General features: G+C 69.5%; 56 protein-coding genes and 1 pseudogene (2 of these 57 only partly in view). 24 read left to right on the top strand and 33 right to left on the bottom strand.

The window, feature by feature from the left end; translation table 11 throughout:
• The 4 genes from FVA80_RS03850 to FVA80_RS03835 form a co-directional block, all read right to left on the bottom strand.
• Positions 1–616, bottom strand: the 5' portion of a protein-coding gene (locus FVA80_RS03850; protein WP_147908815.1) for a hypothetical protein. Its footprint begins 482 nt before the window's first position; 616 of the gene's 1,098 nt are visible here — the first part of the coding sequence; it begins with the start codon at positions 614–616; its stop codon lies off the left edge, out of view.
• Between the two features lie 172 nt (positions 617–788).
• On the bottom strand, positions 789–1,814 hold the full coding sequence (locus FVA80_RS03845) for an Hsp33 family molecular chaperone (protein WP_147908814.1): 1,026 nt from the start codon (positions 1,812–1,814) through the stop codon (positions 789–791).
• A gap of 317 nt (positions 1,815–2,131) precedes the next feature.
• Positions 2,132–3,112, bottom strand: a complete 981-nt coding sequence (gene argF / locus FVA80_RS03840) for an ornithine carbamoyltransferase (protein WP_147908813.1) — start codon at positions 3,110–3,112, stop codon at positions 2,132–2,134.
• Positions 3,113–3,289: 177 nt separating this feature from the next.
• Positions 3,290–4,480: an aspartate aminotransferase family protein gene (locus tag FVA80_RS03835; protein ID WP_147908812.1), complete on the bottom strand. Its 1,191-nt coding sequence runs from the start codon at positions 4,478–4,480 to the stop codon at positions 3,290–3,292.
• A gap of 270 nt (positions 4,481–4,750) precedes the next feature.
• On the opposite strand from FVA80_RS03835, the gene FVA80_RS03830 reads away from it, so the two are divergent.
• The 4 genes from FVA80_RS03830 (at position 4,751) to FVA80_RS03815 (ending at position 8,526) form a co-directional block, all read left to right on the top strand.
• A complete protein-coding gene (locus tag FVA80_RS03830; RefSeq protein WP_147908811.1) occupies positions 4,751–5,224 on the top strand; it encodes a RidA family protein in 474 nt (157 codons plus the stop codon).
• Between the two features lie 2 nt (positions 5,225–5,226).
• Entirely contained in the window at positions 5,227–5,976 is a 750-nt protein-coding gene (locus tag FVA80_RS03825; protein WP_147908810.1) for a glycerophosphodiester phosphodiesterase family protein, read from the top strand.
• A 124-nt stretch (positions 5,977–6,100) separates the two neighbouring features.
• On the top strand, positions 6,101–7,369 hold the full coding sequence (locus FVA80_RS03820) for a GNAT family N-acetyltransferase (RefSeq protein ID WP_147908809.1): 1,269 nt from the start codon (positions 6,101–6,103) through the stop codon (positions 7,367–7,369).
• On the top strand, positions 7,366–8,526 hold the full coding sequence (locus FVA80_RS03815; RefSeq protein ID WP_147908808.1) for a M20 aminoacylase family protein: 1,161 nt from the start codon (positions 7,366–7,368) through the stop codon (positions 8,524–8,526). The genes FVA80_RS03820 and FVA80_RS03815 overlap by 4 nt, the downstream gene beginning before the upstream one ends.
• A 9-nt stretch (positions 8,527–8,535) precedes the next feature.
• Here the strand turns inward: FVA80_RS03815 and FVA80_RS03810 are convergent, their stop codons facing one another.
• The 4 genes from FVA80_RS03810 to FVA80_RS03795 are packed head-to-tail and all read right to left on the bottom strand — an operon-like array spanning position 8,536 to position 11,363.
• On the bottom strand, positions 8,536–9,090 hold the full coding sequence (locus tag FVA80_RS03810) for a TetR/AcrR family transcriptional regulator (protein WP_147908807.1): 555 nt from the start codon (positions 9,088–9,090) through the stop codon (positions 8,536–8,538).
• Between the two features lie 5 nt (positions 9,091–9,095).
• A complete protein-coding gene (locus FVA80_RS03805; protein ID WP_147908806.1) occupies positions 9,096–9,563 on the bottom strand; it encodes a nuclear transport factor 2 family protein in 468 nt (155 codons plus the stop codon).
• A 59-nt stretch (positions 9,564–9,622) separates the two neighbouring features.
• The gene (locus FVA80_RS03800) at positions 9,623–10,444 is read right to left on the bottom strand and encodes a helix-turn-helix transcriptional regulator (protein WP_210249201.1); all 822 of its coding nucleotides are present in this window, start codon (positions 10,442–10,444) and stop codon (positions 9,623–9,625) included.
• A 10-nt stretch (positions 10,445–10,454) separates the two neighbouring features.
• A complete protein-coding gene (locus FVA80_RS03795) occupies positions 10,455–11,363 on the bottom strand; it encodes an alpha/beta hydrolase (protein ID WP_147908804.1) in 909 nt (302 codons plus the stop codon).
• A gap of 533 nt (positions 11,364–11,896) precedes the next feature.
• Here FVA80_RS03795 and FVA80_RS03790 point away from each other — a divergent pair.
• The 4 genes from FVA80_RS03790 to FVA80_RS03775 all read left to right on the top strand — a co-directional run bounded on the left by FVA80_RS03790 (position 11,897) and on the right by FVA80_RS03775 (position 16,695).
• Positions 11,897–12,502: a PAS domain-containing protein gene (locus FVA80_RS03790; protein WP_147908803.1), complete on the top strand. Its 606-nt coding sequence runs from the start codon at positions 11,897–11,899 to the stop codon at positions 12,500–12,502.
• Between the two features lie 338 nt (positions 12,503–12,840).
• Positions 12,841–14,004: an MFS transporter gene (locus tag FVA80_RS03785; RefSeq protein WP_348644621.1), complete on the top strand. Its 1,164-nt coding sequence runs from the start codon at positions 12,841–12,843 to the stop codon at positions 14,002–14,004.
• 64 nt (positions 14,005–14,068) lie between these two features.
• Entirely contained in the window at positions 14,069–16,255 is a 2,187-nt protein-coding gene (locus FVA80_RS03780; protein ID WP_147908801.1) for a primosomal protein N', read from the top strand.
• A 77-nt stretch (positions 16,256–16,332) separates the two neighbouring features.
• Positions 16,333–16,695, top strand: coding sequence for an STAS/SEC14 domain-containing protein (locus FVA80_RS03775; protein WP_147854795.1), 363 nt, complete (start codon positions 16,333–16,335; stop codon positions 16,693–16,695).
• Between the two features lie 6 nt (positions 16,696–16,701).
• Here FVA80_RS03775 and FVA80_RS03770 read toward each other — a convergent pair whose 3' ends face one another.
• From FVA80_RS03770 to FVA80_RS03745, 6 genes are all read right to left on the bottom strand, one after another.
• Complete coding sequence (locus FVA80_RS03770) at positions 16,702–17,091, bottom strand: hypothetical protein (protein ID WP_147908800.1); 390 nt, start codon at positions 17,089–17,091, stop codon at positions 16,702–16,704.
• 597 nt (positions 17,092–17,688) lie between these two features.
• Positions 17,689–17,895 (bottom strand): Trm112 family protein, encoded by a 207-nt coding sequence (locus FVA80_RS03765; RefSeq protein ID WP_147854793.1) that lies wholly within the window; start codon positions 17,893–17,895, stop codon positions 17,689–17,691.
• Between the two features lie 13 nt (positions 17,896–17,908).
• The gene (locus FVA80_RS03760) at positions 17,909–18,574 is read right to left on the bottom strand and encodes an LON peptidase substrate-binding domain-containing protein (RefSeq protein ID WP_147908799.1); all 666 of its coding nucleotides are present in this window, start codon (positions 18,572–18,574) and stop codon (positions 17,909–17,911) included.
• Between the two features lie 61 nt (positions 18,575–18,635).
• Positions 18,636–19,550: a thioredoxin gene (trxA, locus tag FVA80_RS03755; protein WP_147908798.1), complete on the bottom strand. Its 915-nt coding sequence runs from the start codon at positions 19,548–19,550 to the stop codon at positions 18,636–18,638.
• Between the two features lie 72 nt (positions 19,551–19,622).
• Positions 19,623–20,090, bottom strand: coding sequence for a hypothetical protein (locus tag FVA80_RS03750; RefSeq protein WP_147908797.1), 468 nt, complete (start codon positions 20,088–20,090; stop codon positions 19,623–19,625).
• Positions 20,091–20,181: 91 nt separating this feature from the next.
• A complete protein-coding gene (locus FVA80_RS03745; protein ID WP_147908796.1) occupies positions 20,182–21,156 on the bottom strand; it encodes a glutathione S-transferase family protein in 975 nt (324 codons plus the stop codon).
• 235 nt (positions 21,157–21,391) lie between these two features.
• Here FVA80_RS03745 and FVA80_RS03740 point away from each other — a divergent pair, with 235 nt between their 5' ends.
• Positions 21,392–21,616 (top strand): hypothetical protein, encoded by a 225-nt coding sequence (locus tag FVA80_RS03740; protein WP_147908795.1) that lies wholly within the window; start codon positions 21,392–21,394, stop codon positions 21,614–21,616.
• Here FVA80_RS03740 and FVA80_RS03735 read toward each other — a convergent pair.
• Positions 21,610–22,563 carry a hypothetical protein gene (locus FVA80_RS03735; protein WP_147908794.1) on the bottom strand — a complete coding sequence of 318 codons (954 nt, stop codon included), beginning with the start codon at positions 22,561–22,563 and terminating at the stop codon, positions 21,610–21,612. The genes FVA80_RS03740 and FVA80_RS03735 overlap by 7 nt on opposite strands.
• Positions 22,564–22,720: 157 nt before the next feature.
• On the opposite strand from FVA80_RS03735, the gene FVA80_RS03730 reads away from it, so the two are divergent.
• The 4 genes from FVA80_RS03730 (at position 22,721) to FVA80_RS03715 (ending at position 26,726) form a co-directional block, all read left to right on the top strand.
• Entirely contained in the window at positions 22,721–23,827 is a 1,107-nt protein-coding gene (locus tag FVA80_RS03730) for a spore photoproduct lyase family protein (protein ID WP_147908826.1), read from the top strand.
• Positions 23,828–23,853: 26 nt separating this feature from the next.
• On the top strand, positions 23,854–24,372 hold the full coding sequence (locus FVA80_RS03725) for a 2'-5' RNA ligase family protein (RefSeq protein ID WP_147908825.1): 519 nt from the start codon (positions 23,854–23,856) through the stop codon (positions 24,370–24,372).
• A 31-nt stretch (positions 24,373–24,403) separates the two neighbouring features.
• Positions 24,404–25,162 (top strand): phosphatase PAP2 family protein, encoded by a 759-nt coding sequence (locus FVA80_RS03720; RefSeq protein WP_147908793.1) that lies wholly within the window; start codon positions 24,404–24,406, stop codon positions 25,160–25,162.
• A gap of 265 nt (positions 25,163–25,427) precedes the next feature.
• Complete coding sequence (locus tag FVA80_RS03715) at positions 25,428–26,726, top strand: Gfo/Idh/MocA family oxidoreductase (protein WP_147908792.1); 1,299 nt, start codon at positions 25,428–25,430, stop codon at positions 26,724–26,726.
• 6 nt (positions 26,727–26,732) lie between these two features.
• On the opposite strand, the gene flgH is transcribed toward FVA80_RS03715, so the two are convergent.
• Genes flgH through flgF form a run of 4 tightly spaced genes read right to left on the bottom strand, consistent with a single transcriptional unit; the run spans position 26,733 to position 30,242 of the window.
• Complete coding sequence (gene flgH / locus FVA80_RS03710; protein ID WP_147855644.1) at positions 26,733–27,479, bottom strand: flagellar basal body L-ring protein FlgH; 747 nt, start codon at positions 27,477–27,479, stop codon at positions 26,733–26,735.
• Positions 27,480–27,510: 31 nt separating this feature from the next.
• Complete coding sequence (flgA, locus tag FVA80_RS03705) at positions 27,511–28,662, bottom strand: flagellar basal body P-ring formation chaperone FlgA (RefSeq protein ID WP_246692254.1); 1,152 nt, start codon at positions 28,660–28,662, stop codon at positions 27,511–27,513.
• A 34-nt stretch (positions 28,663–28,696) separates the two neighbouring features.
• Positions 28,697–29,488, bottom strand: a complete 792-nt coding sequence (gene flgG / locus FVA80_RS03700) for a flagellar basal-body rod protein FlgG (protein ID WP_092038758.1) — start codon at positions 29,486–29,488, stop codon at positions 28,697–28,699.
• A gap of 13 nt (positions 29,489–29,501) precedes the next feature.
• Positions 29,502–30,242, bottom strand: a complete 741-nt coding sequence (gene flgF / locus FVA80_RS03695) for a flagellar basal-body rod protein FlgF (RefSeq protein ID WP_147908791.1) — start codon at positions 30,240–30,242, stop codon at positions 29,502–29,504.
• Positions 30,243–30,499: 257 nt separating this feature from the next.
• On the opposite strand from flgF, the gene fliL reads away from it, so the two are divergent.
• The 5 genes from fliL (at position 30,500) to FVA80_RS03670 (ending at position 34,849) form a co-directional block, all read left to right on the top strand.
• A complete protein-coding gene (gene fliL, locus FVA80_RS03690) occupies positions 30,500–31,066 on the top strand; it encodes a flagellar basal body-associated protein FliL (protein WP_147908790.1) in 567 nt (188 codons plus the stop codon).
• A gap of 52 nt (positions 31,067–31,118) precedes the next feature.
• Entirely contained in the window at positions 31,119–32,336 is a 1,218-nt protein-coding gene (gene fliM / locus FVA80_RS03685; protein ID WP_147855648.1) for a flagellar motor switch protein FliM, read from the top strand.
• 19 nt (positions 32,337–32,355) lie between these two features.
• A complete protein-coding gene (locus tag FVA80_RS03680; RefSeq protein ID WP_246692253.1) occupies positions 32,356–32,817 on the top strand; it encodes a DUF6468 domain-containing protein in 462 nt (153 codons plus the stop codon).
• A gap of 37 nt (positions 32,818–32,854) precedes the next feature.
• Positions 32,855–33,712 (top strand): hypothetical protein, encoded by an 858-nt coding sequence (locus FVA80_RS03675; protein WP_187193586.1) that lies wholly within the window; start codon positions 32,855–32,857, stop codon positions 33,710–33,712.
• Positions 33,713–34,057: 345 nt separating this feature from the next.
• Entirely contained in the window at positions 34,058–34,849 is a 792-nt protein-coding gene (locus FVA80_RS03670) for an FkbM family methyltransferase (RefSeq protein WP_348642441.1), read from the top strand.
• A 25-nt stretch (positions 34,850–34,874) separates the two neighbouring features.
• Here the strand turns inward: FVA80_RS03670 and FVA80_RS03665 are convergent, their stop codons facing one another.
• The 4 genes and pseudogenes from FVA80_RS03665 to FVA80_RS03650 all read right to left on the bottom strand — a co-directional run bounded on the left by FVA80_RS03665 (position 34,875) and on the right by FVA80_RS03650 (position 39,258).
• Positions 34,875–36,191 carry a leucine-rich repeat-containing protein kinase family protein gene (locus FVA80_RS03665; protein ID WP_147910566.1) on the bottom strand — a complete coding sequence of 439 codons (1,317 nt, stop codon included), beginning with the start codon at positions 36,189–36,191 and terminating at the stop codon, positions 34,875–34,877.
• 4 nt (positions 36,192–36,195) lie between these two features.
• Positions 36,196–36,387: a DUF1192 family protein gene (locus FVA80_RS03660; RefSeq protein WP_147910565.1), complete on the bottom strand. Its 192-nt coding sequence runs from the start codon at positions 36,385–36,387 to the stop codon at positions 36,196–36,198.
• Positions 36,388–36,398: 11 nt separating this feature from the next.
• Positions 36,399–37,618 (bottom strand): annotated as a pseudogene (locus FVA80_RS03655) (phosphopentomutase).
• A 2-nt stretch (positions 37,619–37,620) separates the two neighbouring features.
• Positions 37,621–39,258 (bottom strand): ABC transporter ATP-binding protein, encoded by a 1,638-nt coding sequence (locus tag FVA80_RS03650; protein WP_147910563.1) that lies wholly within the window; start codon positions 39,256–39,258, stop codon positions 37,621–37,623.
• A 204-nt stretch (positions 39,259–39,462) separates the two neighbouring features.
• On the opposite strand from FVA80_RS03650, the gene FVA80_RS03645 reads away from it, so the two are divergent.
• Both FVA80_RS03645 and FVA80_RS03640 read left to right on the top strand, forming a co-directional pair.
• Entirely contained in the window at positions 39,463–40,731 is a 1,269-nt protein-coding gene (locus tag FVA80_RS03645; RefSeq protein WP_246692252.1) for a CoA transferase, read from the top strand.
• Positions 40,732–41,206: 475 nt separating this feature from the next.
• Positions 41,207–42,190: a hypothetical protein gene (locus tag FVA80_RS03640; protein WP_246692251.1), complete on the top strand. Its 984-nt coding sequence runs from the start codon at positions 41,207–41,209 to the stop codon at positions 42,188–42,190.
• Between the two features lie 587 nt (positions 42,191–42,777).
• On the opposite strand, the gene FVA80_RS03635 is transcribed toward FVA80_RS03640, so the two are convergent.
• The 3 genes from FVA80_RS03635 to FVA80_RS03625 are packed head-to-tail and all read right to left on the bottom strand — an operon-like array spanning position 42,778 to position 45,283.
• Positions 42,778–43,269 carry a RidA family protein gene (locus tag FVA80_RS03635; RefSeq protein WP_147909376.1) on the bottom strand — a complete coding sequence of 164 codons (492 nt, stop codon included), beginning with the start codon at positions 43,267–43,269 and terminating at the stop codon, positions 42,778–42,780.
• The gene (locus tag FVA80_RS03630; protein ID WP_147909375.1) at positions 43,266–43,691 is read right to left on the bottom strand and encodes a cytochrome c; all 426 of its coding nucleotides are present in this window, start codon (positions 43,689–43,691) and stop codon (positions 43,266–43,268) included. Before FVA80_RS03630 ends, FVA80_RS03635 begins: the two co-directional genes overlap by 4 nt.
• The gene (locus FVA80_RS03625; protein WP_147909374.1) at positions 43,688–45,283 is read right to left on the bottom strand and encodes a flavin monoamine oxidase family protein; all 1,596 of its coding nucleotides are present in this window, start codon (positions 45,281–45,283) and stop codon (positions 43,688–43,690) included. Before FVA80_RS03625 ends, FVA80_RS03630 begins: the two co-directional genes overlap by 4 nt.
• 414 nt (positions 45,284–45,697) lie before the next feature.
• On the opposite strand from FVA80_RS03625, the gene FVA80_RS03620 reads away from it, so the two are divergent.
• Positions 45,698–46,630 (top strand): lytic transglycosylase domain-containing protein, encoded by a 933-nt coding sequence (locus FVA80_RS03620; RefSeq protein ID WP_187193585.1) that lies wholly within the window; start codon positions 45,698–45,700, stop codon positions 46,628–46,630.
• An 86-nt stretch (positions 46,631–46,716) separates the two neighbouring features.
• Positions 46,717–47,619, top strand: a complete 903-nt coding sequence (locus FVA80_RS03615; RefSeq protein ID WP_147909373.1) for an alpha/beta hydrolase — start codon at positions 46,717–46,719, stop codon at positions 47,617–47,619.
• Between the two features lie 11 nt (positions 47,620–47,630).
• Here FVA80_RS03615 and FVA80_RS03610 read toward each other — a convergent pair whose 3' ends face one another.
• The 5 genes from FVA80_RS03610 to FVA80_RS03590 all read right to left on the bottom strand — a co-directional run bounded on the left by FVA80_RS03610 (position 47,631) and on the right by FVA80_RS03590 (position 51,856).
• On the bottom strand, positions 47,631–49,214 hold the full coding sequence (locus FVA80_RS03610) for an ABC-F family ATP-binding cassette domain-containing protein (protein WP_147909372.1): 1,584 nt from the start codon (positions 49,212–49,214) through the stop codon (positions 47,631–47,633).
• A gap of 168 nt (positions 49,215–49,382) precedes the next feature.
• Positions 49,383–50,003 carry a GNAT family N-acetyltransferase gene (locus tag FVA80_RS03605; RefSeq protein ID WP_147909371.1) on the bottom strand — a complete coding sequence of 207 codons (621 nt, stop codon included), beginning with the start codon at positions 50,001–50,003 and terminating at the stop codon, positions 49,383–49,385.
• Between the two features lie 54 nt (positions 50,004–50,057).
• Positions 50,058–51,077, bottom strand: a complete 1,020-nt coding sequence (locus tag FVA80_RS03600; RefSeq protein ID WP_147909370.1) for an NAD(P)-dependent alcohol dehydrogenase — start codon at positions 51,075–51,077, stop codon at positions 50,058–50,060.
• 152 nt (positions 51,078–51,229) lie between these two features.
• Positions 51,230–51,451 (bottom strand): PIN domain-containing protein, encoded by a 222-nt coding sequence (locus FVA80_RS30970; RefSeq protein WP_246692250.1) that lies wholly within the window; start codon positions 51,449–51,451, stop codon positions 51,230–51,232.
• Between the two features lie 162 nt (positions 51,452–51,613).
• Entirely contained in the window at positions 51,614–51,856 is a 243-nt protein-coding gene (locus FVA80_RS03590; protein ID WP_147855093.1) for an AbrB/MazE/SpoVT family DNA-binding domain-containing protein, read from the bottom strand.
• Positions 51,857–52,082: 226 nt separating this feature from the next.
• On the opposite strand from FVA80_RS03590, the gene FVA80_RS03585 reads away from it, so the two are divergent.
• Positions 52,083–53,408, top strand: coding sequence for an O-antigen ligase (locus tag FVA80_RS03585; RefSeq protein ID WP_147909369.1), 1,326 nt, complete (start codon positions 52,083–52,085; stop codon positions 53,406–53,408).
• Between the two features lie 143 nt (positions 53,409–53,551).
• On the opposite strand, the gene FVA80_RS03580 is transcribed toward FVA80_RS03585, so the two are convergent.
• Both FVA80_RS03580 and FVA80_RS03575 read right to left on the bottom strand, forming a co-directional pair.
• The gene (locus tag FVA80_RS03580; protein WP_147909368.1) at positions 53,552–53,809 is read right to left on the bottom strand and encodes a hypothetical protein; all 258 of its coding nucleotides are present in this window, start codon (positions 53,807–53,809) and stop codon (positions 53,552–53,554) included.
• Positions 53,809–54,522: a Crp/Fnr family transcriptional regulator gene (locus tag FVA80_RS03575; RefSeq protein WP_147909367.1), complete on the bottom strand. Its 714-nt coding sequence runs from the start codon at positions 54,520–54,522 to the stop codon at positions 53,809–53,811. Before FVA80_RS03575 ends, FVA80_RS03580 begins: the two co-directional genes overlap by 1 nt.
• Positions 54,523–54,797: 275 nt before the next feature.
• Between FVA80_RS03575 and FVA80_RS03570 the strand changes: the two genes are divergently transcribed.
• Positions 54,798–55,117, top strand: partial view of a helix-turn-helix domain-containing protein gene (locus FVA80_RS03570; protein WP_147909366.1) — the 5' end (the start) only. The gene runs 820 nt beyond the window's last position; 320 of the gene's 1,140 nt are visible here — the first part of the coding sequence; it begins with the start codon at positions 54,798–54,800; the stop codon falls past the right edge of the window.

The raw sequence follows: 55,117 nt of genomic DNA, 5'->3' as shown, positions 1-55,117 counted from the left end.
GGATGGTCACGAAGCGTTCCCGCGGCCGGCTCTCGCGGACGCCGACGAGGCGGCGGTACTCGGGCAAGCCATAGAGGACGCGTTGCCCGCGGATCACCACGTACCGGACCCGAGGCCTACGATTCTCGGTAACGATCAGGCGGCGGTACTCGGGCGATCCGTAGACCACCCGGTGGCCGCCGATCACCACGAACCGGCCCTCGCGGCGGACGCCGCCTCCGACTCGATCCGACCGGACATCGGTCCGGCGCTCCGTGCGGCTCTCGCTGCGCCCACCCCGGATCTCGGCGCGCTCGCCCCGCCCACCATCCCGGCCGCCGCGCGCACCGGCTTCCGATTCGGCCCGCCCGCGATCCTGGGCTGCCCGGTCACCGGAAGCTCGGTTGCCGTTCCCACCCTGCGCGGCCCGGCCGCTCTCCGCACCGGTGCGTCCCGCTGCGGCCTGATCGGCGGCCTGTGACCCGGTCCGGTCGGACCCGGTCCGCAGGCTCGATTCCGAGCCGCCGGCTTCGGCCCGGCCGGCCATCCCGGTGCCGCGATCGGCCCCGCCCGGCTGCTGCGCATAGGCCGAGGTGCTGATCAGCAGCGCGGCCAACCCGATCGACAACGTTCGCATGGCGTCTCCTCCGATATTGAAGCAGCCACGCAACGTCGAAGGTCCGAAAACGGTTCTGTCCGGGATCCTTAAAAATTCGCGCATCGAATACTGAGGTGACAGCGTTTCGCGCGGAGAAGCTTGACCGTTATCGGTAGCCGAGACCGGAAGATCGGTCTTGCTGGCTAAGTATCTACTGGTTCGACTGCGCGCCGATTTCGGCTTCGACCTCCTGCGGGTCGAGGTCGTAGCGGCGGGAGCAGAACTCGCAGGTGATGACGATGCGCCCGTCATCCGCGATGATGTCGCGCCGCTCCTGAGGCGAGAACGAGCGGATCATGCCCATGACGCGCTCCTGGGAGCAACGGCAGGCCTCGTGCACCGGCTGACGGTCGAACACACGCACGCCGCGCTCGTGGAACAGCCGGTAGAGCAGGCGCTCGCTGGACACGTTCGGATCGACCAGCTCGTGGTCCTCGACCGTGCCGACGAGAGAACGCGCCTCGACCCAGGCATCGTCCTCGACAGCTTGACCGGACAGATGCGTATGCCCCTCCGGGATGTCGCCCGGCGGCAGATCGGCGAGGCGGGCGCGGTCGATCGACTGCGGCAGGAACTGCACGATCAGGCCGCCGGCCCGCCACCGGGCAGCCCCCTCCTCCACCGCCTCGGCGACCGCGAGGCGCACCTGGGTCGGGATCTGCTCGGACTGCCGGAAATACTGGTGCGCAGCCTCCTCCAGGCTCTGGCCTTCGAGGGCGACGACGCCCTGGTAGCGGCTGGACGCGGAGCCCTGGTCGATGGTCATGGCGAGGTGGCCCGCACCGATCAGGTCGGCGTCCTTCAGCGGGCGCTCGCCCAGGGCGGCGACCCGGTCGGCGTCGAACCGCGCGGTGGCGCGCAGGCGATCGGGCGCCTCGAAGTCGACGACGATCATCGCCACCGGACCGTCGGTCTTGGTCTGGAGCTGGAAGCGGCCCTCGAACTTGAGCGACGAGCCCAGCAGCACGGTCAGGGCGGCGGCCTCGCCCAGAAGCCGGGCGACGGCATCCGGGTAGCCGTGACGGCGCAGGATCGTATCCACCGAGGGGCCGAGCCGGACCAGCCGCCCGCGTACGTCGAGGGCTTCCACGGCAAAGGGCAGTACGGCATCGTCCGCGCCGTCATGGCCGTTGCCGACCGCCTGCACCTGAGATTGCGACTCTGTTCCTGAGGTCATGCCCGCTCCGATCGATCCATTCGGCGCCCGCGACGGCCGCTCCGACAGGCCGGGGCGCGGGTCCCGCTCCCGCAGGGAGGGGAATGGCGTGAGGAAGAGGACCCGTCTGGAGCGATCTGTTCCCTCACCCCGCCCGCGCCGGCACGGGAGAAGGGGCGCATCGCGCCACATCCGTCGCCGAGATACTGCCGTCCGGCAGCCGTGATGGGGAGGCGGGCCGCGAAAGCCGCCCGCTCACCCGTATATGGGGCGGCATTCCGAAATTCGCGACCGCCCCGCCTCGAAAATCGGGACCGGTGCGGTGCGCGAGCCTGCGTTCAGGGCGTCTCCGCGCCCAGGCACCAGGCCAGGATCCCCTTCTGCGCGTGCAGGCGGTTCTCGGCCTCGTCGAACACCACAGAGCGCGGCCCATCCATGATCTCGGCCGTGACTTCCTCGCCGCGGTGGGCCGGCAGGCAGTGCATGAAGATCGCGTCCGGGTTGGCGGCCGCCATCAGCTTGGCGTTCACCTGATAGGGGTTCAGCAGGTTGTGGCGGTGGCCTTCGTCGTCGTCGCCCATCGAGACCCAGCAATCCGTCACCACGGCGTCGGCGCCGGCCACGGCCGCGAAGGCGTCGGTGCCGACATTGACCGTCGCGCCTTCGCGCTTCGCCCAGGCGATCAGGCCGGGCGGGGGGGCGAGCTCGGGCGGGCTGGCGATGTTGAGACGGAAATCGAGCCGCGCGGCCGCGTGGACCCAACTCGCCAGAACGTTGTTCGAATCACCCGACCACGCCACCGTGCGGCCCTTGATCGGCCCGCGATGCTCCTCGAAGGTCATCACGTCGGCCATGATCTGGCACGGATGCGAGACCTTGGTCAGCGCGTTGATCACCGGCACGGTCGCGTGCTCGGCCAGTTCCAGCATCTGGCCGTGGTCGAGGATGCGGATCATGATCGCGTCCACGAAGCGCGACAGGACCTGGGCGGTGTCGCCGATGGTCTCGCCCCGGCCGAGCTGCATCTCGGAGCCGGTCAGCATCAGGGTCTCACCGCCGAGTTCACGCATCGCCACGTCGAACGAGACGCGCGTCCGGGTCGAGGGCCGGTCGAACACCATCGCGAGGGTCTTGCCGACCAGGGGGCGCTCGGCGGCGCGCTCACCCTTGCGGCGGCGCGCCTTGATGGCGGCGCTCGCGTCGAGCACCCCGCGCAGCTGCGCTCCGGAGAAGTCCTTGAGGTCGAGGAAGTGGCGGGGGCCGGCACCGTTCAGGTGCGGGACTGGGGCACGCGCCCGGCCGTCAATCTGGGCTTTCATCGCGTCACGTTCGCTAGAGCCTGCTCCACGATCACCTGATCATGAACGACACTCTATCTCCTGGTGAGGGGCATTCTCGTCACGCACGGCGGGATCGACCGTGCCCGAAAATGCTTCGCACCGCCCGGCACCGGAACGCGGCGCTGGGCGGTGATTCGTAGAAGCGGGATCGGCCTGCTATTCGGCCGCCCCGCGCAGAGCTGCGAAGGAGGAGGCGGCCTCGTCCAGCCGCCGGACCGCCTCGTCGATCTCGCTGTCGCCGACGATCAGCGGTGGCAGCAGGCGGACGATGTTGTCGCCCGCCGGGATAACCAGAAGATGTGCGGCCCGGGCGGCGGCGGCAAAATCCGTGTTCGGCACGCCGAGCTTGAGGCCGAGCATCAGTCCCTCGCCTCGGACCTCTTGGAATACGTGCGGGTGGCGGTCGCGCAGGGCGGCCAGCTTCTGCTTGAGCAGCAGCCCGGCATGGGCGACGCGGGCGAGGAACCCATCCGCCAGCACCACGTCGAGAACGGCGTTGCCGACCGCCATGGCGAGCGGGTTGCCGCCGAAGGTGGTGCCGTGGCTGCCGGCAGTCATGCCGCGGGCTGCCTCGCGGGTGGCGAGACAGGCGCCCATCGGGAAGCCGCCGCCGATGCCCTTGGCCACGCTCATGATGTCCGGGGTGATGCCGGACCATTCGTGCGCAAACAGCTTGCCGGTGCGCCCGACACCGGTCTGGACCTCGTCCATGATCAGCAGCAGGCCGTGCGCGTCGCAGATCTCGCGCAGGCGGCGCAGATCCGCATGTGGGATCACCCGCACGCCGCCCTCGCCCTGGATCGGCTCGATCATCAGGGCGGCCGTCTCCTCGCCGATCACGGCCTCCAGAGCCGCGAAGTCGCCGGCCGGGACCTGATCGAAGCCTTCGACCTTGGGGCCGAACCCCTCGATGTATTTCTGCTGGCCGCCTGCCGCGAGGGTCGCCAGGGTCCGGCCGTGGAAGGCGCCCGCGAAGGTGACGATCCGGTAGCGCTCCGGATTGCCGCCGGCCGCGTGATACTTCCGGGCGATCTTGATCGCCGCCTCGTTGGCCTCCGCCCCCGAGTTGCAGAAGAACGCCACGTCCGCAAAGGTCGCGTCCACGAGACGCCGCCCGAAGCGCTCGCCGCCCGGGATCTCGAACAGGTTCGACGTATGCCAGATCCGGCTGGCCTGCTCGGTGAGCGCGCCGACGAGGTGCGGATGGGCGTGGCCGAGGCCGTTGACCGCGATGCCGGCGCCGAAATCGAGATATCGCTCCCCGGCCTCCGTCACGAGCCAGGCGCCCTCGCCGCGCTCGAAAGCGAGCGGCGCGCGGACGTAGGTCGGCAGAAGGGCTGACGTCACGGATCCCGTCTCCGTCTCTCAAGGCACCGGAGCAAGCATTGTGCCGGCTCCAAATGAAAGTGCCGCCTCGTTATGGGCGGCACGCGCGCGATTACTATGAAACGGCCGGCTCCTGTCAACGTTGCGACGTCGGTTCAGGGTGCGCGGCAGCTCTGCGCGATGCTTGCGCGGATCGGATTTCAGCGGTGTGACACCCGGCCGATGCCCTTGCGCGGCAGGGTGCGGACATGCTCCTGCTGCCGCAGATTCGAGTTGGCGCGGGAGAATCCCATGAGCACGATCAAGGACCGTCTGGAGAGCCTGGGCCTTACCCTGCCGAAGGCGGCGGCACCGGTTGCCAACTACGTGCCGTTCGTGCGCACCGGCAACCTCGTGGTCATCTCCGGCCAGGTCTGCTTCGGCGCGGACGGGACCATCGCCCCCGAGCACAAGGGCAAGGTCGGCGGCAACGTCTCGGCCGAGGCCGGCAAGGCGGCAGCCCGGCTCTGCGCCCTCAACGTCCTGGCTCAGCTCGAGGCTGCGGTGGGTGACCTCGACCGGGCCCTGGAGCAATGCGTGCGGCTGGGCGGCTTCATCAATGCGGCCCCGGGCTTCTCCGCGGTCGCCGGGGTGATGAACGGTGCCTCCGACCTGATGGTCGAGCTGCTGGGCGACAGCGGACGCCATGCCCGCTCGACGGTCGGCGTCGCCGAATTGCCCCTCGACGCCGCGGTCGAGGTCGAGGCGATCTTCGAGGTCCGCTGAGCGTGGCTGCGCCCGACTGGCTCACCGCGCGGCCGATCGCCCATCGCGGGTTGCACGACCGGGCGGCGGGTCGGCCGGAGAACACCCTGGCTGCCGCCCGTGCGGCGGTGGCGGGGGGCTTTGCCATCGAATGCGACGTTCAACTGAGCGCCGATGGCGAGGCGATGGTGTTCCATGACGCGGCGCTGGGCCGGCTGACCGGGGCGAGCGAGGCGATCGGGACCAAATCGGCGGCCGAACTCGGGGCGCTCGTTGTCGGCGGGACCGCCGAGACGATCCCGACCCTGTCGGCCTTCCTGGCGGCGGTGGCTGGGGCGGTCCCGGTCGTGATCGAGGTCAAGTCCCGCTACGATGGAGACCTGCGGCTGGCGACCCGTGCGGCGGAGATCGCCGTGGCTTCGGGCGGCCCCGTGGCGATGAAGTCCTTCGACCCGCAGGTGGTGGCCGCCTTGCGGGATCTCTGCCCGCCCGCAATGCCCCGTGGGATCGTGGCCGAGACCACCCAGGACGACCCTGCCTATGCCGCCCTCCCCTGGGCGACGCGCCGGGCCCTGTCCAACCTGCTGCACTTTTCGGAGTCGCGGCCCGACTTCCTGTCCTGGCGGGTCGACGACCTCCCCTGCGCGCCGACCTACCTGTGCCGGCTCCTCAGCCGCATCCCGGTGATGGCCTGGACGGTGCGGACCGAGGACCAGCGCATCCGCGCGGGCGCGCACGCGGACCAGATGGTGTTCGAGGGTTTCGTCCCGTGATCGATGCGGGCCGTTCGGTTTTGCCGCCCGACGGTGTGACGCCGTCGTCCATCTGACAAGTCCGCCGGGCAGCCGCGCGCATCCGCCCGCTTGCCCGGCTGCCCGGCCCGGCTAGATTGGGCGCATGAAGCAAGCACCCGGGCCGGCGCCGGAGACCTCCTCGCTCACCGTGCGGGCGATGACCGGCTTGAAGGAGATCGGCGCCGCGGCCTGGGATGCCTGCGCGTTCTCCTCCGAGACCCTGGCGGCGGGCGACGAGACTCACAACCCGTTCGTCTCGCACGCCTTCCTGTCGGCGCTGGAGGAATCCGGCTGCGTCGCGCGCAAGACCGGCTGGCTGCCGCTCCACGTGGCGGTGGAGCGCGAAGGTACGCTGCTCGGGGTGGCGCCTTGCTATCTGAAGTCGCACAGCCAAGGCGAGTACGTGTTCGATCACGGCTGGGCCGATGCCTACGAGCGGGTCGGCGGCGCCTATTATCCGAAGCTGCAGGTCAGCGTGCCGTTCACCCCCGTGAGCGGCCCGCGTTTCCTGATCGCCCCGGGCGCCGATCCGGACGAGGCGACCGCCGGGCTGGTCGCCGGCCTGCGGGCGCTCCGGGCCGAGACCAAGGCGTCGTCGATCCACGTCACCTTCATGCGCGAGGCCGAGTGGGAGCGGGCCGGAGCCGCTGGCTTCCTGCAGCGCACCGACCAGCAGTTCCACTGGGAGAATGCCGGCTACGCGAGCTTCGACGATTTCCTCAACGCGCTCGCATCCCGAAAACGGAAGACCATCCGCAAGGAGCGGCGCGACGCGCTAGCCCCCGGGATCACCGTCGAGCACCTGACCGGCGCCGACATCACCGAGGCCCATTGGGATGCGTTCTACGCCTTCTACATGGATACGGGCGCGCGCAAATGGGGGCGGCCCTACCTCAACCGCCGGTTCTTCTCGCTCCTGTCCGAGCGCATGGCCGACCGGGTTCTGCTGATCATGGCCCGCCGCGGTGACGCCTACATCGCCGGCGCGATCAACCTGATCGGCGACACGGCGCTGTACGGACGCAACTGGGGCTGCATCGAGGACCACCCGTTCCTGCATTTCGAGATCTGCTACTATCAGGCGATCGACTTCGCGATCCGCCGCGGGCTCAAGCGGGTCGAGGCCGGGGCGCAGGGGGAGCACAAGCTGGCCCGCGGCTACAGGCCGGTGCTGATGCACTCCGCCCACGACATCGCCGACCCGGCCTTCCGCCGGGCGGTGGCCGATTATTTGCAGCGGGAGCGCGCCCACGTCGCCGAGGCGGTCGACGTCCTCGACACGCTCACGCCGTTCCGGCGCACCGACGCGGACGCTGTCGGCGACGCTGAGGCCCGGTCCACGCCTTCGTCCCCCGAGAGCCCGAGCACATGAGCCCGATCGACCACATCAAGACCTATGCCGACGAGCTGACGGCCCTGCGCCGCGACCTGCACGCCCACCCGGAGCTGGGCTTCGAGGAGGTACGCACCGCCGGCATCGTCGCCGATCTCCTGGAGCAGTACGGCTGCGAGGTGCATCGCGGCGTCGGCGGCACCGGCGTGGTCGGGCTCCTGAAGGGCCGCACCGATAACGGCCGCCGGATCGGCCTGCGCGCCGACATGGACGCCCTGCCGATCGAAGAGGAGACCAACCTCCCCTATCGCTCGACCTACGCGGGCAAGATGCACGCCTGCGGTCATGACGGCCACACGACGATGCTGGTCGGCGCGGCGCGCTACCTCGCCGAGACCCGCGACTTCGACGGCACGGCCGTGTTCGTGTTCCAGCCCGCCGAGGAGGGCCGCGGCGGCGCCCGGGCGATGCTGAAGGACGGGCTGTTCGAGCGCTTCCCGTGCGACGAGATCTACGGCCTGCACAACCAGCCGGGCGGCGGCCACGGGCGGATCAAGCTGCGCCCCGGGCCGCTCATGGCGGCGGCCGACTTCTTCGACATCAACATCCGTGGCCGGGGTGCGCACGCCGCCCATCCGCAAGGCGGCATTGACCCGATCGTGATCGCCACGGGGCTCGCCCAGGCGCTCCAGTCGATCGTCTCGCGCAACGCCGACCCGCTGAAGTCGATCGTGCTGTCGATCACCCGGATCTCGGCCGGCTCGGCCTACAACGTCATCCCGGAGACGGCGCAGCTGGCCGGCACGATCCGCACCTTCGATCGGGAACTGCGCGCGCTCGCCGGAACTCGCATGCGCGAGCTGGCCGCGGGCTTCGCCGCCGCGTACGGCGCCGAGATCAAGGTCGATATCCACGACATGTTCTCCGTTCTGGAGAACGCACCCGAGCAGGCGGCCGCCGCGACTGCGGTGGCGACCGAACTCTTCGGACCCGACAATGTCGAGGCGGATGCGGCCCCGAAGATGGGCAGCGAGGATTTTGCCGACATGGCCCAGGCTGTGCCGGCCGCGTATGTCTGGCTCGGCTCGAACCCCGGTCCGGGCCTGCACAATGCCAGCTACAATTTCGACGACTCGGTTATCCCGATCGGCAGCGCCTTCCTGGCCCGGATGGTCGAGAGCCGCACCGCCGCCTGAGACGACGCCTCAGCCCGCTGCGGTCGCGATCCGCGACCGCAGCGCGGCCAGCGCGCGGGTGAAGACCGCCGGCTCGTCGAGCGCCCGCGCGAGCACGATCGCCCCCTGGATCTGCGCGACGACGTCCTCGGCCAGCGCCGTGCTGGCTTCCGCATCGTGCCCTGCACGCAACAATGCGTCGGCGAGGGCGGCGACCCAGCGGGCGAAGTAGCCCCGCACCGCCTCGGCGAACAGCTCACGGCCGCTGCCGAGGGCCAGGACGCCGACGAGGCAGACCCGCTGCCCCGACCGGAAATAGGTTTGGACCGACGCGAACATCTCCCAGATCGCGGTCTCGGGCCGGTCGGCCTCGCGCAGCGGCCGGTATACGTTGGCCTCGAACCACGCGTCGATCTCCGCGAGCACGCAGGCTGCCATCTCGGCCTTCCCGCCCGGGAAGAGGTGGTACAGGCTGCCTTTGCCCAGGCCGGTGGCCTTGCCGATCAGCGCGAGGCTGGCGCCCGCGTAGCCGTGCTCACGAAAGACCTCCGCGAGCGCCGGCAGAATCTCGCTGCGCACCGTCACCGTGCCTAGAGGCCCAGGTCGCTCAGGCCCGGATGATCGTCGGGGCGCCGGCCCAGCGGCCAATGGAACTTCCGGTCGGCGGCGGCGATCGCCAGATCGTTGATGCTGGCGATCCGGCGGCGCATCAGCCCGTGCGCGTCGAACTCCCAGTTCTCGTTGCCGTACGAGCGGTACCATTGCCCGCCCGCGTCGTGCCACTCGTACGCGAAGCGCACGGCGATCCGGTCGCCGCCGCAGGTCCAGAGCTCCTTGATCAGCCGGTATTCGCGTTCGTGCGCCCACTTGCGCTGGAGGAACGCCACGATCGCCGCGCGCCCCGACAGGAACTCGCTTCGGTTCCGCCACACGCTGTCCGGCGTGTAGGCGAGCGAGACCCGCTCTGGATCCCGCCCGTTCCAGGCATCCTCGGCCATGCGGGCCTTTCGGGCGGCGGTCTCCGCGGTGAAAGGTGGAAATGGCGGGCGGTCCGACATCAGCGTATCCTCACGGTTTGTACCGATTGGTACAAACGTGGACGCATCGGGAGCTCGCGTCAACCGGATCGGCTCGCCTTGCGGGTCGGTACGGCTCGTCCAAAGGCAGCGGCGGGATCCGCGCCCTGGGTCCGATAGGCGGCCGGGGCTGCACCGATGATCCGGCGGAACATGGCCGCAAAGGCGCTGGGCGTCTCGTAGCCCAGCGCGGCCGCGGTTTCGGCGACCGATCCGCCTCCAACCAGCATCGGCAACGCGGCCAGGACGCGGGCCTGCTGACGCCAGACTGAGAACGGGACCATCAGCTCTCGTTCCGCCAGCCGCGCCAGTGTTCTCGGCGAGGCCCCGGCATCCCGGGCGAAGGCCGCCATGTCCCGCCGGTCGCCGGGACGCGCCAGGATCGCGTCGCAGACACGCCGGAGCCGCGGGTCTTCCGGCATCGCCAGGCAGAATGGGCAGTGCGGGAGCGCGGCGACCTCATCAAGCAGGACATCGAACAGCCGGCCCTGCCGCCCGACCCGATCGTCCGCCCGGCCATCGCGGATCGCCCGCAGGATCAGTTCGCGCAGGAGCGGTGTCACCGCGAGACCGGTCGGCACGTTCGGCAGGTCGGCCGGCACGGCATGGTCGGCGACGTAGAAGGTCCGAAGCGAAACGGCGCCGCGGGCGCGCATGGCGTGCTCGACGCCGGCTGAGACCCACAGGGCCCGCTGCGGCGGTACGATCCAGAGACTGCCCGCCGCGCGGATTTCCATCACCCCGGCCATCGCGTAGATCAACTGCGCGCGTGCGTGACAATGCGGGCCGACGATCCCGCCATCCGGGTAGTCGCGGCCGAGGCAGATCACCTTCGGGCTTGGCTGAGAGGCGGGGCCGAACACCGGGCGATCGTCAGGCGGTCGGCCGCGCGCCGAGACGAGCGATGAAGAAGTCCCGGGCGGCGCAGCTGGTGCGATCGAAGTGCCGGACATACGGATCGAAATGACCGCCCGGCACCAATACCAGATCTTTTGGCGGCAGGGCGCGCTGATAGGCTTCAAGGCACAGGTCGGTGGCCGTGAGACCGTCGTCTTCGGCCACGATCATCAGCAGCGGTGTCGGGCTGATCCGGGTGATGTGCACGCCCGGCTCGTTCTCGCGGGACAGTTCGGCGCTGCGCAACGTCACCGCATTCCGCCAGGCCGGTGCGAAGGCTTGGGTGCCGGTGAAGAAGGCGTGGCCGTCCTGTCCCGGCATCGCACAGGGTTGGCGCGGATCGTCCGACACCGCTAGCAGCATGGCCGGCTCCTCGCCGCGGAAGCGCGCGGAGCGGTCGGCCTCGAAGCGACGGAGCTGGGCCGGCACGAGATCGGCACGGGTCCGGCGCTGTGCCGAGCTCGAGCCGCTGATCTGTGGCACCTGCGCGACGACGCATCGGACCCGGCGGTCGATCGCCGCGACCTCGATCACGTGGCCCCCGCTGAAGCTGGTGCCCCAGATCCCAATGCGGTCCGGATCGATCCAGGGAATCGTCTGTGCGAAACTGATCGCATCCCGGTAGCCGCGCTTCTGCGCCGTCGGATCGACCTCCTGCCGGGGTAGCCCGTCGCTGGCGCCGAAATGGGCGTGGTCGTAGACCAGGACGCCGAGACCGGCCGCCGCGAAAACCTCTGCGTAACGACCGAGATACTGCTCTTTCACCGCCGAGAAGCCGTGGGCCATCACCACGGCCGCAGCGGATGCGCCCTCCGGTGTGTCCGGCCAATAGAGCCAGCCCCGCAAGGTCCGGCCCTCCGAACTGAACGCAACATCGCTTCGCATCGGTCGCTCCCTCGATCGCCGAAGCATCGTGCCGGACCTTGCTTAGGTCGGCGCGGTGAACCCGGTCAAAGATGGCGCCGTTTCGGCCAGAGATCCCTGTCGCCCGATGGCGCCGTCCACCGTCGACAGCCAGGCCGATCGGTGCAACTCTGGCACGCAAAGCGCCGCGGAGCGCGGCCCGGCGGACCGGGCGATACGATCGGGGAGGCTCATGGCGTCGGACATCCAAGAATCGCGGGCTGCGCTCATTCTTCTGGCGGTTGTGGTCGGGGCGGTGCTGCTGTTCGGCGCGTTCACGCTGGTCACGCAGATCGGCTGAAGCCCGCGCATGAAGTACAACCGTCGCGCGTCCATTGACATGGCGCGAAACCGGGGACGGTTCGTCGGTCGGCGGGAATAACCTCAATCCATCAGTAGAATGACCGGGAGAGCATTGAGGTTGCGGTGTTGAGTTAACCGCCTCTTAATTCCATCATGGGTTGTATGGCTGCGAAGAATGCGTGCGAGGGGCACGCCGGTTTCGGAGATCGCCCATGGTTGTCGACGCGATCAAGCGCCCGCGCGGCCTGCCGGTGGATCTGTCGGCAGCCCTCGACGCGTCCGGCGTGATCGGCGCGTGGTCGTGGTCGCCCCGGTCCGATCGCTGCACCCTCGATGCCGGCGCCGCCGACGTGCTCGCGGGCGATCCTGGCCTCGCCGGGCGGCCGATTCCGCTGGAGATCGCGAAGGCCTGCGTCCATCCCGAGGACCGGCCGGCGGTGGTGCGGCAGTTCCAGGCGGTCCGCGAGCGCGGCGGCCTGTTCGTGGCCGAGTACCGCACGCTCTCGCCGGCCGGCCAGGTCCGGTGGATCCTCGACCGCGGCCGGCTGCCGGCGGGCTCGTCGAGCCGGCGGACCGGGCACGGCATCATCATCGACGTGACCGACAGCCGGCTCGAGGATGAGCAGGCCGCCCCGTTGCCGGTCGAGCCGCTGGATGCGCTCTCGGTCGCCATCGACCGGGCCCTCGAATGCCGCGACGCGCTCGAAGGAGTCGCGGATACCGAACTGCAATTGCTGATCGATATGCTGCTGCTGCGCCTCGGGCAGAGCATCGCCAAGACCCCCGCCGCCGCGGCGGCAGGCCGGCGCGGGCATTGACCGATCGCGGGGGCGGCTCCTCGGCACCCTGGCACAGGATCGCGCGCGGAAGCGCGGAAGCGCGGACCGGATCGGCCTTCGGCGAGGATATCGGCCCCTCGGCAAACGAGAGGGCCCGCTTCGAGACGTTGTTTGCGAAGGCCGCGCGATTGCAAGGCGCGGGGGCGTAGGGGCGGCTGATTGCTGACCCGGTTGAACGGGCGATGCATCCGGAGCAGTGATTTGCTTTGGCGATCCGGATGCTGTTGTCTGGCCGTTGTCGGAGCGACCCCGGTCTCTCTTCGATCGGACCTCTATGTCGCCCTGCCCGCCGCACGCATCCTGACGAGGCTGCTCCGATGGATCCCGGCGCGCGCGACACCGCTCGGCGGGGTGGTCTGTCCCGCTTCCTCGTTTTGTACGTTGCCCTGTACGGGGCCTACGGTTTCCTCTCCCCGATCCTGCCGGGCTTTCTCGCGGCGCGTGGGCTGGAGCCGGGGCAGATCGGCACCCTCCTGGCAGCCGCCGGCGCCCTGCGGCTGGTGATCGGCCCCCTGGCCGGCGCCTTCGCGGACCGGAGCCGGGCCGGCCGTCCCGTCCTGGCGGCGAGCATCGCGCTCGCGGGTCTCGCCGTCCTGGCGCACCTGCCCGGCGTCGGGTTCTGGCAGCTCCCTTGGGCGGGCCCTGCTGTACGCGGCCGGAACCGCCGCGCCTGCGCCGCTGGCCGACGCGCTGGCGCTCGCCGCCGCCCAGGGCGGGGCCGTCTTCCAGTATGGCTGGGTCGGGCGGCCGGCTCGGCTGGCTTCATCGCCGCCACCGGCGCCGCCGGCTGGCTGATCGCCGCGTCCGGCTTGTGGGCCGCGCTGGTGGCGAGCGGGGGCCTGTTCATCGCCGCTTCGGGTGCGGCCCTGGCGCTGCCGGTCCGCGAAGGCGCGCAAAACGGCCCCATGCCGTGGCACAACTTCGCGGATCTGCTGCGGCTGCCGCGCTTCCTGCGCGTGGTCTTCGCGGCTTCGCTGGTGGTCGGCGCCCACGCCATGCATGACGGTTTCGCCATGATCCTGTGGCGCGCTGCCGGAATTGGAGCCGGCACCGCCGGACTGCTCTGGTCTGGATCGGTGGCGGCCGAGGTGCTGGTGTTCCTGTTCGCCGGACCCTGGCTCCTGGCGCGGATCGGGCTCCCGGCCGGAATCGCGGTCGCGGCGCTGGCCGGCGCCCTGCGCTGGGCGGCGCTCGCCTCGACCACAGCGATCCCCGTCCTCGCGGGTGCGGAGGTCCTGCACGGGCTGAGCTTCGCCCTGCTGCACCTCGCCTGCCTCGGCCTGATCGAGGCCGCGACGCCCCCGGAACGTCGGGCCACCGCGCTGGCACTCTACGGGACCCTGGGCCTCGGCCTGTCCGGCGTGCTGGCGACGCTGGCCTCCGGCGCGCTCTTCGGCGCCTTCGGGGCACCGGCCTTCTGGGCGATGGCGGCCATGAGCCTCGCCGCCCTGCCGCTGGTGCCGGGTCTGCGGGACGGCTGAAGCCGCGGGTTCTTTTCCCGGCCCTGTGGTACGGACCCGGAACGGACCCGCCCGATACGCCCGCATGCCCTTTGTCGCCGAGATCCTGATCCCGCTGGCGCTCGATGCGCCCTACAGCTACGCCGTGCCCGGCGGCCTCGACCTCGCGGTCGGCGACGTGGTGCAGGTGCCGCTCGGGCCCCGCGAGATCGTGGGCGTCGTCTGGGGCTTGGCCGAGACGGCCGGCGGCTCGAACCTGCGCCCCGTGACCGGCACCCTCCCCTACGCACCGCTCTCGGAGCCGCTGCGCAGTCTGGTCGACTGGATCGCCCGGTACACCCTCGCCCCGAAGGGCTCGGCGCTCGCCATTGTGCTGCGCCTGCCCGACGAGGCCGCCGCCGCCGAGATCGCCCGGGTTGCGGTGCGCCTCACCGACAAGCCGCCCTCACGGCCGACCGCGGCGCGAGCCAAGGTCGTGGCGACGGCCGCGGACCGTGCGCTGCGCGGCAAGAGCGCGCTCGCCAAGGAAGCCGGGGTCTCGCTCTCGGTAATCGACGGCCTGATCGACGACGGCGTCCTGGAGACCATCGCGGTCGAGCCCGAGCCGGTCGCCCTGCCCCCCGAGCCGGACTTTCCGCGCACGCCGCTCTCGCCCGCCCAGGCCGAGGCGGTGACGGAACTGGTCGAGCCGTTCCCGTGGCTGCAACCCGACGCGGAGGCGGCCGACAACCGGCCGATCCTGCTCGAGGGCGTCACCGGCTCCGGCAAGACCGAGGTTTATTTCGAGGCGGTCGCGGCCTGCGTCCGGGCGGGGCGCCAAGCGCTGATCCTGATGCCCGAGATCGCCCTCACGGCGCAGTTCCTCGACCGGTTCGCCCAGCGCTTCGGGGTCCGGCCGGCGGCCTGGCATTCCGGCATCGGCGGCAAACGCCGCGAGCGACTGCGGGCCGCGGTGGCGGCCGGCGAGGCTCTGGTGGTGGTGGGCGCGCGCTCGGCGCTGTTCCTGCCGTTCGCCCGCCTCGGCCTGATCGTCGTCGATGAGGAGCACGAGGCGGCCTACAAGCAGGAGGACGGCGTCCACTACCACGCCCGCGACATGGCGGTGGTGCGCGGGCGCCTGGAGGGCTGTCCGGTGGTGCTGGCCTCGGCGACGCCGTCGATCGAGACCCGGGTGAACGCGGCGCGCGGGCGCTACCGCCACGTGCTGCTGCCGGAGCGGTTCGGCGGGCGGCGCCTGCCCGACATCGCCGCCATCGACATGCGCAAGGACCAGCCCGAGCGGGGCCGCTTCCTCAGCCCGCCGCTGGTCAACGCCGTGAAGCATACCCTGGAGCGGGGCGAGCAGGCCTTGCTGTTCCTCAACCGCCGGGGCTACGCACCGCTGACCCTGTGCCGGGCCTGCGGGCACCGCTATCAGTGCAAGAACTGCTCGACCTGGCTCGTGGAGCACCGGTTCCGGCGGGCGCTCGTCTGCCATCAGTGCGGCTACACCGAGCGGCGGCCCGACGCCTGCACCGAGTGCGGCACCTTCGACAACCTGACCGCGTGCGGCCCCGGCGTCGAGCGGATCGCCGAGGAGGCCGCCGCGCTGTTCCCGGACCGGCGCATCGTCGTGCTGTCGAGCGACTTTCCCGGTGGCGCCGACCGCCTGCGACAGGAGCTGGAGGCGGTGGCGGCCGGTGAATGCGACCTCGTCATCGGCACGCAGCTGGTGGCCAAGGGCCACAACTTCCCGAGCCTGACCCTGGTCGGCGTGCTGGACGCCGATATCGGACTGACCTCTGGCGATCCGCGGGCGGCGGAGCGCACTTTCCAGCTGCTTCAGCAGGTTACCGGCCGGGCCGGGCGCGGCGACAAGCCCGGCCGGGCGCTGGTCCAGACCTACCAGCCCGAACACCCGGTGATCGCCTCCCTGTTGTCGGGGGATGCGGAGCGCTTCTATCAGGAGGAGATCCACGCCCGCGAGGCGGCGGGGCTGCCACCGTTCGGGCGGCTCGCCGCGCTGATCGTCTCGGCCGCCGAGCGGGAGGTCGCCGAGGCGCACGGACAGGCGCTCGCCCGCGCCGCCGATCCGCCGGAGGGTGTGATGGTGCTGGGGCCCGCGGAGGCGCCGCTCGCCTTGGTCCGGGGCCGCTACCGCTTCCGGCTGCTGGTGAAGACGGAGCGCAACATCGACATGCAGGCCTATCTGCGCGCCTGGATCGCCCGCGGCCCGAAGGTGCGTGGCAACGTCCGGGTCGCGATCGATGTCGACCCGCAGAGCTTTTTGTAAGACAGTGCGGCCACGGGCAGCGGACCCGCGGCCGGAGATCGGCGGCGGGACGCGTGCGGTTCCCGGAGGAGCGATCAGTGCTGAGCTATACCAAGACGCCGGACTCGAACGTCGCCGAGATCGTGGTCGACGGCAAGATCTCCGACGAGGAGATGAACGCCGCGATGAATGCCATGAAGGCGGACCTCGACAAGGGCGGCAAGATCAAGCTGCTCGAGGATATCCGCGCCTTCGAGGGCATGGAGCCGGCCGCCTTCTTCAAGGACCCGCGCTTCGGCATCTCGATGATGAAGAGCGTCAGCCATGTCGCCCTGGTGACGGATGCGCCCTGGCTGAAGGCATTGGCCGAGACCTTCAATTTCGTCTCGCCGACCCAGATCAAGGTGTTCGAGCGCGCCCGCCTCGCCGAGGCGCGGACCTGGCTCGCCGGCGCCGCCTGACCGTCGTCAGTCGGCCTGCGCGGTGCGGTCGTTCCTGCGCCGCGCGGTCCAGTGGCCGGAGCATAGGGTGGCGACCTTCCAGGTGCCCGAGCCGGTACCGGACTGAAGCCGCCCGGTTCCGGTCCCGCTCGCCGTCCCGGTGGTGACGGCGAGACCGACGCTGCCGTCGGCGCCGACATGGCCGCTCACCCGGGCTCCTGCCTCGCCCGAGACCAGCCGAACCTGGCCCTCGCGGATCGCCAAGGCGTAGGTGTAGCGGGCGTTGCATAGCCCGCTCTCGGTCACGAGTTCCACCGACCACGTTCCGTTGTTCGCGCCCGGTGCGGCGTGGGCCGACGGGGATATGGCGGAGAACAGGCCGGCGGCGAGAGCCGCGGCGGCGACCAGTTTGATCATGCGGGTATCTCTTTCAGCAAAGCGCGCGCCGCCCGTCATGGCGCGCCGGGTCACACTCGTCGATGGAGGATGACGCAATGCTGAATGAGGGAAGCGGCAAGAGTATGGCCGCACGGTTTTTGGGTGAGATCAGGATCTGCGCCTCGACGAGGCGGAAATAGTCACGCCGCGCTCTGCGATTGCTTGGCCGTATCATTGATTGGGGAACGTTCATCCACGCCGTCCTCGAAGGCGGCGTGTGGAACGGGTGCGCCCGGGCCCGGCGTAGCATTCTTCTCAACCCGCGCCCGGATTTTCAGATTGCGCCTTGGCACGGGGAACAGACGCGCCCGCCCATACCGTCGAGCTCGTGCATCGCAGGGCGAGGCATCGGTCCCCCGCGCCGGCGCGAGAGACGAGATGTCTAGTTCGGGCTGGACAGCGCGACGGCAGGATGAAGAAAAAGTCCTCTGCCGTCAGGGAGAGGAGGTACGGCGCACCTGGCGGAACGCGCTGCGTGACCGTCGCAGCCCGTCCTGGAGCGGCAGTACGAGGCCGGTGTTTCGTCGAGCGGCGCGGACCATGTCCGCCCGACCGCGTGTCCCGGCCCCGCGCGTCTCAATCCGTCAGTGAGCGCGCCTCTTCCGGCAGCATGATCGGGATGCCGTCGCGGATCGGGTAGGCGAGCTTCGCAGAGCGGCTGATCAGTTCCTGGCGGGCGGAATCGTATTCGAGCGTGCCCTTGGTCAGCGGACAAACCAGTATCTCAAGGAGCTTGGGGTCCACGCGGGTCGCCTCGACGGTGGTTGTGAGGTCGTTGGTCATCGGTCGTGCGCGCCTATTGCATCGTCGGCTCGGGGCCGGAGCCGCGAACCAGTTCCATCTGCGTGACCGCGATCAGGATTTCCGCCCGGGTCTTCAGGTCGGGGGCCTCCAGCATCGCCTGCTTCTCGCGAACGCCGAACGGACTCATCATGCAGAGGGCGTTGACCAGCGCCTCGTCTGGCGCCTCGTCGATCCCGTCCCAATCCACCTTCAGATCGTTCGATTCCACGAAGTCGCGCAGTGCCTTGAGGACGCCGTCGCGGTCGACCAATTCCTCGCCCGCCCGCGGCTCGAAGTCCACCGCGAAGTCCTCGTAGGAGACGTGGCAGCGGCGGTAGGTGCTGGTGGAGGCCAGCTCGCTCTCGACCCGGAACCGGCTGATGCCGGTCAGCGAGACGAGGTAACGGCCGTCGCCGGTCTCGGCGTATTGCGTGATCCGTCCCACGCAGCCGACCCGGTAGAGCTTGGGGTTCGCCGCCCCCGACCCTTCCGGATCGGGCTGGATCATCCCGATCACCCGATCCGTGCGCATCGCGTCGTCGATCATCGACAGGTAGCGTGGCTCGAAGATGTTCAGGGGCATCTGGCCGCGCGGCAGCAGCAATGCGCCGGGCAGCGGAAAGACTGGGATGACGGCGGGGCAATCCGCCGGGCCCTTGTAGCTCGCATGGGTGCTCATGGCGCCTCCCGGATGGGCCTGATGCTGGGGCGGAATATCCGCCCCAGGGCGAGCCGAAGTGTCATGAGAACAGGAGCGCCGAGAGCTTGCGTCGTCCCCGGATCGTGTCGGGATCCATCACGCCCCAGGCCTCGAAGAACTGCAGGAGCTGCTTGCGCGCCGCATCCTCGTTCCATTCCTTGTCTCGCTTGCGCAACTCGATCAGGTGATCGACCGCCTGTCCGCGCTCGTTCGCGGCGGCGAGACCCAGAGCGAGGTCGAACCGCGCCTGGTGGGCGTCCGGATTGGCGTCGACCTCACGCTGCAATCCCGTGAGGTCGCCGAGCGAGGCGGCCTGCTCGGCGAGTTCCAGGGCGGCACGGACGCCGGTGAGCGCCGGGTCGGCGGCCTTTGCGTCCGGGACCATCGCCAGCACGCGCTTGGCATTCTCGATCTCGCCGGCGTCGAGCTGCATCTTCGCCAGGCCGGCGAGCGCCGCCACGTTGTCGGGCTGCTGCTCCAGGACCGCGGCGTAGATCTCGGAGGCGCCCGCAAGGTCGCCCTCCTCGATCAGGGCGGCGGCGTCCGCGAGTGCCAGCTCGACCGGATCCTGGGCGGGGCCCGCGACACGGTCGATCAGCTCCTTGATCTGGCTTTCCGGTACTGCACCCATGAAGCCGTCGACGGGCTGGCCCTTCTGGAACACGATCACGGCCGGGATCGACTGGATCCCGAGCTGGCCCGCGATCGAGGGATGGTCGTCGATGTTCATCTTGACCAGCGCCACGGCGCCCTTGGCCGCCTTGACAACCTTCTCCAGGACCGGCGTGAGCTGCTTGCAGGGGCCGCACCAAGGCGCCCAGAAATCGACCAGGACCGGCCGGTGCATCGACTCGGCGATGACATCCTGTCGGAAGCCCGCGGTCGTCGTGTCCTTGATCAGGGCATCGGTGTCGCCGGCCGGAGCGGCGCCGCCGGCAAGGGTGTCATTCAGCATTGGCCTAGCTTCGGAACTTTTTTCGTGGAGTGCCTTAGATGGGGCTTCTGACCGGGTCTGACCAGTCCAAACTCACCGGGCCGGCGCCCCGGGTGCCCCCTTCTCCGCAGCTTTGGCGGCCGTTACGAAGGTTCCGGCGAAGGCGCGGCCATCCGCCGTGCTGGCCTCGCATGTGATCGCGGTGCGGCCGGGCTCCGGGGCCGAGAAGCGGCAGGCGCCGATCGCCAGCGTCGGCGTCCCGTCCTTGCCGACCATCACCAAGTTGATCGGCTGCAGCGGGTCGGTCTCCTCGGTCGCCTCCTGCTGTGCGCCGTTGCCGCTGAAGCTGATGGTCTGGCCATCCTTCGCGGAGAAGTCGAAGCTCGTGCGGTTGCGGTTGACGGCATTCATCAGCACGTCGCTGCAGGACGCGCTGAGATCCTGGCCGTTGACGATCAGCTTCTCGCACGACCCTTCCAGCCGGAGCGCAGCCTGCGCGTGCGCCGTGCAGGGGAGGCCGAGGAGCGCGCAAAGCAGCGCGAGGCGCAGTCGGTTCGTCATGGCAGGCCTGTCTCCTCCGTTTGCGGTCGAACTAGGCGTCCTGAACGGTCTGTCGAGGGAGGCGGGCCTGCCGGGCGGGATCGGCCTCCGCTCAACCGAACCGTAGGGCACGGTCGTTTGGGGCGGTAAGATCGAGTTCTGGACCGAGCGGTACGATCCGGGTCGGGTTGATGGTCGGATGACTCTCGTAATAGTGCCGCTTGATGTGCGTGAAATCGACTGTCGAGGCCACACCGGGAAGCGCGTAGAGGTCGCGCTGATAGTTCGACAGGTTGGGATAATCCGCGATGCGGCGCCGGTTGCACTTGAAATGCCCGACATAGACGGCATCGAACCGCACGAGCGTCGTGAACAGGCGGATATCAGCCTCGGTCAGTCGGTCGCCGCAGAGATAGCGGCCCCGGTCGAGGCGCTCCTCCAGCGCGTCGAGTTCGGAAAACAGCGCCTCGAAGGCTGCCGCGTAGGCGTCCTGCGCGGTGGCGAAGCCGGCCTTGTAGACGCCGTTGTTGACCCGGTCGTAAACCCGCTCGTTGATCGCGTCGATCGCAACGCGCAGATCCTCGGGGTACAGGTCCGGCCCGGTCTCCCCGAAGGCGCTGTTGAGCATCCGCAGGATCTCGGCGGATTCGTTCGACACGATGGTGCCGCGCTTGCGGTCCCACAGCACCGGCACCGTGACGCGGCCGGTATAGGATGAGTCCGCCGCCCGGTAGACCTCGTAGAGGCGGCTGGCGCGATGGATCGGGTCCGGCGTCGCCCCGGGCGTGTCTCCGAACACCCAGCCCTCGGCACCCATGTGCGGATCCACCACCGAGACCGTGATCGCCTCCTCCAGGCCCTTGAGCGCCCGCCCGATCAGGGTGCGGTGGGCCCACGGGCAGGCCAGCGAGACGTAGAGGTGATAGCGCCCCGGCTCGGCCCTGAAGCCGCCCTCCCCTGAAGGACCGGGTGCTCCGTCGGCGGTCACCCAGTTGCGGAAGGACGAGGCCTTTCGCTCGAACCGGCCTCCGGTCGAGGCGGTGTCGTACCACTGGTCGCGCCAGACGCCGTCGACGAGGAGGCCCATGGTGATATCCCGGTTCAGATGGTCGTCGAAGCGAGATGGGAGCCCAGACGGCTGCGGAAAGGGGCCGGCGGCGCCGTCCGACTCGGTTCCGGCGTGCGCCACAGCCTCGTGCAACGCAGGCTTGCGCGAACGCTTCTATTGCAGTGCAGCATAATCGGCCATTTTCCGGCCACCCGCCCGCTTTTGCGCATCCGCAGCGCCCCCGGCTCGGCGGGAGACTGCATGGAGCTGAGAGATGTCGTTCGCGCTGGTGCCCGTCGCTGAGGCGGCCCTGTTCACCCTGGGGTGTCTGTTGATCCACACCCTTAAGCGGCATGCGGACGTGGTCACGGCGACGCTCGCCTGCGTCGCCACCCTGCTCGTGCTGATGATCGGGATCGCCTGCGCCCCCGAATCCTTCGTCAAGTATCAAGGGGCCAGCATCACCGAGTTCGCCCGCCTGGACCCCGCGATCTACTGAGCCGCGGTGGCGCGCCCGGCGCCGTTCATCTGCGCCAGCCGCCCGCCGGTCCCGCGCTGGCCAGAGACCGCCACGTCGAAATCGTCCCGCGGCAGCCGCGCCAGGAATCGCTCGGCCAACTCGAACAGCAGGATGTCGGGGCGCACGCGTTCGATGTAGCCCCAGTCGAGGCTGGCCGACCAGACAAAGTGAACCTCGCGGAAGCTTTCGGCCAGCAGCCCGGTCAGCAGGAACGGGTCAAAATGCGCGCAGGAATCACCGAACAGCACGAGGCGGCGCGGGTCGGCGCCCTCCGCCTCGTTCCGGAAGACGACGTGGGCCCCGACATGGGCCTCCCGGTCGCGCCCCTGCGCCTCGTAGGCGGCGAGCAGCGGGCCGACCTCGACCCGCTTGGCGTCGCGCAGCAGCATGAACCGGTTCAGCCGCTCCAGTGGGCGCTCGCTGAGTTTCTCGCCGAGGTCCATCACGGCTTCGGTGACGAGTTGCGGCCGCGCGCCGATATCGGCCGGCGGGATCGACCCCAGCGCGCGCATGATCTCGCGATAGGCCAGGAGGCAGCCCTCGATGGTCCAATGCGTGTCGGTGCGGAGGTAGAGCGGCACCAGGCCGTCACGGCCCGCCCGGAGGGGCGCCAGGAGATCGAGGTAGGCCGGATGCCGGGCCAGGCGTCGCGCCAGACGGCGTGTGGAGGCCTTGCCCGGGGCGTAACGCAGCCCGTCGGTCTTGTCGTCGTAGACCGACAGCTTCTCCGGCACGATCACGTGAAGGCAGCGGATCCCGAGACGCTCCGCGCGCCGGGCCCGGGCTTCGATCAGCCGCGTCCAGCCGCGCAGGAGCAGCCAGTGCCGCAATCCGCCCCGGTAACGGTCCAGGACGCGGTTGGTGCCGCCGATGAGGAACAGCCATCCGTCGCGGCCGACATGTACGCTCTCCCTGCCTGCAGCCATGGCGGTGCTTTAGAGCCGTTCCCGATCACCTTGCAATCGGGAACGGCGACAGGCCTTCAATGCGGCGAGCGCTTCGGCCGCACGCTGCCGGGTCGCCGAGGCCGGACCCGCCCGGGGTGGCGTGCGTTCGACAGACATGTCGTCCAGCGCTGCCCTGATGCCCGCCCCCTCGCCGGTTGAAAGCCACGGCTCGGCCCGTGCCCGTCCGGCCCGGCTCTGGCGCCCGCGCCGAGTGCTGGTAACCCCGGCCGCGCTGGATTTCGCGCATGGGCGTGCCATGGTCGCGCGGGCCGAGGCGATGGGGCTGCCCGTGGAGCGGCTCGCCGCCAACCGCCTCACCGGGCTGCGCGACGCTGATCCGCGCCGGGCCTACACCGCTGCCAAGGCGACCCTCGCCATTACGGTGGCGCCGCCGACGAAGCTGCGGTTGCAACCGATCCCGCCCTCGGCCGACTGGCGCTTCGACCTCGCGGAGGGCTGCCCGGCCCATTGCCAGTATTGCTACCTCGCCGGCTCGCTCCAGGGGCCGCCCTTGACTCGGGCCTACGCCAATCTCGACGCGATACTGGGCAACCTCGCGGGCTATGCCGGCCAGGGCGCCGTGACCTCCGCGTCCACTGAGCGCGCTCACGAGGGCACGACCTTCGAGGCGTCCTGCTACACGGATCCTCTGGGCATCGAGCATCTCACCGGCTCGCTCTCGGCGGCGATCCGGCATTTCGGCGCTTGGAACGCGCCGGTGCAGTTGCGCTTCACCACGAAGTTCGCCGCCGTCGCCCCGCTCCTCGACCTGCCGCACAACCGGCGCACGCGGATCCGCTTCTCGGTCAATGCCCGTCCCGCTTCCCGCTACGAGGGCGGCACCGACCCGCTCGACGCGCGGCTCGCCGCCATGGCCGCGATGGCGCGGGCCGGCTATCCCGTGGGCCTAACCATCGCGCCGATCATCCCGGTACCGGATTGGGAGGCGGCCTATGCCGGGCTGATCCGCGATGCCGCCGACGCGCTGGCGGGCATCCCCGATCTGGACCTGACCGCCGAACTCATCACCCACCGCTTCACGCCGATCTCGAAGGCGGTCCTGCGCGGCTGGTACCCGGGATCGGACCTGCCCCTCGACGAGGCCGACCGCGTGGAGAAGCGCACCAAGTTCGGCACCGTGAAGCACGTCTTCCCGAAGCCCTTGATGCAGGCGATGCGCACGCATCTGACGGATCGCCTCGCTCGCGACCTGCCGGCCGCGCGGGTGCTCTACTGGACCTGAGCGGTTTTGGCGCCATGTCGCGTCTCATGCATGACGCGGCCCCCCTGATCCTGACGCTCGCCTTCGACGAGCCGACTTTCGCGCGCTTCGACGGCGAGCGCCGGCGCAACTTCCCGGAGGCCCTGAACTTCATCCCGGCCCACGCGACGCTGTTCCACCACCTGCCGGGGGACCGGGAGCGCGGGGTGATCGAGGCGGTGACGACGCTGGCCCGGACGGTGCCGGCGCCTGGCGTCGCCGTCACGGGCCTGCGCTTCACGGGCCGCGGCGTCGCCTACGTCCTCGAATCAGAGTCGCTGTCGAACTTCCGGGCTCGGCTGGCCAAGGCCTTCGAGCCCTACTTGACGGCGCAGGACCGGCAGGGTTGGCGGCCACACGTGACGGTGCAGAACAAGGTCACCCCCGACAAGGCCCGCGCGCTCCGCGCCGACCTGTCGGCCGGCTTCGCGCCGTTCCACTTCACTGCGCCCGCGACGCAACTGTGGCGCTATCTTGGCGGTCCCTGGGAGCCCGTCGCCACGCTGGCCTTCGGGGAGAATGCCTAATGGTTCTCACGCCGACCGGAAGGGGAGCGCCATGAGGGCGCCGGGTGGCCTGCAGCGCAATCCCCTGACCGGGCGCGCGATGTCGGTCTGGCTGCGCCTTCGGCTGAACGAGGTCGGGCCCCTCGTGGCTCTGCTCGGGGTCAGCATCCTGGGCTACGGCTTCTTCTACCTCGCCCACGAGGTCGGCGAGGGCTCGACCGCGGCGCTGGACCGCAAGATCCTCCTGGCCCTGCGCAATCCCGCCGACCTGTCCGACCCGATCGGGCCGCCCTGGCTCGAGGAGACGATGCGCGACATCACCGGGCTCGGCAGCGTCTTCACGGTCCTGTTCCTGACCTGTGCGGTGGCGGCCTACCTGGCGGTCTCCGGACGCCGGCGGATCAGCCTGTTCGTGCTCGCCGCGGTCGGCAGCGGTGAGCTAATCTCGACGGTGCTGAAGCTGTTCTACCAGCGGCCCCGGCCGGACCTTGTCCCGCACGGCATGGAGGTCTTCACGGCGAGCTTCCCGAGCGGCCACGCCACGATGTCGGCGATCGCGTACCTGACCCTGGCGACCCTCATTGCCCGGCTCGACCGCAATCGCAGCGCGAAGGCCCTGGTTCTCGGACTGGGGGTCGGCCTGACGCTGCTGGTCGGACTCAGCCGGATCTATCTCGGCGTTCACTGGCCGAGCGACGTGCTGGCCGGGTGGTGCATCGGCGCGGCCTGGGCGTCGCTGTGCTGGTTCGTCGCCCTCCAGCTTCAGCGGCGGGGCGAGGTGGAGGCGCCCGATCCCCCGCCGCCCGCCTGACCGGACGATCAAGGTAAACCGGAGGTTGAGGGGGCCTTCGGGTCCCATCCGCGAGGCGACGGAGGCGGCCTCCGAGTCGGATTCCGGCGGCCCGCCGCCTGACCGACAGTGAGGCGGAGGTCGCGCGTCTGCGCGCCGCGCTGCTGTCCGGAAACGACCGGATGGCGGCCTGCGTTCACTGACGGGACAGCGTTGATCGCGGACGCTCGTCCCATGTCGCGGCGATTCGCTGCCGTGACCCGGATCCAGCGAAACGGCGAGGCTCATGGCGGACGACACCCGACTCTCACGACGCACCCTCCTGGCCGCGGGGGGCGCCCTGGCCGGCGCTGGCCTCGGCAGCACCGCCCAGGCGGCCCAGCTCGGCCCGGCGGTTCCGGCCGATACCGGCGCTGTTCAGGGCGGCCGCGTGATGTTCCCGAACTGGCGCGGCCCGGCCGACCGGCCGCCGGCGCCGAGCCCGGCGCCGCAGCCTCCGGGCCAGCGGGTTGGCTATTGCGTCGTCGGCCTCGGGCGTTTGAGCCTCGACGAGATCCTGCCGGCCTTCGGGGTTACCAAGCGCTCGCGGTTGGCCGCGGTGATGTCGGGAACCCCCGACAAGGCCAAGCTCGTGGCGCGGCAATACGGCCTGCCCGAGGATGCCGTCTACGGCTACGACGAGTGGGATCGGCTGAAGGCCAACCCGGCAATCCAGGCGGTCTACGTCGTGACGCCCAACAGCGTGCACCGGGACAACGTCCTGGCCGCCGCGGCAGCCGGAAAGCAGGTGCTGTGCGAGAAGCCAATGGCGGTGGCCTCGCAGGAGTGCCGCGACATGATCGCGGCTTGCAACCAGGCCAACGTCAAGCTGATGATCGCCTATCGCTGCCAGTACGAGCCGCACAACCGCGCGGTGATCAAGCTCGCCCGCTCAGGCGAGTTCGGGCGTCCCCGGCTGATCCAGGCGTTCAACGGCCAGACGAGCGGGCTGCCTGAGCAGTGGCGGCTCAAGAAGGCGCTCGCGGGCGGCGGATCGCTGCCGGATATCGGGCTCTACTGCCTCAACACCACCCGGGCCGTCCTCGGCGAGGAGCCCGACCTGATCCAGGCCCAGATCCACTCTCCGCCCGACGATCCGAAGTTCCGCGAGGTCGAGGAGACGGTCACCTTCACGATGCGCTTCCCGTCCGGGGTGATCGCGCAATGCACGTCGAGCTACGGCGTGTACGAGGCCCGGAGCCTGACGCTCCACACCGGGAGCGCCTCCGTCGATCTGCAGAACGCCTTCGCGTACGAGGGCCAGCGCCTGTTCGTGTCCCACCGCGACGGCAAGAACGGAACCCGCGACGAGAAGGTTCTGAGCCCCAAGAACCAGTTCGCCCTCGAGATGGACCACTTCTCCCGGTGCATCCAGGAGAACCTGCGTCCCCGCACCCCCGGTGAAGAGGGGCTGCAGGATCAGGTGCTCATGGAGGCGATCTACGAGGCCGCGCGCACCGGTGCGCCGGTGAAGGTCGGGCCGCCCGCGGGGGCCGCCTCGGGCCTCGACGTGACCCGCGGGCCGGAGCCGGAGGAGCCGAGTTGAGAGCGTTCAGAACGGCAGCAGGATATCCACGATCTGCTGGCCGTAGCGGGGCTGCTGCACGTCGGTGATCTGGCCGCGGCCGCCATACGCGATGCGGGCCTGGGCGATCTTGGTCGAGTCGATGGTGTTGTCGGACTCGATGTCCTCCGGCCGGACCACGCCGGCCACCACCATCTCGCGAACCTCGAAGTTGACGCGGATCTCCTGCTTGCCCTCGACCACCAGGTTGCCGTTGGGCAGCACCTGCGTGACCACCGCGGCGACGTTGGTGGTCACGGTCTCGGCCCGCTGGACCGAGCCGGCGCCGTCGTTGGCAGTGGCCGAGGTGGCGGCGAGCAGCGCCGTGCTGCCGACGCCGAAGGACTTGCCGACCGCATTGTTCTCCAGCCCCAGGGCGTTCGGCAGGCCGAAGCTCTCGGTGTTGGCCCGGGACCGCTTGGTCTCGTTGTTGATGTTGGCCTTGTCGGTGACGTTGACCTTCACGGTCAGCAGGTCGCCGAGCCGGGCCGCCCGCTGATCCTTGAAGAACGCCCGGGAGCCGGTGCGCCAGAGCGAATTCGGCGCGTAGGAGACCGGCTGCACGTCGGGCATCGGCATCCGGACAGGCTTGTAGCCCGGCTGGGTGGTCGGATCCTCGATCGCCGACAGCGCCGGGGTGGCGCCGACCTGGGACAGCCGGTCGGCGGTGTTGCAGGCCCCGAGGCCGGCGAACAGCACGGCGACGAGCGGGGTCAGGGCGAGGCGGCTGGTCATCGGGAAACTCGTTGACGCATCGGATGGGCGATCAGCGCAGGGACGCCGTCGCCTGGACTTGCGGGGCCGCGGCGGCCTGATGAGTCGTGGAGGCGGGGCCGACCGAGACCCGGCCGGGGCCGATCACGGTAGCCTGGAGGACCTTCTTCGAGGCCACATTCACGACGTTGACGACCGCGCCCATCCGGCCGGCCTCGTTGGCCAGCCCGCGCATCGACAGGCTGACGCTGGCGGTCTCGTACACGATGGTCACGCTCTCGCCCCGGGCCACCAGCTCCGGCAGGGCGGTGTCGGAGACCCGCAGCACCGTGCCGGCCGGCAGCGCGTGCTGGGCGACCTCACCCAGGACCGCCGTGGCGCCGGCCTGCGCGTCGGCCGCGACCATCTCGCGGGGGCGGCGCTCGACGACGAGGTCGCCGTCTCGCACCGGATCACCCCGGTTGAGCGACCGGGTGAGCACCGCCACCTCGCGCAGTTCGACCACCACGCCCGAGACCCGGAGCGATGCCTGCCGCTCGCCGAGACTGACGAGACCCGTGACGCGGCGGGAGCGCGGATCGTAGGTCAGGTCGAGGGCCGTGGCCTGACCGGCGAGGTCAACCGGCGCCAGCAGCGTCGGGCCGTCGCCGTCGAAGCGGACGGCCACGCTGCGCGGATCGAGGCCGTAGCCCGTCTCCAGGGCGCGCTTGAGCGCGGCCTCCAGATCCGGCGGTCCCAGGCGTCGCGCGGCGCGCTGCACGGCGATCTGCATCCGGCCACCGGTCTCCAGGCCGGTCAGGCCCAGGGCTGCGGCGGCCTCGACGATGCGGCGGGTCTGGATCGTGCCGGTGGCGCCGAGCGCGGGTGAGCGGAACAGCGGCCGCGTGGCGAGCGCGTCCGGCGCGCCCTCGACGAGGTCGGACAGGGCGAGCACATCGCCGCGGGCGGTCACGTCTCCGCGCAGGCGCGGCTGCGCCTTCTGAGCCTCGTTCTGCGGGGGGGCGGTCTGGGCCATCGCCGGGATCGCAAGGGCGCCGATGGCCGCGAAGGTCAGGAAGGCGAGCGCCGCGCGCACAAGCACCGCGGCGCCGGGGGGCGCCACCCGCGGGCGGGTCCGGCGGACGATCGGGTTGAGGTCGCTCTCGTCCGTCGCCGTGCTGACGAGGGGCAGGTCGGCAAGGTCGATCTGGGAGCCGGCATACATGATCGGAGACCTGAAGTGAGGGCAGGACGCGCGGTCAGCTGCGGAACATCTGCGAGGTGGTGGAGAGCATCTGGTCGGCGGCGGTCACGACCTTCGAGTTCATCTCGTAGGCGCGCTGCGCGGCGATCAGCGACGAGATCTCGGTGACGGCGTTCACGTTCGCCTCTTCCAAATAACTCTGCTGAAGGTTTCCAAATCCTTCCGCTCCCGGCAGGCCGCTGATCGCCGGCCCCGAGGCCGCCGTCTCGATGAACAGGTTGTCGCCGATCGATTCGAGGCCGACCTTGTTGACGAAGCGCGAGAGCTGGAACTGGCCGAGCGCCTGCGGCGCGGTCTGCCCGGGCAGCGTCGCCTGGACGGCGCCGGTAGCGCTGATCGTGACCGCGGTCGCCGTCTGCGGCACGGTGATCGCCGGATCGAGCAGGTAGCCGTCGCGGGTGACGAGTTGGCCGGTGGCCGAGAGGTCGAACGAACCGTCCCGGGAATAGGCGGTGCGGCCATCCGGCATCGTCACCCGGAAGAAGCCCTCGCCACGGACCGCGACGTCGTAGTCCTTCTCGGTCGAGCTCAGCGTGCCCTGCGACATGACGCGGGCGGTCGAGGTCGTCTTCACGCCCGAGCCGAGGGCGAGGCCGGCGGGAAGCTGGGTGTTCTGCTCGGAAGTCGAGGAGCCGGCTCGGCGCAGGTTCTGGTAGAGCAGATCCTGGAAATGCACCTGCTGGCGCTTGTAGCCGGTGGTGCGCAGGTTCGCGATGTTGTTCGAGATGACCTGGACGTTCAGTTCCTGGGCCGCCATGCCGGTGGCGGCTGAGTAAAGGGCGCGCATCGGTCGAGCCCCCTTACGCGACGTCGGCGAGGCGGCGGATCGCCGTGCCCCGCAGGTCGTCGAGGCGGCTGATCATGCTCGACATCATTGCGTAGGAGCGGTTCACGTCCATCAGCCGGGTCATCTCGATGACCGGACGGACGTTCGAGCGCTCCAGCGCGCCGGATTCCAGGCGGCCGTCGAGTCCGGCCGCGCGGGCCGGCTCGGGCGACGCGTAGAGGTTGCCGCCCTCGTTGGTGAGACGCTGCGGGTTTGCGAAGGTGACGAGCTTGATCTTGCCGCGGATGCCGAGGTTGGTCGACACGGTGCCGTCGAGGCCGATCGTCAGCCCGGTCTCCTGCTGGTTGATGGTGATCGGCCCGCCGTCGCCGACGACCTTGTAGCCGTCGCTGGTCACCAGCGCACCGGTCGGGTCGATCTCGAAGGCGCCGTTCCGGGTGTAGCGCTCGCCTTGGGGCGACTGCACCGCGATGAACGCCGAGCCCTTCACCGCGACGTTGAGCGGGTTGCCGGTCTGCTCGATCGGCCCCTGCCCCAGGTCCAGCGTCGTGCCCTGGTCGATGACGTAGGAGAGGCGCCTGTCCGGGCGGGCGAACGAATCCGCGCTCGCCACCGGCATCAGGTATTCCTGGAACCGCGTGCTCCGGCCCTTGAAGCCGGTGGTCGAGACGTTCGCCATGTTGTTGGAGATGACGTCCAGCTCGCGCTGAAGCGCCACCTGGCTCGACACGCCGACGAAGAGGGCATTCTGCATCGTGGACTCTGACACTCGCGTGCCGCGGTGGCGGCAACGATCCATTCAGCATCCGCTGTGCCAACGCTCAAAAATCCAAATTTGCATGCAAATTGAATGATTTGCGCGACGCTCCGGCAACCACCCGGATGGGTCGGGCCTGCGCTACGGCAATCCTGGCCCGGCAGGATTTGCCCGCTTAACGACGCGTTAACCGTAATGCTCCGATATCCGGTCATACCCGGCACGCGGATATCCGCGAGAGAGTATTATTTCCCATGGCCAAGAAGCCCAAAAAGGCCGCCGAAGAGGGCGAAGCCGGCGCCGAGGCGGCTCCGAAGGGCAAGAAGAAGCTCATCATGATCGGGGCGGCCGTGTTGCTGGTCGTCGTCGGCGGCGGCGGTGCCTTCATGATGATGGGGTCTGGCGGTGGCGGTGAGGGCAAGGAGGCTGCCTCGGGCGGCGGACATGGTGGTGGTCATGGCGGCGGGCACGGCGACGCCGCCAAGGGCGTCGGCCCAGACGGCAAGAAGCCGATCGTGTTCGTCGAGATGCGCGAGATGCTGCTGAACCTCAGCCCCGACGCGCCACAGGAGAAGGCCAAGTACGCCAAGCTGCGGCTCGCCCTGGAACTCAAGGATGCCGGGGTCGAGGACGAGGTGAAGCCCCTGATGCCGCGCATCGAGGACACCCTGCAGGTCTACATGCGCGAGCTGCGTGCGAGTGACCTCACCGGGTCGGTCGGGCTCTACCGCCTGCGCGAGGAGTTGCTGCGGCGCGTGAACGTCGCCGTCTATCCCGCCAAGGTCGAGGCGGTGCTGTTCAAGGACGTGATCGTCCAGTGACCGACCCGTCGGCCCTGGAGGTCACCGCGAACCAGGCTTCTAGCGGACGCGTCTGATGGAACCCGAGGACGAACTTCCCGAAGACGACTGGTCGGCCGCCCTCCTGGAGCAGGGCGCCGAGGGCGGCGACACGTCGCTCGCCGAGGAATGGGGCGCGGCGCTCGCCGAGCAGGGCACCACGCGCAACGCCGGAGACGTCGCCGCCGAATGGGCGACGATGATTGAGGACGGGGAGAGCGACAACCTCCCCGAGCTCGCCGGCAACGACCGGGTGCTGAACCAGGACGAGATCGACGGCGTCCTCGGCTTCTCGATGCGCGAGCTCTCGGCCTCGGGGGCCGGGGGCGTTCAGGCCATCGTCGACTCGGGCGTCGTCCAGTACGAACGCCTGCCGATGCTGGAGATCGTCTTCGACCGGATGATCCGGTTGCTGTCGACCTCCCTGCGCAACCTGTTCCAGGACAACGTCGAGGTGACGCTGGACAACATCACCTCGGTGCGCTTCGGCGACTATCTCAACGCGATCCCGCTCCCGACCCTGCTGGGGGTGTTCCGCGCCGAGCAATGGGAGAATTCCGGCCTCGTCACAGTCGATTCGAACCTCGCCTACGCGACCTTCGACCTGCTGCTCGGGGGCAAGCGCGGTGGCTCGTCGAGCCGTCTCGACGGACGGCCGTTCACGTCGATCGAGATGACGCTAGTGCGCCGCCTCGTGGAGATCGTGCTCGGCGACCTGGAGATGTCGTTCCAGCCGCTCTCGCCGGTGACCTTCGGCATCGACCGGATCGAGACCAACCCGCGCTTCGCCACCATCACCCGCCCCGGCAACGCCGCGATCCTGATCAGCCTCCGCCTCGACGTCGACGGGCGCGGCGGCATGCTGCAGATCCTGTTCCCCTACGCGACCATCGAGCCGATCCGGGAACTGCTGACCCAGAGCTTCATGGGCGAGAAGCTCGGCCGAGACCATGTCTGGGAGGGCCACCTCGCCACCGAGATCTGGCAGGCCGACGTCACCATGGAGGCGGTGCTGCACGAGATGATGCTGCCGCTTAAGCAGGTGATGCGCCTCAAGGTCGGCGACACCCTGATGTTCGACGCCAAGCCCTCCGACCTGATTGCGGTGCGCTGCGGCGACTGGGCCCTCACCCAGGGACGGATCGGCCAGGTCGACGGTAACATCGCCGTGCAGGTCACCCGGCCCCTGCGCCGCTCGCGCACGACCATCCAGGCCTACGAGGCCTCGATGAACAGCCACACAGACGTCTAGCGTGCGATAGGTCCGGATCATGAGTCTCTTCGTCACGCTCGCCGCCGACATCCTGGTCGCCGTCCTCCTGGCGGCCACGATCGTCACCTGCCTGCGCCTGTCGCGCCGGATCAGCCAACTCAAGGGTGACGAGGCGGCCTTGCGCCAGACTATCGGCGACTTGATGGTCGCCACCAGCACCGCCGAGCGCGCTATCGCGGGGCTGCGCTCGGCGATCGATGACGGCGACCGCACCCTGACCACGCGGATCGAGGCCGCCACAGCCCGCTCCGCCGAACTGGCTGCGCAGGTGGAGGCCGGGGAGACCGTCGTGATGCGCATCGGCGCAATCGTCGCGCAGATGCGGGCCGCGCCGGTCCGGTCCGAGCCGCCGTCCGCCCGCGGCCGGTCCCCGAGCCGAGGTTCCCGCGACGCGCCGGTCCGAGCCCGCGAGCCCCAACGGCGAGCGCCTCGGCGCCGCCGCCGCCGGCCCTGGCCATGAGCGAGCGCGCCCTCGCCCGCGTCCGGGCGCGCGCCGCGTGACCGGCGTCCCGGCCCCGAAGATCCCACCGGCACCCAAGCCGACCCCGAAGGCGCCACGCACGGACGCCACGGCCCTGCGCCGCCCGCGGTTGAAGCCCGTGCGGCCGGTGCGGCTGCGCCTGATCGATGCCGTGGCGATCGCAGCCGGCGGCCTGCTGCTGCTCAAGCTGCTCACCCTGGGGCAGGTCGGCCTGCCGGGTGCCGGAACCCTGCCCGAATACGGCCGGGCGGTGGCCCGGGCGCGCACCGGCTACGAGCCCCCCGATCCCGGTACCACCGGCTCGGTCGGCGCCAAGGAGGAGACGGCCGCGGCACCGATCGAGAAGCCGTCGGAGATGCCCGCGCCCGAGCCGGCGAAGGCGGCATCCGGTTCCCCGACCGAACGCGCGCTCCTGGAAAAGCTCGGCGCCCGGCGCGACGCGCTGCGGCAGAAGAACGACGAGCTGGAACTGCGCGAGAAGATGCTCAACGAGGCCGAACGCAAGCTCGAGACCGGGCTGGGCGACCTTAAGCAGGCGGAGGAGAAGGTCGATTCGGCTGCCAAGGCCCGCGAGGACGCCGAGAAGCAGGGGCTCAAGAACATCGTCACGATGTACGAGACGATGAAGCCTAAGGATGCTGCCCGGGTGTTCGACCGCCTCGGCCAGGACGTGCTGGTGCCGATCGTGCTGGCCATGAACCCGCGCAAGATGGCCGAGGTGCTCTCGGCGATGCAGCCCGATACGGCCGAGCGCCTCACCGTCACCCTGGCCAACCGGGCGCGCGGGGTCGGAACTGCGCAGGCGCAGGTCGGCGCGGCCCTCCCGGCGAACGAGTTGCCGGCGATCGATCCGGGACCACCGCTGTCGCGATAGGCTCGCGAGGCCCTCCGGTCTCACGCCGATGCGGCAGCGCCTCCCGGCCTCCGCCTCGGTCGACGATGACGAATGGAGATCGCCCGGTGTCCCGGTGTCGAAGGGCGAGGCCGGGTCTTTCCTGGATGCCCGCGCGGCGACCTGGTCCCGGAGCGGGCCAGGGTTTTCGGGAAATCGTATCGTCTGCCGGCTCGGGACCGAACTGAATCGGTGCCGATCGCATGAGATGCGCTGCGCAGTGTCCTTGACATTACAGTAAAAACATTTACTGCGCTGCGCAAATTCATGTATCTGGGCCGGACGGTGATGACTTCGAGGGAATATCTCCTTTCCGGTGCGTCTAGCTTGGCCGGCAAGCTGTTAGACAATGTTGCCATCCAAAAGATGTTATTCAACGCTTTGCGCCTCAACAGGAAGCAGGTACGACGGTTCGTATTGGATCGCGATGCGACGTTCCTTGCGTATTGCCTTGCGCGAAGGTCTCAATCGAAATCGCAGATTTTGCAGGATCTCTGGGTTTGCTTCGAGCTGGGCGAGAAGATCGGCGGCTACTTTGTAGAATTCGGGGCCACGAATGGCAGGAAGAACAGCAACACGTGGCTGCTCGAAAAAACACTGGGGTGGAAGGGGATTCTTGCGGAGCCGAATCCTATCTGGCACGCCGCGTTGGCGGCCGAGCGAGACGCCGCGATCGAACACAGATGCGTTTCGTCCCGGTCGCACGAGACGGTCACCTTCATCGCCACCAACGACTCGGATCCCGAATTGAGCGGCATCGCCCGTTTCGCTGAGTCCGACCATTTCGCCGAGACGCGCAGCCGTGGGCAGCGCATCGAGATCGAAACCATTTCCCTGGACGATCTGCTCGACGCCTACGCGGCGCCACCTTGCATCGATTACCTGTCGATCGATACCGAGGGGAGCGAACTCGACATCCTTTCGGCTTACAGCTTCAGCCGAAAATTCAATGTCCTATCTGTCGAGAACAATCCGAAGAACGAGGTCGCGATCGACGCGCTTCTCGCGGCGAAGGGATATGTCCGGGTTTTTCAGCAGTTCTCCCAGTGGGATAGCTGGTACGTATCCGGGGAACTGAGGGCTGAAGGGCCGGTGATCGTGGCGGCCCCGGATGCATGATCGTCATCCCGGATCGCGAATGGCCCTAGGTTAAGCACCGGTCAAAGGTTTCTTCGGTCGTGATCGCTGAGATCACTTCCGCCAGATCGGGCCGGTTCGTCGGGGTCGGTTGCAGGCAGGCCTCCACAAGCGTTTGCAGCCCGTTCGGGGCCCCGTCGCTGCGGTCCAGCAACTCGCTCAGCAGGATCCCCACCGCCCGCACCTCGATCCGCTTCAGCGCCGCACCGTCTTCGCCAGCAGGCAGCGCCGAGGCGGCGCCGAAATCGCTGAGCACGGCGGCGCCGGTTGCGGCATTCCACAGCGTGTTGTGGGCGTAGACGTCGCCGTGGAGCAGGCCACGCCCGTGCAGATGGGCCACGGCTTCGGCCACCGCGCCGGCGATGCGCAGGCCATGCCCTGTGGCAAGCGTCAGGGTGGGGTCGTAGACGTCACGGCTGCAACTCGCGAGGCTCGGCGGGCCGGCGAGCACGCGCCACTGGGCCGGCAAGAGCCGGAGCAGCAAGCCCTGCGAACCGTCGGGATGGTCGACGAGCCGGCCGAGGGCGCCTGTGAGCGCCGGATGGGTTCCGGCAGCGAGGCAGGCTACCATCTCGCGCTCCGGCAGACCGTCGCTGGTCATCGCGCCCTTGAACAGCTTCAGCGCAACCTCCTGCGGGCCAGTAGGTCCGCGCCAGACGGCGCGGTGGACCCGGCCCGAGGCACCCTCCCCAAGCAAATCGCCGACCTCGAGCGCGGTCCACGGCACGGCCGCCGCCGGTGCGGGCTCCGTCGGCGGTTCGGCGGGATTGCCCGCGTAGGAGATCCAGGCGAGGCGCGGCAGGCGTGCCAGCCAAGGCGGCAGCGCCTCGAGACGGTTGCAGGACAGGCGGATCAGTTCGAGGTTCTGCGCCTCCGCCAAGCTCTCGGGCAGATGCGCGATGCGGTTGCCCGACAGCATCAGCTTCTGTAGCAGCGGCCGTGCCCCCAGCGTGTTCGGCAGCGTCTCGATCCGGTTGTCCGTGAGGGTGAGCCAGCGCAGGTCGCGTGGCAGCGCCTCCGCCGGCACCTCCCGGATGCCGCATCCGCGAAAGCCGAGCTGGCTCAGCGTCGGGCATTGGCCGAGGACGGACGGCAGCCGCGCGAACGGATTGCCGGAGCAGAACAGCACCCTCAGATTCTTGAGGCGGCCGAGATCGACCGGCAGATCGGCGAGGCTACCACGTCCGAGATCCAGCACTTCCAGGGTGTCTGCGAGGCCGAACACCTCCTGGGGAAATTCAGCGAGTCCGTCCGGCAACCGCAGTTCCCGGGCGCCCGCGAGATCGCCGCGCCGCAGGGCCGCGAGGGTTTCGGTCCGATCCAAGATGTCAGCCCCGCTTGAAAAAGGCGTCGGCCGCGCCTTGTGCGGCCTGCTTGGCCGCCCGGGCCGCCTCGATCCGCGCGATCTCCTCTCGCAGCAGCGCGACGCGCGCGTCGAGGTCGGAGAGCGACAGCGTGTCGAGGGATTGCCCGATCTCGTGGGCGACGGCCTTGCGCGGCCGCTCGTCGTCGTCTCGCATGTCTCGGCTCCCTACAGGAACGATTGGCCGGCGCCATCCCAGGCCAATCCGAGATGGGCCGCCAGGGTGGCGCCGATATCGGCGAAGGTGTCCCGCCGGCCGATCGATCGGGACGCGACACCGGGGCCGAAAGCCAGGACTGGTACCTGCTCCCGCGTATGGTCGGTCCCCGGCCAGGTCGGGTCGTTGCCGTGGTCGGCAGTGATCACCGCCAGGTCGCCGGGCCCGAGCGCCGCCAGGATCTCCGGGATGCGGGCGTCGAACGCCTCCAGTTCCGCGGCGTAGCCGGGCACGTCCCGGCGGTGGCCGTGCTCCGTGTCGAAATCCACCAAGTTCACGAAGATCAGCCCGCCCTCGGGCAGATCTCCCAAGGCGTCCAGGGCCGCATTGAGGCAGGCCGCGTTCGCGCCAGGCTTGATCTCGCGGCCGGTGGCGCGGTGGGCAAAGATGTCGCCGATCTTGCCGACGCTGACCACGGCCCGGCCCTCGGCTTCGGCCCGGTCGAGCAGGGTTTGCCCCGGGGGGGCGACCGCGAAATCCTTGCGGTTGCCGGTCCGGCGGAAGCCCGCCGCCACGGAGCCGATGAACGGCCGGGCGATCACGCGGCAGACCCGGTAGGGGTCGCATAGGCGGCGCGCGGTCATGCAAAGCGCGTAGAGGCGCTCCAATCCGAACGCCTCCTCGTGGGCGGCGATCTGGAAGACGCTGTCGGCCGAGGTGTAGCAGATCGGCCGACCGGTCCGGACGTGCTCGGCGCCGAGTTCGTCGATGATGGCGACGCCGGGCGCGTGTCGGTCACCCAGGATTCCGGGCAGGCCGCCTTCCGCGATCAACGCCGCCGTCAGCGCGGCCGGGAAGGCTGGTTGGCTGTTCGGGAAATGGCCCCAGGGTTCGGGCATCGGTAGCCCGGTGATCTCCCAATGGCCGGATGGGGTGTCCTTGCCGGCGGCTGTCTCTACGGCATGTCCGTAGGCGCCCTCCGGCTCACCTGCGGGGTCGAGGTTCGGAGGCATACGGCCCGAAGCTCCGGCGGCCGCCAGACCCAGCCCGAGGCCGGCGAGATGGGGCAGGCGCAGAGGGCCGGCGCGCAGGCCCGCCTGGTCGCCGCGCCCGCCGCGCAGGCCTCGGCGATATGCCCGAGCGTGTCGGACCCAGTATCGCCGTACGCTGCGGCGTCCGGGGCGCCGCCGATGCCGACGGAATCGAGGACGATGAGGAGGGCGCGCGCCACTTTCAGGCGGGCTCCAGCTCGGCGGCGACATCGCTGTCCAGGGCGAAGGCGGCCTTGAACAGCGCCCGTGTGTAGGGTGTCTGCGGATCGGAAAAAATCGTCTCCGCCGGGCCTTCCTCGACCACCCGGCCGTTCTGCATCACCACCACGTAGTTCGCGAGCGCCCGCACCACCTTCAGGTCGTGGCTGATGAACAGGTAGGCCAACCCGCGCTCGCGCTGCAGGTCGCGCAGCAGCGTCACGATCTGCGCCTGCACCGAGCGGTCCAGCGCCGACGTCGGCTCGTCCAACACGACGAAGCGTGGGTTGAGCACCATGGCCCGGGCGATGGCGATGCGCTGGCGCTGGCCGCCGGAGAATTCGTGCGGGTAGCGGTCCATGGCGGCCGGGTCGAGGCCGACATCGGTGAGCGCCTTGGAGACCACCGCCCGCCGCTCGGCCCGGGAGCGCGCGGTGCCCTGCACGATCAGCCCCTCGGCGACGATGTCGGCCACGGACATGCGCGGCGAGAGCGAGCCGTAGGGGTCCTGGAAGACCACCTGCATGTCCTTCCGGAGCGGGCGCATCTGCGCCACGGTGAAGCCGTCGATGGCCTGGCCCAGGAACACGATCGGGCCTTCGGAGCCGGTGAGCCGCAGCAGGGCGAGGCCCAGCGTGGTCTTGCCGGACCCGGATTCGCCAACGACACCAACGGTTTCGCCCGCCCGCACCGTGAGCGAGACCCCGTCCACCGCCTTGACGTGGCCGGTGACGCGCCGGAACGCGCCCGCCTTCAGCGGGAACCAGACCTTGAGCGGGCCGGCCTCCACCAGGGGCGCCGCGTCGGCCGGGACCGGGTTGGCCCGGCCCTTCGGTTCCGAGGCGATCAGGCGGCGTGTGTAGTCGTGCTGCGGGTCGGCGAAGACCGCCTTGGTCTCGCCGGCCTCGACGATCTTGCCCTTCAGCATCACGCAGACCCGGTCGGCGATGCGCTCGACGATGCCGAGATCGTGGGTGATGAACAGGAGCGCCATGCCGAGCCGCTTCTGAAGGTCGGCGAGCAGCGCCAGGATCTGGGCCTGCACCGTCACATCGAGAGCGGTGGTCGGCTCGTCGGCGACCAGCAGGTCCGGTTCGCAGGCCAGCGCCATGGCGATCATCACCCGCTGGCGCTGGCCGCCGGAGAGTTCGTGCGGGTAGGCGCCCAGGCGGCGCGCGGCATCGCGCAGGCCAACCAGTTCCAGGAGCTCGAGAATCCGCGCCCGGGCGGGTTTGCCGGTGAGGCCGCGGTGGAGCCCCAGCACCTCGCCGATCTGCCGCTCGATCGTGTGGAGCGGGTTGAGCGAGGTCATCGGCTCCTGGAACACCATGGTGATGTCGGCGCCGCGCACATCGCGCATCTGGCGTTCCGGTAGAACCGCCAAGTCCCTGCCTTTGAACAGGATTTTTCCACTCTGCCGCGCCGCGCCGTCGAGCAGCCGCAGGATCGCCAGGGCGGTCACGGACTTGCCGGAGCCCGATTCCCCCACCAGCGCGACGGTCTCGCCCCGGTGGATCGTGAAGCCGATCGAATCGACCGCCGCCGTCTCGCCTGCGCGGGAGCGGAAGGCGACGGACAGGCCCTCGACGGACAGGAGCGGCGGGGTTTCGGCCTCGGACATGGGACCCTTATAGCGCGGCCGGCACCCTAGCCTACCCGCCCGCGGATGCGCGATCATGCGCGGTGCTCGCAGCGGGGGGGACGCGCCATGCCCGGGATCGACGAAGAATTGGCCGCCCAAGTCCGGCTTCCCTTCGCAGAGCCTTCACGGCCTGCCGCCAGACTTCGCGTTTCCGGGTCCGGCGCCCTGCCCTCCGCATTCCGGGTGACGGACCTCGCCGCGGCCTCGATTGCAGCCGCCGGCCAGGCGCTCGCGGAAGTTGCGGGCCTCGATGGGCCGGTCGCCGTGGACCGGCGGCTCGCCGCGGCCTGGTTCGCGACGTCGCTGCGGCCGGATAACTGGCGGGTGCCGGCGCCCTGGGATCCGGTGGCCGGGGATTACCGGACCCGGGACGGCTGGATCCGGCTTCACACCAACGCCCCGCATCACCGGGCGGCGGCCGAACGGGTGCTCGGCGCCCAGGCCGACCGGGCCGGCATGGCGCGGGCGGTGGCCGGCTGGGCCAAGGCGGATCTCGAGGCGGCGGTGGTGGCCGAGGGCGGCTGCGCGGCCGAGATGCGTGGGTTGGAGGCGTGGGCGTCCCATCCCCAGGGCCGGGCGGTGGCGGCCGAGCCCCTGGTGGCGTTCGATTCGGACCCCGACCGGAGCGCGTCGCGCTGGCGGCCCCGGCCGGAGCGGCCGCTGGCGGGTTTGCGGGTGCTCGACCTGACCCGGGTGCTCGCCGGCCCGGTGGCGACCCGGTTCCTGGCCGGGTTCGGGGCGGATGTGCTGCGGATCGATGCGCCCGACTGGGACGAGCCGGCCCTCGTGCCCGAGATGACGCTGGGGAAGACCTGTTCCCGCCTCGACCTGCGCCGGGCCGCAGACCGGGCGACCTTCGAGGCGCTGCTGGCGGGGGCGGACGTGCTAGTCCACGGCTACCGCCCCGGCGCCCTCGACGGCCTCGGCTACGGCCCCGAGGCGCGGCGGGCCCTGGCCCCGGGCCTGATCGACGTGGCGCTCGACGCCTATGGCTGGACCGGCCCCTGGGCGGGGCGGCGCGGCTTCGACAGCCTCGTGCAGATGAGCTGCGGCCTCGCCGAGGCCGGGCAGGCCTGGCGGCAGGCCGAGGCGCCAGTGCCGCTCCCGGTCCAGGCGCTCGACCACGCCACCGGCTTACCTCATGGCGGCGGGCGCGCTCCGCCTGCTGCCCACCGGCTTCGAGACGGCACCGGCGGCCGCGCCCGCCTGTCGCTCGCCCGGACGGCGGCGTTCCTGATCGCGGCCGGCCAGCCGAACCGGAAACCGGCCTTCGCCCCCGAGACCCCGGAGGATCTCGCCCCGGAGGTCGAGGCGACCTCCTGGGGGCCTGCGCATCGCCTGCGCCCACCGCTGAATGTCGCGGGTGCCGCGATGCGCTGGGACCGGGCCGCCCGCCGGCTGGGGGATGACGCGCCGGCTTGGGCCGGGGAGCCGGGGGCGTCCCTGCGGTAGGAGCCGGGTTTTGGGCCAGCCCTCTCGAGCTGTTTGGATGGGGTCGCGATAGAGACGTTCGACCAAGCGGATCGACACGTCTCAGTTTGGCGCCAACGCCTCGAAAAATAGGCGTTTTCCCGCTCCCCGCTCCACTTCGGCGGCCCGCACGCTGGACCGGCGCGTGAGGCCGGCAACGCCGTGATGTTGGCGATCTGGTCGATCGGCCCCGTGCGCGGAAGATTGACGGTGAACCAGTCCACTGGAGACATGTCGGCAAGAGCGGTAGTGGGAGCGAGAATTGGGCTTCAAGACCGCCAATTTGAGCTTGACATTTAACATGAATGAAATAGAAACACTTAAAGATGGTATTGACCTATAAAAATTGAAACATTCAGAGACGTGTATACTCTGAAGGCATGGGTGGAAAGCAGAAGCGACGGACACTGAGCCATTGCGCGCCTAACTTTTTAGCAGCGGGTGCCTTATGACAGCGATGCGAAAGATCGACGTCACGATACGAAAGATCTTCCATCGCATTGCACAATGGCCGTCCAAGACAACGCATTTGGTCTATTCGCTTGGTCCTATCCAGCGCAGGTCGATCAACAACCGGGCGTCTGATGTCGAAGCTCACAGGCACAAGTTGCCGATATTGACGTTTCAGGAGCTGCCGCTCGCGCATGCGTTGAGTGAGCAGGGGTTCTGCAGGGCGGACGTGGATTTATTCGAATCCTTCACGGCGAACCGATTTCGTACCGCCGCCAATCGGATCTATGATGAGACGGAACGGACCTACCTCGAAACAGGCAAGACTATCGACATCATAAGGTTGCTCGACGCAAATCCCTCTTTGCTGGATCAATTCAAGGTCATTTTCTCCGCGGGACTGGATGACAAATTTCTTAAAATCATTGAGCATTACTTGAAGCTCCCCGTCGCGTTCGGAGGAGTCGATATATTTTTCACTGTTGCCGATGGCTTAGAAAAAGGCGCCAGGACTTGGCACAAAGATAGCGAAGACACTCCGATGGTGAAAGTTGCCATCTATCTGAACGATGTCGGTGACGACGACGGACCTTTTGAAATTCTTCATTTGCAACACAAAACCTCCGATCTTGAAAAATCACGAGGCTTCAAGCAACAGAAATTGATACAGGCTCAAAACGAGGGCAAGATCGATTTCGACATCACAACCTTCACCGGCCCGGCGGGGTCCGTGATATTTTGTGATACATCGAAATACTACCACAGGGGCAAGCCTGCCACCAGCAAAAATCGCAGGGCCTTGTTCTATAACTACTACGCCAGCAGGCCGCTAACCCCGTATTTCTGCCCGAATCCGCCATTCTCCCCGGATGGCATGAGAGATCTGGTTTCAGGTCTATCGCCGACACAAAAGGCAGCGGCTTTGTGGCGCGAGAATTTAACGCGCTTCGATAAAATCGTGACCAAGCGAAAGCCGTATCTGAACTTATAACGTGACAACTTCGGTCACCTATAGATTGACGGGCGCTTGCCGGAGAAACGACATCTCCCCGTGCCGGTCGGGGCTATGTGCCGACAATCTTGAGGGTGCGGCTGAACTGACCGCCGTTACAGGTGGATGATGGCGCCGCCGACCAAGGATGTTTAATCACGGCCGCGTTTTATCTCTCTAATAAGAAATTGATTTAATATAAATTTTTAAAATATTTAGTAAAAATCGTGCATCTCTTCGTTCGCGTACATTCAGTAAAGCAATTGCAGTCGAGAAACTACAGTCATGCAAATCAGGTGGCGAGCGCCCGCCGACGAGGAGCATACTGGTGCGGCGGCGCGCGTTGAATTGCGGATTGAGACCCATCCGTTTCCAAGTGTTTGCTGCGGGAGGCAGGCACTATCCCGCCGTCCGACGCGCAAGTTGCTTGCCGACGCCGGTCCGACAGCAACCCCGGTCATCCCGGGGTGCTTCGCTGACCGCCATGACGGAGCGGGTCGCGTCAGCCGGCCGAAACCGAATTCATCCCGGATATCGCGGCCGCGGGATGACGCGGTGGGCATCCGTGTAGCTTGAGCAATCCCTAGTCACGGCCGCACGGCGGTGACCTCGATCTCCACCAGCCAGCCCGGATTGGCGAGCGCCGCGACCTGCACGGCCGAGCGGGTCGGCAGGTTCGGCTGAGCCGCCGTCCCGAACGTCGCGCGGTAGGATTCCATCAGGCCGGCGAAATCCATCCGCCCGCCCTTGGCCGGGTCACCGACCAAGAAGACCGTCATTTTCACAACGTCGCGGAGGGAGAGGTTCCGGCGTTTCAGGGCCGCCTCGATGGCGGCTAGGGTCGAGGCGGTCTGGGCGCGGGTATCGCCGAAGGCGGCGACCGTGTTCTTCTCGGCGTTGGGATCGGTCACGGCCGGCCCGAAGCCGCTGAGATAGACGGTCGCGTGCCCGGCGGGCACCTCGACCGCTTCCGAGATCGGGAAGTCCGAGCCAGGGATCGGGTGCCGGGTGATGTCTTCGGAAAGCGCCGGCCCGGCCGACAGGGCGAGGGCGAGCGGTATCAGGATCCGTCCGATCATGGCCGTGCTGCCTTCACATCCTGGGGGGCGACCGCGTCGCCGTAATGGTTGTCGAAATGGGTGCGGACGTAGTTCACCACCGCGGCCACCTGGGTGTCGCTCATCATGCGCCCGAGCGGGGGCATGCCGCGCAGGCCGTACAGCAGCACCGTGACGGCGTAGCCGGCGCCGGCGAGTCTTTCGTTGTGCAGGAGCGGCGGATACGAGGCCGCGCCGACCGCGCCCTCGCCCCCCGCCTGGTGGCAGGCGGCGCAGACCTGGGCGTAGAGCGCCTCGCCTTCGGCCTGGGTGAAGCTCTTGCCTTGGCTCATCGCGGGACCGGCCGACGGCAGGGCCGCCATCGTGGCGTGCTCCTGCGCGGTGGCGGCTCCGCCCGAGGCGAGCAGCAGCGCGACGATTCGGGGGATCGAAAGGACATTCATGCCGCCAGAACCCTCTTGTGGAGCCGCGTGACCGCGTCAAGCGCCGAGAGGATCGCGCCCTCCTGCCAGGCCGGGATGTATGAGGCGTGCTCGCCGGCCAGCATGATCCGCCCGTCGATCGCGCAGAGGTTGTCGTAGTGCTGGGCCCGCGCCTCGTCGGTCCAGTCGCCGGCGCAGCCCAGGGTGAACGGCACCCGGTGCCAGGCCACCGCGATCCCGGTCTCGAACTCGGTGCGGTATTGCGGGTGGATCTGGCTGCCGTAGGCCACCGCCCGGCGCACCCGCTCGGCGGGGCTCTGGGCTGTGAATTCATAGGAGTTCGGCCCGTTCCAGGTATAGGCGCCAAGTAGAACGCCCTTGCCGCCGGCATTGTAACCGGTCGCGGGATAGGCGATCTGGCGGATCGGCAGGTCGGTGTAGGAGATGCCGCCGAAGATATGCTCGTCCTCCTCCCAGAACCGCCGCTTGAACTGAAGACCGACCTTTACGGATGAGGCGTAGGGCACGGCGTCGATCGCCGCCTTCATGGTCGGGCCGACCTGGGTCGGGATCTGGCTCAGCACCGTCAGCGGCAGGGCGCAGACGCACCAATCCGCCTGAGCCTGCCGCATGGCGCCGCCCTGGCCGAGATCCCGGTAGGTGGCGGTGACGCCGTGGGCATCCTGCGCAATCTGCGTGACCTTGGCGCCGTACCGGATCATGTCCGGCGGCAGGGCGCGGGCGAAGGCCTCGCCGATCCGGCCCATGCCGCCGACCGGCTGGAACATCGTGGTCTGGAACTCGTAGAGCAGGAAGTTCTGCAGGCCGCGCCACAGCCGCGAGGTCAGGATGTCGTGCAGCGCCATCGGCTCGCCGTCGACCGGGCGCGCCGAGAGGCCGCCGCCGGGATCGTGGGCGTAGCCGCGGAATACCGAGGACTCGGATCCGGCGCGATAGGCGAGGTTCTCGTCGAGGCCGCCGAGGGAGCGCAGGGCCTCGATCAGGATCTCCTGGTCCTCCTTGGAGACCTGTGCGTCGAGCGCACCCTTGCGGGTGGCCTTTGCCAGGAGTTCGGCGGTGGCACCGTCGAGATCGGTCTTCACCGTGCGGATCCGCTGCGGCTTGCCGCCGTAACCGGTCGCGCTGTGCACGAACGCGTTGTGGTTGAGCTGGATGAACGGCTCCAGTGCCACCCCGAGCCGGCGGCAATAATCGAGCACGCCGTGATGGTGGTAGGGAATCCGCCAGGGACCGGGATTGAGGTAGAGGCCGGCGTCGAATTGGCAGCGCTGGGTTTCGCCGCCCAACTCCGTGTAGGTGTCGCCCCCGCGCAGCGACCAGTTCCGGCCGCCGGCGCGGGTGTTGTATTCGAGGATCTGCACCCGGTACCCGGCCCGGTGCAGCTCCAGCGCCGCCGTCATGCCGGCGAGCCCGGCCCCGAGGACCAGCACCGAGGCGCCTTTGGGATCCCCGTCGAGCTGGATCGGCCCGCGATAGGGCGATTCCCCGGCAAACCCGAGGCTGGTCATCACCTGATAGGCCGCCGCGCTCCCGGCGGCGGCGCCGACCATGGCGATGAGCTTGCGGCGACTGAAGCCTGATGTGTCTGCCATCTCGCCTCCCGTTTCCTCATAAGGATGCGTCCAGGACGATTCGGTCTAAGCAAGCCGGAGGCCAATTTTGGAGCTATGCAAATGAAGCGCGCCGGACGCAGCGTCCAGCCGATGGAATGCGTCCTCGGACTTGCAACTTAAGCGGATGTGAGGCGCGGATAAATCATCGTCCCCGGTGGTCTTGCTTCGGATCGCGCCGGGATCGCCTGAGATAGTCTTTCCGGTCCGGGTCCTCATCCCGAGATGCGGCGGCGTCGCCACGGCCACGAAGGAGCCCGCCGGCCGGCCGCGCGATCCCCGGAAGGCGCCCTCGCGGTTCGCCGCGCTCGCGGCGCAGGCCGGCGATGCGCAGCGCGTCATCGCTCCCCAACCGTACGGATTGATCCGCCCGTGCGCCCCGCTACAAGCGGTTGCGTGATCGTCCCCCGCCTGCGCCTCCTCGCCCTCCTCCCGCTGCTCTGCGCCGGCCCGGCCGCGGCGGCCCCGTCCGAGGGGGCGACCGAGACCGTCGAGCAGGCTTTGTGCCGCCTCATCGACGATTCCGCGAAGGCGCGCGGGCTGCCGGTGCCGTTCCTGACCCGGCTGATCTGGCGCGAGAGCAGTTTTCGCGTCGGCGTGGTGAGCTCGGCCGGCGCGCAGGGCGTCGCGCAGTTCATGCCCGGCACGGCCCGGGAGCGCGGCCTGCTCGACCCGTTCGATCCCGAGCAGGCGATCCCGCACGCCGCCCACCTGCTCGCGGACCTGAAGACGCAGTTCGGCAATCTCGGGCTCGCGGCGGCGGCCTATAACGGCGGTGCCGGCCGGGTCAGCAAGTGGCTGTCCGGCGAGGGCGGCCTGCCCGCCGAGACCCGGGCCTACGTCGCCGCCATCACGGGGACGCCCGCCGAGGATTGGCGCGGCGGCACCGCTGGGACGATCACGTATCCCGAGGGCGGCGCGCCGGAGGCGAAGGCCAGAGAGGCCAAAGAAACCAAGCCTGAGGCCAGGGCCGAGACCAAGCCGGAGACGCCGGTGACCTGCCTGCAGGTCACGGCCAGCCTGCGCATCCCGTCGCGCGGCGACCGCTTCGCGCTGGGGCCGAACGAAGGTCCGGCGGCGCCCTGGGGCATCCAGCTCGCCGGCAACTTCTCCAAGGCGCTGGCCCTGCAGAGCTTCAACCGTGCGCGCAGCGCCTATGCCGGCGTGATCGGCGAGGCCCGGCCGATGATCATCGGCACCCGCCTGCGCAACCGCGGCACCCGGGCCTTCTACCGGATCCGCCTCCCCGCCCAGAGCCGGCAGGCCGCCGACGACCTGTGCGGCCGCATCCGCAAGGTCGGGGGCGCCTGCATCGTGCTCCGGACCTGACGATTTATGGCCCGCTGCCCCGCCCGCGTCATCAATCCGCCCCGAGCGGAGCCCTGAATGGGCCAATCAGGGCAACCGGACGGGATATGACACGCCTCCTCATCGCGTTTGCCAGCCTTCTCGGGCTCGGTCTTGCGGCGTACGGCTTCAGCGCCGCCTCGCCGCTGACCCTGTTCGACGCGATCGGCCCGCGCGACGCCGGCGGCCGCCTCGCGGCGCGCGATCAGGCCTTCGGTGCGGGGCCGCGGCGGCGGCTCGACGTCTACGTCCCCACCGTGGCGGCCGAGCGGGCGCCCGTGCTGGTGTTCTTCTACGGCGGCTCCTGGCAGAGCGGCTCCAAGGACGACTACGCCTTCGTGGGCCACGCGCTGGCCGCCCAGGGCTTCGTGACGGTGATGCCGGATTACCGGCTCTACCCGGAGGCGCCGTTCCCCGGCTTCCTCCAAGACGGCGCGGCGGCGATCGCCTGGGTGCGCGACAACATCGCGGCCTATGGCGGCGACCCCCGCCGCATCGTGCTCGCCGGCCACTCGGCCGGGGCCTACAACGCCGTGATGCTCGGGCTCGATCCGCGCTACCTCACCGCCGCCGGGGTCGATCCCAAGGTGATCAAGGCGGTGGCGGGCCTGTCCGGCCCCTACGACTTCCTGCCGCTCGACCAGGACACCACCGTCAAGGTCTTCGGTCAGGCGCCCGATCTGCCCCTGACCCAGCCGATGACCTTCGCGGGCCCGCTCTCGCCGCCGACCTTCCTGGCCTCGGGCGATTCCGACACGGTGGTGAAGCCCCGGCATACGGCGAGCCTCGCCGCCAAGCTGCGCGCCGCCCACGTACCCGTGCAGGAGCGCATCTATGCCGGGCTCGACCACAAGGACACGCTGCTGGCGCTGTCGGTGACATTCCGCTCCAAGGCCCCGGAACTCGCCGAGATGGCCTCGTTCCTGATGCGCCAGGCCGCCGGGCGGTCGCAGTACACGATGCGGCGGTAGGGCCGCACCGCTCAGCGCCGGCCCGGAATCTCGACCGTCCGCGCGATCCCGATGGCGTGCAGGAACGCCGGATCGTGGCTGACCACGAGCAGCGCGCCGTCGTAGCCCCGCAACGCCCCCTCCAGCAGCGCGACGGACTCGATGTCGAGGTGGTTGGTCGGCTCGTCGAGGATCAGCAGCCAGGGCGCCTCCTTCCGACCGAGGAGGGCGGCGAGCCCGGCGCGCAGGCGCTCGCCGCCCGAGAGCGTGTCCACCCGCCGCCCGGCCTCGCGGTTGCGGAAGGCGAAGCGGGCGCAGACCGCATAGGCCTCCCGTTCGCTCAGACCCTCGTTCAGGCGGCGGACATTGGCCAGGATGCTGGCGGCGGGGTCGAGCAACCCGACATGCTGGTCGAGCATGGCGACCCGGCCCTCCGCCCGCCGCACCCGGCCCTTGACCGGCTTCGTTGAACCCGCCGCCACCGTCAGCAGGGTCGTCTTGCCCGCGCCGTTCGGGCCCTCAACCGCCACCCGCTCCGGCCCGGTGATCGCGAGCGTCCAGGGACCGAGCGGGCCGCCGCCGGGATCGGCGACGACATCCTCCAGTGCGAGTAGGTCGGCCCCCGAGGGCAGCCCGCTCGGCGGCAAGGCGATGGTCAGCGGCGCCAGCACCTCGACGCGTGCCCGCGCCGCCCCGGCCCGGGCGGCGGCATCCCCGATCAGCCGCGCGCCGACGGCCTGGACGCGGGCGCCGGTCTTTTCGGCGCGCTCTGCCCGGGCGCCGAGCAGGATCTTCGGCTCCGAGCCTTTGACCGCCGCGGCGCGACCGGTCCTGTCGCGCCGGGCCTTGGCTTCGCGTTCCTGCTGTGCGGCCTCGCGCACGTCGCGCAACTGGATGTCGGCCCGCTCCAATTCAGCGGCGGCGCGGGCCCGCTCTGTCTCCCGCCAGGCCGCGAAGGCGGACCAGCCGCCACCGACGATCCGAACACCGAGGGGCGTCAATTCGACGATGCGGTCGACATGCTCCAGCAGAGCGCGGTCGTGGCTCGCCACCAGCACGCCGCCGCGCCAGCCGCGCACCAGCGCCTGGATCGCGTCCCGCCCGGACCCGTCGAGATTGTTGGTCGGCTCGTCGAGCAGGATGAGATCGGGCGTCTCGACCAGAAGGCGCGCGATGCCGACGCGCGTGCGCTCGCGGCCCGACAGCGTGCCCACGCGGCGCTCGAGCGGCCATCCGGGCAGGCCTGCCTCTGCGAGCGCTCCCGCGATGCGCGATTCCAGGGTCCAGTCTGCGGTATCGAGGTCGTCGGGGCTGCCGGTTCCGGTCAGAACCCGCTCCAGCGTCGCCAACTGGGCGGCCATCCCGAGCGCGTCCGCCAGCGTCCATTCTTCGGGCCAGTCCTGCCGAAGCAGGCCGACCGTGCCCGAGCGTTGCAGGCAACCGGCGGCGGGCTCGGCCTCACCCGCGACGACGCGCAGGAGCGATGACTTGCCGGAGCCGTTGCGGCCGACAAGGCCGACCCGCTCCGCCCCGAGCGACAGTCTCAGATCGTCGAAGAGGGTCTGCCCCTCAGGTGTGCGGAGGGAAACACCGTCCAGGGTGAGGAATGCGGACATGGCGAGCCGGGAGCGTGAACGAGACGGGGCGAAGAGCGGTGTTCATCCTGTCGTTCACGGCGGCGCACTCCTTCTGGGCTGCGGTGGAAAGCTAGAGCTGCCGGGGCTCGTGGTGCAACCCGGGGCCGACGATCGCCGCGCGCGCAAGGGTACGACGGGGCGCGGCGGTCACGCCAGCACCGGCACGTGCGGGGCGCAGGTCCGGGGCAGGACGCCGGTGAGGCGCGGATCGGGTGCGACTTCGACCGTCACGGCGCAGGGCGTGAAGCCCGAGCGGCGGTAGAGACCGAGCGCCCCGGGATGGTCGAACGTGCAGGTATGGACCCAGAACCGCCGGATCGGGTGCGACCAGGCGCTTTCGATCGCCGCGTCGATCAGGGTGCGGCCGAGCCCCTGCCCGACCGCGCTCGGGATGAGGCCGAGGAAGGCGAGCTCGCAGGTGTCCGGCTCGCGGAAGTCGAGCTCCAGCAGGCCGAGATCCGTGCCGTCCCGGCGCAGCGCCTGGATCTCGACGCGTGGATCGTCGAGGATCGCCTGCAGCGCCGCGTCCGGCAGGGTCAGGCGCGAGAACCACAGCCACTCCGCCCCGACGGCCCGATACAGCCTGCGGTAGGTCTCGCAATCCGGCCGGACGAGGCGGTGGAGCGCCGTCCCGGCCGGGAAAGGCCGCTCTGGCCGCGGGGCCGGCGGCTCGAACATTTCCAGGCTGGTGACGATGGCCGCGATGTGGCCCGGCGGGACCGCGGAAAAGCCCGGCGGCAGCGCCGGCGAAGAAGGGTTGGTTGGCATCGGCTCGGAGCTGTGGCGACCGCGAAGGCCGCCACCCTACCCGATTCCCGCCCCTCAGATCTGGATGCAGATCTTGCCGAAATGGCGGTTGCTCTCCTGGTGCCGGAACGCCGCCACGATCTCGTCCAGCGGGTAGACGCTGTCCACGACCGGCCGCAGGCCGCACGCCTCGATGCCGCGGATCATCGCGATCTGCTGGCTGCGGCTGCCGACCAGCACGCCCTGGAGCCGGATCTGCCGGATCAGCGCCGGGACCAGCGGCAGCGGCCCGGCCACGCCCGTCAGGATCCCGATCACCGAGATGTGGCCGGCCACCCGGACGGCCGCCATCGATTGCTCCAGCGTCCCGGGGCCGCCGACATCGAGCACGTGATCGACGCCGCGCCCGTCGGTCAGGCGCCTTGCGGTCTCGCCCCAGGCCGGATCGGCGCGGTAGTTGATCAGGTGGTCGGCGCCGAGGGCGCGCAGGCGCTCGAGCTTCGCGTCGCTGGACGAGGTGGCGATCACGGTCGCGCCCGCCGCCTTGGCGAATTGCAGGGCGAACAGCGACACGCCGCCGGTGCCCTGCACCAGCACCACGTCGCCGCCCTTGAGCCCGGCATCGGCGTGGAGCGCCCGCCACGCGGTGAGCGCGGCCGTGGTCAGGGTCGCGGCCTCGGCATGGTCCCAGCCCCGGGGGGCGTGGGTGAAGGCGGTCGCGGGCGCCGTCACCCGCTCGCGGGCGTAGCCGTCGACCCCGTCGCCCGGCACGGTCGCGAAGCCCTCGACGAGCGGCGTGCCGTCGAGCCAGGTCGGGAAGAACGTGCTGACCACCCGGTCGCCCACCGCGAACCCGTCCACGCCCGGGCCCACGGCCTCGATCTCCCCGGCGCCGTCGGACATCGGCACCCGCGCCTCGCTCGGCCCCCACAGGCCGCTGACCACGGCGTAGTCGTGGTAGTTGAGTGAGCTCGCCCGCAGCCGCACGGTGATCGCGCCGGGTCCCGGCTCAGGCACGGGGCGCTCGCCGAACCCCACCGCGTCGAAGCCACCGCCGGGCTGGACGATGACCGCCCGGGATGCCGATCGGGTCATGGTGCACCTGTTGTCTGCGCGGGGCCGGCGGGTGTTCCCACGATCTGGGCCGGATCGAACTGGCCGCCACGCCCGATGCAGGGGCGGCGGCAAGAGCATTCTGCTCGATGAAGCGTCACATCCAGACAATCCTGTCTCAGAGAATCCCTGCCTCAGCGGATCAGCTCGATCGTGACACCGGCGGCCCCGGCGATGTCCGGCCAGCGCCGCTCCGCCGTGAGGGCGGGTACGCCTTCTCGCTTCGCCAGAGCCAAGCAATAGCGGTCCCCGAGCGACAGGCCGCCTTCGAGCGTGATCGAACGTAAGAGGCCCGCGTCGTAGGACAATGCCGCATCGACGGGAAACAGGCGGATCGGCAGGGGCCGCAGCAGCATCTCGATGTCGTGGCGTCCAGCACCGAGCTTGGCGTAGTCGCTGAACCTCGGCGAGGTTGACGGTCGTCATGACAGAACCGTCGAGCCCGGCCTTGACCGTGTCGGCCCCACGCTGTCCGAGCAGGAGCGCGAGGAGAGCCGAGGCATCGAGGACGAAGCGTGTCACTCGCGCTCGGCCTCGCGGGCGCGGTCGGCCAGGAAATCCTCGACCGAGGCGCCGACGTGGCCGCCGATCAACCGGCGGCTCATATCCTGCGCGCGCGCCACCACCTGATCCAGCGTCCGGAGCACGATGGCGTCCCCGACATCTTCGACGATGACCTCGCCGCCATTGCCGAGCCCATGCCTCTTGCGGAGGTCGGCGGGCAGGCTCATCCGTCCATCAGGCATGACCTTGGCCCTCATGGGGTACCTCCACGTTATGCCGTACGTGGATCTATCCGCCAGGAGGTATCTCCGATTCCAGATCTGTCATCTTAAGCCGTCGCCTTCGCAGGCCCCCTCCTGCGATCGCCCCCGCTAAGGTTATCGCCAGATCTTCCGCTGCAACTGTCGGTCGCCCCATCGCCCCGGCGTCCACACCCGCTACAATGACAAGCGCCGCATCACGCGGCTGCTGCGGTGGAACGGCATGGCTACGGCGGACGCGGCGATCGGGATCCCGGCCGGGACGGCTCAGAACGGCGTGGCCGGGCGCGACCTGCCGGATGTCGTGCGCGTGCTCCTGAACGGGGCGGTGTTCGTCCTGCTGTGGAACCACGACTGGCTCAAGGACCTGTCCGACCGGTCGTCGCTGGCGGCCGCCGAGGATGGCAGCCTGCTGACCCAGGTGCTGTTCCTGGCGGCGGGACTCGGCATGGCGGCGGCGATCCACCGGATCGGGTTCCGCCACCTGCGGCCGCTCGCGACTTGGCCGCTGATGCTGTGCGGCGCCTGGCTCGGGCTCACCGCGCTCCTGTCGGTGGAGCCGAGCCTGTCGCTGCGCCGGCTCGCCCTGCTCGGCATCGCCACGATGCTGTCGGCGGGCGTGCTCTTGGTCGCGCGCTCGCCGCGGCAGCTGGCCCTGACCATGGCCTGGTCCGCCCTGGTGATCCTGGTCGCGTCGTACCTGGCGGTGGCCCTGGTGCCGGATCTGGCGATCCACTCGGCCTTCGACGTGAATTCCGATCCGAGTCATCCGGGCCTGTGGCGGGGCATCTTCCCGCAGAAGAACGAGGCCGGGGCCGCCATGGTGATTCTGGTGATCGTGGGGTTCTACGTCGCCGCCGCCGCGAGCCGCGTGCTCGGCTGGATTATCGTGCTCCTGGCCCTCGGCTTCCTGGTGGCCAGCGGCTCCAAGACCGCGATCCTGCTCCTGCCGGTGATCCTGGCGGTCACCGGCCTGTGCCGGATCCTGACCGGGCGGGGCCTCCGGGCGCTGCTGCTGCTCGGGCCGATCGCCGGGTTCTCGCTGGTCTCGATCGGCTCCATCCTGATCCCGGCGGTTCAGGATGCGGTCGGCACGCTCCTGACCGACGCGACCTTCACGGGGCGCAGCGAGATCTGGCAGTTCGCCCTGGACAACATCATGGTCCGCCCCTGGCGGGGCTGGGGCATCGGCGCATTCTGGATGACCGAGCGGACCATGTATGGCGGCTCCGAGGAACTCACCTGGGTCAACACCGCCAACCACTCGCACAACGCCTACCTCGACACGGCGCTGATCGGCGGATTCCCATTCCTGGCGCTCACCGTGGTGGCGTTCGTGCTGGCGCCGGTCCGCGACCTGCAGCGCGTCGCCGGGGGGCGCGGCCTCGATGCCGAGACGCTGCTGTTCCTGCGCCTGTGGTTCCTGGGCCTCGTCTCGGCCTCGTTCGAGACCGTGCTGTACAACGGCAACAACGCCACCTGCTGCATGTTCATGATGGCGGTGTTCGGCCTGCGGCTGCGGACGCGCTACGCCTTGGCGGCGGGGTGAACAGGGTCGTTCGCATCAGGGTGACGAGTCGAAGCCGCCGCCGCATCCGTGGTCGTACGGCAGGCGGGAAGAAGCTGCGATGCGCGATCCGCTTCCGCACCATCGACGTCCCAGCCCGAGGCGAGCGTCCGACACAAGCGCCCTCAGCCCGGGTCCTCGTCGGGGACGGTGTCGTGGAACGGCACCGTGAGCACCAATTCGCCCGCCTCGTCCCCGATCTCGAAGGCGCATTCCATCCAGTCGCGGATGAACGTGTGGCGCTCCCGCGCGATCATCCCGCGCGCCTGAGACAGGGCGTTCTCGCGCGCCGCACCCAGGTCCGTGTAGTCCTCGCCTTCCGGATCCACGGCCAGCCCCGCCGGGCCGGGACGATGCCGGACGTTGAAGAAGTAGCGCGGCATCACGCCCCCTTGATCAGCCGGGCGAACTCTCGCTCGGGCAGGCCGTAGCTGTCGTCGGCCACCGCCACCAGGGCCGCCCGGTCTAGGATCGTGATGCGGCCGCGCCGGGCCCGGATCAGGCGATGCCCCTCCAGCGTCTGGATGGCCAGGGTCGTGCTGGACCGCTGCACGCCCAGCATCATCGACAGGAACTCGTGCGTGAGGAGGAGCTCGTCGCCGTCGAGCCGGTCGTGGCACATCAGCAGCCAGCGGGCGAGGCGGATGTCGACCGTGTAGCTCGCGTTGGCGAAGGCGGTCTGCGCCGTCTGGAGGATCTGAACCTGGATCGAGCGCAGGAGCAGCGTGTGCAGCCGCGGGCTCTCCGCGACGGCCGCGTACAGCGCCTCGGTATCGATGACCAGCATCATGCCGGCGTTCTGGACGAAGTGTTCGTGGGGCGTGCGATCGGTGCCCAGCAGGATGGGCGAGGCGCCGCCCAGACCCTCGCGTCCGACGATGCCGACCTCGACCTTCCTGTCCGCGCCGTGGGTGACGATCGAGCCGAAGCCCACCTCGGGAAAGTACAGCTGCCGGATCGGTACGTCGGCCTCGATGAGCGGCTGGTGCAGGACCGTCGTCACGGGCTGCAGGTGCGGCTGCAGCAGAGCGAAGTCGCCGGGCGCGAGCGCCTTCAGCAGATGATTGCGGATACTGGATTGCTCAGGCTGGGGCACGCTTTCGCTCCCGTCGGGGCAAGAGCACACGCCGTCTCTCAAGCGCCTGCGCCCGGATCAGCCGGCAGGCGACATTCTAATAATCCAGTCGAATTGGCGGTTTCAAGCCTCGAATTCAAACCTATGTTAGCGGAAAACGCAGTATTCCGTATGGTGGGGTACCATACCGATATACGGATGCACCTTCCATAACACGGGAGCCTAGGTTTACAGCTTGCGTTATCCATTCATGCGTGAGCCGAATGATCGGACGGCTCGACCGGCGGGAGCTTTGCATGACACAGATGGGCCAACAGCGTGCCATCCTGCTCGCCGAGAGCGACGCCGTGATCGGCATGGACCTGAGCGACGCCCTCGAGAGGTCCGGCTACCGCGTGCTCGGGCCGGCCAGGACCACGGCCGAGGCGCTGAGCCTGCTGGTGCAGCGGAAGCCCGACCTGGCGTTCGTCGACGGCGCGCTGAAGGACGGCAGCTTCATCGAGCTCGCGCACACCCTGCGCCGGCTCGACGTGCCGATCCTCGTCCAGCTGGAGGCGGGTCAGGACCAGCATCTGACGCCCGACCTCGCGGGCGTGCCCTGGCTCCTCAAGCCGGC

The sequence above is a fragment of the Methylobacterium sp. WL1 genome (assembly GCF_008000895.1).
Classification (GTDB): Bacteria; Pseudomonadota; Alphaproteobacteria; order Rhizobiales; family Beijerinckiaceae; genus Methylobacterium.
The sequence above is the reverse complement of the archived record's forward strand: the minus strand, read 5'-3'. Positions and strand labels throughout refer to the sequence as shown.

Excerpts from the sequence above, each read along its gene's own strand:
- FVA80_RS03845 (WP_147908814.1), bottom strand. The coding sequence starts at position 1,814 with ATGACCTCAGGAACAGAGTCGCAATCTCAGGTGCAGGCGGTCGGCAAC.
- argF (WP_147908813.1), bottom strand. The coding sequence starts at position 3,112 with ATGAAAGCCCAGATTGACGGCCGGGCGCGTGCCCCAGTCCCGCACCTG.
- FVA80_RS03830 (WP_147908811.1), top strand. The coding sequence starts at position 4,751 with ATGAGCACGATCAAGGACCGTCTGGAGAGCCTGGGCCTTACCCTGCCG.
- FVA80_RS03820 (WP_147908809.1), top strand. The coding sequence starts at position 6,101 with ATGAAGCAAGCACCCGGGCCGGCGCCGGAGACCTCCTCGCTCACCGTG.
- FVA80_RS03815 (WP_147908808.1), top strand. The coding sequence starts at position 7,366 with ATGAGCCCGATCGACCACATCAAGACCTATGCCGACGAGCTGACGGCC.
- FVA80_RS03805 (WP_147908806.1), bottom strand. The coding sequence starts at position 9,563 with ATGTCGGACCGCCCGCCATTTCCACCTTTCACCGCGGAGACCGCCGCC.
- FVA80_RS03795 (WP_147908804.1), bottom strand. The coding sequence starts at position 11,363 with ATGCGAAGCGATGTTGCGTTCAGTTCGGAGGGCCGGACCTTGCGGGGC.
- FVA80_RS03790 (WP_147908803.1), top strand. The coding sequence starts at position 11,897 with ATGGTTGTCGACGCGATCAAGCGCCCGCGCGGCCTGCCGGTGGATCTG.
- FVA80_RS03785 (WP_348644621.1), top strand. The coding sequence starts at position 12,841 with ATGGATCCCGGCGCGCGCGACACCGCTCGGCGGGGTGGTCTGTCCCGC.
- FVA80_RS03780 (WP_147908801.1), top strand. The coding sequence starts at position 14,069 with ATGCCCTTTGTCGCCGAGATCCTGATCCCGCTGGCGCTCGATGCGCCC.
- FVA80_RS03770 (WP_147908800.1), bottom strand. The coding sequence starts at position 17,091 with ATGATCAAACTGGTCGCCGCCGCGGCTCTCGCCGCCGGCCTGTTCTCC.
- FVA80_RS03765 (WP_147854793.1), bottom strand. The coding sequence starts at position 17,895 with ATGACCAACGACCTCACAACCACCGTCGAGGCGACCCGCGTGGACCCC.
- FVA80_RS03760 (WP_147908799.1), bottom strand. The coding sequence starts at position 18,574 with ATGAGCACCCATGCGAGCTACAAGGGCCCGGCGGATTGCCCCGCCGTC.
- trxA (WP_147908798.1), bottom strand. The coding sequence starts at position 19,550 with ATGCTGAATGACACCCTTGCCGGCGGCGCCGCTCCGGCCGGCGACACC.
- FVA80_RS03750 (WP_147908797.1), bottom strand. The coding sequence starts at position 20,090 with ATGACGAACCGACTGCGCCTCGCGCTGCTTTGCGCGCTCCTCGGCCTC.
- FVA80_RS03745 (WP_147908796.1), bottom strand. The coding sequence starts at position 21,156 with ATGGGCCTCCTCGTCGACGGCGTCTGGCGCGACCAGTGGTACGACACC.
- FVA80_RS03740 (WP_147908795.1), top strand. The coding sequence starts at position 21,392 with ATGTCGTTCGCGCTGGTGCCCGTCGCTGAGGCGGCCCTGTTCACCCTG.
- FVA80_RS03735 (WP_147908794.1), bottom strand. The coding sequence starts at position 22,563 with ATGGCTGCAGGCAGGGAGAGCGTACATGTCGGCCGCGACGGATGGCTG.
- FVA80_RS03730 (WP_147908826.1), top strand. The coding sequence starts at position 22,721 with ATGCCCGCCCCCTCGCCGGTTGAAAGCCACGGCTCGGCCCGTGCCCGT.
- FVA80_RS03725 (WP_147908825.1), top strand. The coding sequence starts at position 23,854 with ATGCATGACGCGGCCCCCCTGATCCTGACGCTCGCCTTCGACGAGCCG.
- FVA80_RS03720 (WP_147908793.1), top strand. The coding sequence starts at position 24,404 with ATGAGGGCGCCGGGTGGCCTGCAGCGCAATCCCCTGACCGGGCGCGCG.
- FVA80_RS03715 (WP_147908792.1), top strand. The coding sequence starts at position 25,428 with ATGGCGGACGACACCCGACTCTCACGACGCACCCTCCTGGCCGCGGGG.
- flgH (WP_147855644.1), bottom strand. The coding sequence starts at position 27,479 with ATGACCAGCCGCCTCGCCCTGACCCCGCTCGTCGCCGTGCTGTTCGCC.
- flgA (WP_246692254.1), bottom strand. The coding sequence starts at position 28,662 with ATGTATGCCGGCTCCCAGATCGACCTTGCCGACCTGCCCCTCGTCAGC.
- flgG (WP_092038758.1), bottom strand. The coding sequence starts at position 29,488 with ATGCGCGCCCTTTACTCAGCCGCCACCGGCATGGCGGCCCAGGAACTG.
- flgF (WP_147908791.1), bottom strand. The coding sequence starts at position 30,242 with ATGCAGAATGCCCTCTTCGTCGGCGTGTCGAGCCAGGTGGCGCTTCAG.
- fliL (WP_147908790.1), top strand. The coding sequence starts at position 30,500 with ATGGCCAAGAAGCCCAAAAAGGCCGCCGAAGAGGGCGAAGCCGGCGCC.
- FVA80_RS03680 (WP_246692253.1), top strand. The coding sequence starts at position 32,356 with ATGAGTCTCTTCGTCACGCTCGCCGCCGACATCCTGGTCGCCGTCCTC.
- FVA80_RS03660 (WP_147910565.1), bottom strand. The coding sequence starts at position 36,387 with ATGCGAGACGACGACGAGCGGCCGCGCAAGGCCGTCGCCCACGAGATC.
- FVA80_RS03650 (WP_147910563.1), bottom strand. The coding sequence starts at position 39,258 with ATGTCCGAGGCCGAAACCCCGCCGCTCCTGTCCGTCGAGGGCCTGTCC.
- FVA80_RS03640 (WP_246692251.1), top strand. The coding sequence starts at position 41,207 with ATGCGAAAGATCGACGTCACGATACGAAAGATCTTCCATCGCATTGCA.
- FVA80_RS03635 (WP_147909376.1), bottom strand. The coding sequence starts at position 43,269 with ATGATCGGACGGATCCTGATACCGCTCGCCCTCGCCCTGTCGGCCGGG.
- FVA80_RS03630 (WP_147909375.1), bottom strand. The coding sequence starts at position 43,691 with ATGAATGTCCTTTCGATCCCCCGAATCGTCGCGCTGCTGCTCGCCTCG.
- FVA80_RS03625 (WP_147909374.1), bottom strand. The coding sequence starts at position 45,283 with ATGGCAGACACATCAGGCTTCAGTCGCCGCAAGCTCATCGCCATGGTC.
- FVA80_RS03615 (WP_147909373.1), top strand. The coding sequence starts at position 46,717 with ATGACACGCCTCCTCATCGCGTTTGCCAGCCTTCTCGGGCTCGGTCTT.
- FVA80_RS03610 (WP_147909372.1), bottom strand. The coding sequence starts at position 49,214 with ATGTCCGCATTCCTCACCCTGGACGGTGTTTCCCTCCGCACACCTGAG.
- FVA80_RS03605 (WP_147909371.1), bottom strand. The coding sequence starts at position 50,003 with ATGCCAACCAACCCTTCTTCGCCGGCGCTGCCGCCGGGCTTTTCCGCG.
- FVA80_RS03600 (WP_147909370.1), bottom strand. The coding sequence starts at position 51,077 with ATGACCCGATCGGCATCCCGGGCGGTCATCGTCCAGCCCGGCGGTGGC.
- FVA80_RS30970 (WP_246692250.1), bottom strand. The coding sequence starts at position 51,451 with ATGCTGCTGCGGCCCCTGCCGATCCGCCTGTTTCCCGTCGATGCGGCA.
- FVA80_RS03590 (WP_147855093.1), bottom strand. The coding sequence starts at position 51,856 with ATGAGGGCCAAGGTCATGCCTGATGGACGGATGAGCCTGCCCGCCGAC.
- FVA80_RS03585 (WP_147909369.1), top strand. The coding sequence starts at position 52,083 with ATGGCTACGGCGGACGCGGCGATCGGGATCCCGGCCGGGACGGCTCAG.
- FVA80_RS03580 (WP_147909368.1), bottom strand. The coding sequence starts at position 53,809 with ATGCCGCGCTACTTCTTCAACGTCCGGCATCGTCCCGGCCCGGCGGGG.